Origin of the sequence: Bombella pollinis (assembly GCF_026385485.1) — a bacterium.
Lineage (GTDB): Bacteria > Pseudomonadota > Alphaproteobacteria > Acetobacterales > Acetobacteraceae > Bombella > Bombella pollinis.
In genome coordinates this window covers 1-57671 of the sequence record NZ_JANIDX010000007.1, presented here as the reverse complement: position 1 = coordinate 57671, position 57671 = coordinate 1, and the positions used below count along the sequence as shown (strand labels likewise).

Below are 57671 nucleotides of genomic sequence, written 5' to 3'. Positions count from 1 at the left end.
AGTTTGAGCAAATCATAAAGCTGGTGCAACACATCATCCCCCACAGCCTTAGTGGAGAACCCTTCCGCTGTGCGGCAATGGGTAAAAAGCTCCTCCGCAAGGAGGGGGCTTTTAGGCTGCTCGACCTGCTGTCCGTCAGGCGTTACGCCTGATGGGGGGGATGTTGTCATGAACGTTTACTCCTCTACAGCTTCAACCGCCGTCACCTCTGGCACATAATGGCGTAACATATTCTCTACCCCGTGACGCAATGTCGCACGGGAGGATGGGCAGCCAGAGCAAGCCCCCTGCATACTAAGATACACGACCCCTTCGCGATACCCACGAAAGACAATATCCCCCCCATCACTCGCTACGGCGGGACGCACCCGTGTATCTAACAACTCCTTCACTTGGGCAACAATCTCGGCATCTTCTGGGGCAATATCAGCCTCTGGAGCAGCAATCTCACCTGCAAGAGCAGGAACGCCGCTTTTAAAGAAATCTGTCAAGGTAATGAGAATACGAGGCCGTAGCGTGGCCCAATCTGCCGCATCAGCCTTTGTAACAGAGACGAAGTCACTCCCTAAAAAAACACGCTTAATCTCGCCCAAACCAAATAACGCATCAGCCAGAGCAGAACGCCCTGCTACAAGGCCTGCCTCTGCAAAATCAACCGAGGGACGCGCCCCCGTCACATCGCAACCGGGTAGAAACTTCAATGTTGCGGGATTAGGGGTATCTTCTGTCTCGATCATCATAAGGGTATCTTGTGTCATAAGGGCCTCTCTTATCAGATACTCAACAGGCTGAGCATCTTTTTTATATACGCTAATGCTTTAACAATGACCTTTATAGTCCTATTTTTCTAGACTATATATCCTGCTAGCAAAACAGGCTATGCTTGTCAGCGTTGGCTTTTGCCCTCCTCTATAAAGAATCCTTAAATGTCTGCGTCTATATCTCCCCCCTCTGCGACAACACCCATCACACCCGGTGTTGTTACTGGGGCAGCGTATAAAGCCCTTATACAACGCTGCCATTTGGGCCGTTATGCTCTCCCTGCGGTGAATGTTAGTAGCTCGACCACGGCCAATATGGCCCTAGAGGCAGCGCGGCGGAATCGTGCGGATATCATCATCCAAATCTCTGCCGGTGGGGCACAATTTTATGCCGGGCGCGGCTTGCCGGATAAGCAACAGGCTCACATCCTTGGTGCTGTTGCTTTAGCACGACATGTTCATCTTCTGGCGCGTCATTATGGTGTAGCGGTCATCCTCCATACAGACCATGCAAACCGGCCTTTATTGGGCTGGTTGGAGGGGCTGATTGAGGAAAATCGTCAGCATTATGGGCAAACAGGCCAGCCGCTTTTCTCCTCCCATATGCTAGACCTTTCTACGGAACCATTGGAGCAGAACATCGCTACCGCCGCCACGCTTTTGCAAAAACTAACCCCTCTCGGCATAGGGTTGGAAATTGAGCTTGGCATCACCGGTGGGGAAGAAGATGGCATCGGTACAGAGCTTACCGGCCATCATGCCGCAAAAAACCCAGAGCTTTATACAGAGCCGGAAGATGTTCTTACCGCATGGAAGGCCCTCTCCCCTTTAGGGATGCTCTCCATCGCGGCCTCTTTTGGTAATGTGCATGGCGTCTATAAACCCGGCAATGTGTGCCTCCGCCCCTCTATTTTGCGCGATTCACAGGCTCTTATCGCTACGACATTCCAAACCGAGCCTAACCCGGTCCCGCTCGTTTTTCATGGTGGGTCAGGCTCGGATGAGCAGGATATCCGCCACGCTGTGGATTATGGTGTCTTTAAACTCAATATCGATACCGATACGCAATTTGCCTATGCCCAGGGTGTTGCGACCTATATTGATGCTCATAAAGAAGCTTTTCGCCGCCAAGTGGCACCTGACACGGGACGGCCGCTCAAACATGAATATGATATTCGTAACTGGATGCGCGCAGGAGAAGAACACTGCATCGCCCGCCTCACACGCGCCTTTGATGTCCTCGGCAGCCGTGGGAAAAGCGTTGTCGTCTCTTAGACGCTAAAAGCTAGGGGCTAGAGGGGCGCATCATAGCCCTCAATGCGCCATATGAGGCGGTGTTTGTGGGACACGCTGGCAGGAGGCCGTCCCCACTGTAACATGCTCGCATGAAGGTAAGGGACCATGCCGCCCCGGCAAGGGCCAGAAAAGCTCTATCCCTAATGAAATAGCCACTAAAAGACCCGCTAATAAAGCCCACGGCCAAAAGCGCGGCTCACGACCTAAAAGAGGTGGAATCCCCTGCTCATATTGAAAACGCCGCCCCTCTGCCAACAAGGATTCAGAATCCTGCACAGGCCCGGTGGGGCGGTCCTCATCATCAAAAGGGGCGGGGGAGGAAGGCACTATTCCTTCAACCTTCCAACACGGCTTGCATTTCTGTCCATTCCCGCTTTGTCAGGCCAGAGCTTTCCTGCGTGACGACCTCACCAGCAAGACGGCGGCGTAAGACCTTCAACATCCCAGCGGAGAAGCTATAAGCCCCTAGGCGATATTCCTCAAACGCCTGAGCGGTATGAGGCACCCATGCCTTGAGAATCTCGATCATCTTTTGGGCATAAACGCGAATCTCATATTGCGCGTGGGAATCAGCCCGCAAGGCGAGAAAATGCATCAAATTATGCAAATCAATCTTCCAATACCATTGTGTATAGGTATTGAGGGTAAGGTTAATACGGGCAAGTTCCCGCGCTACGCCCATCCCTTCTGGGTCCAGCATCTCCTCATAATCGCCGTAACATTGCAACGCATCACGTTGGAGAATGGCAAGCACCTGTTGTGCTGTCTCCGCGCTCAAGCTTTCACCACGGCCTTGATGATTCACCGTACTTTGCGCGGCAATATGAGCAGGCTCTGGGAGATAGAACTCTTTATCCAACACAGAGTAACGCGCGGAATATTCATTCACGCTGGCCATGCGATGGCGAATCCACTGCCGTGCGACAAAGAGCGGGAGTTTCACATGGAACTTAATCTCACACATCTCAAAAGGTGTGGAGTGACGATGCCGCATGAGATAACGAATCAGCCCCGCATCCTCAGATGTTTTACGCGTCCCCTTCCCATAAGACACACGCGCAGCCTGCACGACGGCAGAATCGCCGCCCATATAATCCACAACCCGGATGAACCCATGATCCAGCAACGGGAAAGGCTCAAACAAAATCTCCTCCATCGCAGGGACGGTAGGACGAACCGTTTTATGCGGGGAGGCACGCAACGCCGTAATTTCGGATTGTTGCTCGTCTGTTAGGGCCATGATGTCTCTCCTGCTCACCTGCTTAGCGGAAGCCTTGATGTAGCCTTACAACTGCCCCTCCTGCAAGCCTAACCAGTAGGCTACTCTCTTATCCTTGCTATCGGCGTTAAGAGAGCGTATATCTTCTCCTGCTGGAGGCTTCGGCCTTAGCTATGGCGATAAACGGTAAATGAAATAAGTGTTGTGGACCCGGGGGCAGTGCCCGGCGTCTCCACCATCAACCTTTTAGGTTGGCTTAGGGGGACGAAACAGGCTCGACACGCATGGTAAAGATTTACTTTTTGCCCGGCATTGTACCGCCGTTATCGGGCTAATTTTACAAGTGCCAACGATAACTCTGAGGTGCTCGCTGTTGCTGCATAAGCGATAAGCGCGGTCCGGGGGGCACCGGGCAACAGAAGCCCCCCACCCATCCCCTTTTAAATGTGCAAAACCGTAAAGAATATACGGCTCGACCCTTGCGATTTTATCGTAGCTGTCGCACACCTAGAGAGCTTTTTATGAAACAGGTGAGGGTCCCTCCATGAGTGATGATACCAAAGGCCCAGATGGGTTCGATCCGACCCCGCCCAGCAGCCTCCTCCCTTACGATACATGGCTTGAAGAAGCGCATCGCGAGGTCATGCTCAAAGCTTTAGAGCATATTAGTGTGCATGGCCTGCCGGGGGAGCATCATTTCTATATGACCTTCCTCACCAGATTTCCCGGTGTTGTCATCCCTGCTGCGTTGAAAGAACGCTACCCAGAGGAAATGACCATCGTGCTGCAACATCAGTTCCAAAACCTCACGGTGGATCGTAGTGCGCGCTCTTTCTCTGTGGGGCTTTCCTTTGGGGGGGTGCCCAGTACGCTGCATATCCCCTTTGCCGCCATTACAGCCTTTGCCGACCCACATATTCATCTCGTCCTCCGCTTTACACCTCATTATGAGGAAGAAGCTCCCCCGGCGGAGGTTCATAATTTCCGTCCCACACCGCATGAGCAAAAGCCTGATCATGCGGCAAAAGATGATACACCTACCCCCGCTGCCGAAGGTGCGGAAGTTGTCAGCTTAGCCGCATTTCGTAAAAAGCCCGCGGCACAACATTCAGACGATACCGATGATTCTGACCGCTAAGCAGGGGCTGAGCGTGTGAGCCGTTTTTCCTTCTCATGGAAATCTTACAGCCTAAGATGGGCAGGGCTTGTTAGTCTCTCCGCGCTTATCTCTGGGGTGTTTTTACTACTCCATCTCACAGCGGGGATGATGCTAGGGCCAATGATTGCTGGCATTATTATGTCGCTCAAAGGCCGTGCCGTAACTGTAAAGCCTGTATTCTTTACAATGGCCCAAGCCATTCTTGCTTGTGTGGTGGTCAATAGCATTACGCTCTCTGTCCTGCATCATATTTTCTCACACTGGGCGTTAGTCCTCCTTAGTGTGCTGTCGGTTATTGTAGTCAGCTTCGCCACTGGTGCAGGGCTTGCGTGGTTTGGTGTCATGCCGGGAACAACGGCCCTTTGGGGCACCTCCCCCGGTGCGGCTTCCACCATGGTCATGCTCTGTGGGGCCTTTGGAGCAGATGCGCGCCTTACAGCTTTTATGCTCTATTTCCGCGTTATTATGGTAGCTGTGGCGACCTCGCTTGTCTCATGGGTTGTTGTCCGTACCCATCATGATATTGGGATACCCCCTCTTACACAGGGCAATCTCCTCCCCACCCTCAGCCTTATCATCCTTAGTACGCTCATCAGCCTCAAATTACGGATGCCAGCTTTAGCCCTTTTGCTGACCATCCTCATCGGGACGGCCCTACAATTGAGCGATCTTTTACATATTAGCGCGCCATTCTGGCTGCGTATCCCTGCTTATCTTATTATTGGCTGGTCTATCGGGCTGCGCTTTACGGCCCCCGTATTACGCTATGCGCTGCGTTCCATTCCCGCTGTTCTGCTTTCATCCCTTACGCTCATTATCGTCTGTGCTTTACTAGCCTTTCCCGTTGCCTATTTTGCAAAGATTGACCTGCTCAGTGCCTATCTTGCCACCAGCCCCGGCGGGCTGGATACCATCATCGTCATCAGTGCTAACATCCCCATTGCGTTACCATTTATCATTGCAATGCAGACCGCACGCATGATTGCCGTTGTCACACTTGGCCCAACCATTGCCCGCCCCCTTGGCCGTTGGCTAGAACGCCACGCACGCACCCCTTTGAGCGAAAAGCTCATCCCACAAACAAAAGATTAAGCATAAAAAGGGGGCCTACCTCACCGGCAAGCCCCCATACCGTACTCCCTATAATAGAGAGCAACAAGTGTTAGCTTTCTGCACGCAGCGCATCAAACTCATCAACCATATCAAGGCTATAATCTGACTTTGCCTTCTCTAAATGAGACTCCCAAAGCGGAACGTAATAGCCATACCCGGCAGGGTTTTGGAAGAACCAATGCCGCCACGCATGGAAGACATGGTCATGCTCACGGTAAGCAGGGTCGTCCAGCAAATGACGCGCGGCCGGAGGCTTAGCGGCGTGGAAATGCACAATCGTTGCGCGTTCATCCACACCCCAATAAGGCTTCCAGTTGAAACGAGCTGATAGCGGACTCCAATGCGCATTATAGAAGATGCGCAATAGTTCTTGGTCATATCCTGCAATATGGTCAAGATTTTCACATAAGAAATCCACCATCGCGGGGAGGTCATTACGCATGCGCTCAAGGTTCATCACCATGACCCCGGAGTTCATGTCGCTATAATAATCCTGCTTCCCAAACTGGCCACAGGCCGCGAAGATGGCGGGCTTGCAGAACTCAAGCTGCGGGTCCTTCATGAACATCACATCGCAATCAGTATAAAGAACATACTGATCTTCCGTCTCCAGCAAGGGCAGCTCCAAGCGCATAAACGCCCCAGCAGCGGTAAGGATGTAATTGGGCCATTCCGGCTTTAAGCGACGCTGTGCGTCTAATAAGCGGTCATAAAAATGCAAACGGTGAAAGATAACCGTCACACCCGCAGCCCGCATTTCCCGCGTGAAGTCACATTCATTACCATCAAAGACCATATGTGGCACCAAGTTCGTATTCTCACGTGCGGAGCGCACGGCAACACGAATACAATCTATGAACCCATGGTCCGGGTCATTAGAAAGCGTTGCCTCTGTAATTGCAAAAAACCACTTCATTATTTAACGTCCCTTAAAGCCGTATAAGCCCTATCGAAATAGTTTGATCGCGCACCACTCTATGCCGATCTATTTAAAAGATGATTACCAGTTCTTAGAAATCAACCAAAACTCTTCTGATGTCAGGGTGATAGTGCCCTGATGCCCTGTCTCCGCAGCGGCTTTAGCAAGAGCATGGATCCGCTCTATCAAGAGAGTCTTACGCTGGGTCACTTCAGATGGCTCCTCTGCCTTTAGGGTCTGCAACGCCTGCTCTGCTACTTTCGCAACACGGCCTGCATCCAACGCGGCATATGACATCCTTCTATACCCCAATCTCTAAGTTCAACACATCACTACCCATAACACTGCATAGTCTTAACGACCTTATAGAAAATCAGAGCAGCGAAGGCTAGATTTATAAGTTAACATAATTTTTACCAAACGCACCTATTTATCTCCATTTTTATAATTTCATGATAAAAAAACCTCCTTTACCGCCTTTGCACTGGACGCCTCCATGATTTGCACTGCTGCTGCCCCTGCACGTATGGTCCGTTTCTTTTTGGCTTTGCTCCTGCCTACTTTGCTGGCGGCCTGTGCCTCCCACCCAACCACACCGGCCATGCCTGTGATGGAGGAACAAGCTGATTATCGCGCTCATGCGCGCTCACATTACACACCTCCCGGGCCCCCTGATGACCCTTGGGGGCCTTATATTGAGGAAGCCTCCAACCGTTTTGATGTCCCCACGGAATGGATTCGCGCTGTCATTCATCAAGAATCGGGTGGGCATCTTTATGATAGTTCGGGCAATTTTATTACCTCTACGCCCGGCGCAATGGGGCTAATGCAGATTATGCCTCCCTCTTATGATGATCTCCGCGCCCAATATAATCTCGGCCCCGACCCTTACGACCCGCACGATAACATTTTGGCAGGCACGGCCTATCTCCGCCAAATGTATGATATTTATGGCTCCCCGGGCTTTTTAGCGGCCTATAATTATGGCCCCGGAAGTTTGGACCATTATCTCCGCCAAAATCGTGCCCTCCCACGCGAGACACGCAATTATGTTGCGGCCATTGCGCCTAAAATCGTTGGGATTTGGCCACGTCAACGCTCGCAAAATGACCTCATTGTCGCCCGCCACGACCGTACAGCGAGGATGAGCCGCCATTATAATCCAGAGGCTGCCCTACCGGCTGATGCCGCCCCAATCGCCGAGCAAGCCGTCCAAACTGCGGAGACGCAGGATATACGCGCCGCTTGGGCTTCACGCGGCTTCACGCCATCACCGGTAGAGCCGGTCGCTCCTCCACTGCAACACACAGCCCCCCAACGGGCAAAGCCGCGGCCAGAGGCCAATACGCTCCGCATCCGCTCTATCCCGCTAGCTGACGCCCCCACCAGCCGTACACGCGCTACAGATATGATGGCGGAATCCACCCATGATTGGGCCATTCAGCTTGGGAGCTATGCAGGGAAAAACCAAGCTCATATGACGGCCACAAAATTACGCCCCCGCATCACCCCCATTGCCGGTGAGGCCGTCATCCACATTATGCAAACACACACAAATCACGGCACGCTCTACCGCGCTCGTTTGACAAATCTTACCCATAGTCAGGCTGTCGATGCGTGCAGACGCCTCCATGGCATCTCCCCTTGTGTAACAGTCCCCCCCGGGGCCCATTTTTAAGCCTTCCCCATCTCTGGAGATGATTTATGGCTAAATCAACGCATCATGTCGGGACGGCTAAACCGCTGCGTTTGGCGGATGATGTCACCAGCACAGCCCGTTATGACGGACCGGGGGAATGCTACCGTTACACCCTACGCCGTGTGTGGGATGAGACAAAACCGCTCATTATGTGGGTGATGATGAACCCCTCTGTCGCCACAGAATATGGAGATGATCGCTCTGTTGCAAAATGCCAGCGTTATAGCCGTAAATGGGGCTATGGCGGGATGTTTGTAGGCAATAGCTTTGCGTATCGCTGCACAGACCAAAAACGCCTTTTGGAAGTCCCAGACCCTATTGGGCCTGAGACAAATCATTATCTTTTAGAGATGGCCGCCCATGCAGAGCGCATCGTGCTGGCCTATGGCACGCCACAAGCCAAAGCACTCCGTGCCCGTGGGCCTGAGGTTGCTTTGCTCTTACTGCGCGCAGGGTACGAGGTCACAGCCCTCAGGCTTAGCCGCAAGGGCCACCGGCCAGAACATCCGCTCTATCTGCCAGAAACCCTCACCCCCATCCCCCTTAGGGAAGACGATTTTCTCTAAAAGTTCTTCTTCCCTTAAACGCTCTCAGCAACCCAGTTTTTTTGCTTGGTCTGACGGCCAATGCCGGGATTTAGGCAATTACAGGGGTCCAATTTGCGGTAATGCTCCACCATGCTTTGCGGGGCTTGGTAGAGATGGCCAACATTATGCTCAGCAGGATAACGAGCACCGCGTTTATCGAGCAGAGGCCACATCATAGTTTTTTCCACCTCCATCGGGTCCACACCGGCTTTAACCACATAATCCTGATGCATGACATGGCAGAGGAAGTGCCCGTAATAGAGCTTCATGACTAATTTATCGTCTATCTCTGGGGGGAGTTGCTCAAACCAATCCCAGTCATTACGGCGGAGGGCAATATCCAAAGCCATCATACCGCCCGTCATGTGGGCGTGGACGACATTATAACGATTAGCCGCCCCGGCTGCGGCAAAACGATGCAAAAAGGCTAATTTGCCTTCCTCTGCAGTACAGGTAAAGAAGGCCCCTTCACCCTCCCCACCCTCAGCAAAAAAGCGGTCTAACCATGGCTGCACCTGCTGCGCCAAACGGCCTGACACCCGTAGCATGAGGTGATGCTCATAGCGTTTATAATAAGCCATTAAACGCGCGGGGACTTGCGAGGGCAAAAGTCGACTTACAGACTGCATCACCCGGTCGCTCAACCCATCAGGCACCCACTGAAACCGGCGAGATAGCGAATCCACCCACGCTTTCGCACGAAATAGCGCAGGTAGATGCTTCGTCCCCAAATAGCGAATCATCGCCACAGTATCCCGCCCGTAATGATCGGTGACCTCAAAAGCATCACGGTGCATATATTCACCAGCGATGGGGAGTTCCTCAAACTCTGTCAACAAGGCACGGCGCACAGTTTCCAGCGTTTTGGTCTGGTTTGTCCCAAGGTAAAATACGGCTGTCTCCTGCGCGGCGGGGAATGTATCTAACCGCACCGCAAAGACAATCAACTTCCCCGCATTGCCAGAGGCCTCAAATAAACGGCCGGGGTCTGCATTATACCGGCCCGGCGTCTCTGCATCGACCTGCCGAATCCGCGTTACATAATCATCATCATGGGCTTTTTGCTGACCCGACCAATCAACATCCTCTGGATGATATTGGCCATGCTCTAAGGCTTCTAAAACCTCCTCGGCCGTTTGCGCATTGGGGAAGCGTATGCCTAGATGATTGACCAGATGCAGCTTACCGTGTGCATCTACCTGACCATAAAGGGCCATCTCCGTATAGGCTGGCCCCCGCTGGACGAGTGCACCGCCGGAATTATTACTCACCCCACCCAAGACAGAAGCCCCGATGCAAGATGAGCCAATCACTGAATGAGGCTCCCGCCCAAGAGGCGCAAGCCGGTCCTCCAGCTCGTAGAGGTCTGCCCCGGGGAGGCAGACAACTTGCTTACCCTCCCCAAGAAGCTGAATCCCCTTTAATCGCCTTGTACTGATGAGAATGATGGGGCGGTCATAATCATCCCCATCGGGGGTGGAACCACCTGTCAGGCCAGTATTAGAGGCCTGCATTAAAATGATACGCCCTGCTGCTACCGCAAGCGTTGCCACATGCCATAGCTCGACCAACGAACGTGGAATCACGACCGCTTCCACCTTGCCATCACCAAAGCGAAAGCCCTTACGATACCCATAAGTGGCTCCCTCCGCTGTTAGGACGTTACGTTTCCCAACAACGGTTTTTAGGTCATCAACAATCGCGGTCATGTCATCCTCTTTTTAAGACATTCTTTTAGGAGGTTCCTTCCAGTCAAGAGAGGCCCCACCTCTGTGGCGTTAATCTTACCGCTCTTTTCTGCCTAAAACCCATAGGGTGCGCCCCATAACTGCCTGAAAATATGTCAAAAGACTGTGAGAGGCCTGTTGATGGGACGTTATTTTACCCGGCCGAATAATGTCTCTAGCCCTGCGCGGTCTAACCGTAACCATGTAGGACGACCATGAGGGCAGGTATTAGCGCGCGGGTGCTGCTCCATCCCCCGTAAGAGGGCCTCCATCTCCTCCTGCTTGAGGATGCGCCCGGCCCGAATACTGCCATGGCACGCCATCCGCGCCATGATGGCCTCAAACCGGGACTCCAAACTATCCGTCTGCCGTGCTGCTAAATCGGGCATTTGGGCGAGTTCTTCGGCTACATCGCGCAGCAACCCGGCAACATCACCACCGCTTAACGGGGCAGGAAGGCTACGGACAAGGATGCTCCCACTGCCAAAGGCCTCAATCTCTAACCCCAAACCGGCAAGCTCCTCCGCGCACTGCAAAAGGGCTATGCTTTCATCATGAGGGAGGTCCACAACCTCCGGCATGAGGAGAGCCTGTGCGGTTATAGCCCCCTCTGCAAAACGCGCACGCAAACGCTCATGCGTTAAGCGTTCATGCGCGGCATGTTGGTCGGTGAGGATTAAATCCCCATTCGGCGCGATGGAGAGAATATAAGTGGCGTGAATCTGCCCAATCGGCACACCGAGAGGATAAAAAGGCGGTACAGTTTGCGGCTCTGATGAATCCGGCTGCACGGCCATCGCACGCTCATCCAACCCAGCAAATGCCGTAGTGTAAGAACGCTGCCCCTCTGCTACGCCCTCACCATGCTGGCTACGCCCCCCTTGCGGAGGTGTTAGACGCCGTACGGAAGGGCCAAACCCAAAATCCCGCGCAGGAATAGTATCTAACCGTTGTTGGGAAGCGGAGGCGTGGCTTTGGCTTAACTGGGCTGCCTCTTGCCCTGCATGGCGACCAATGACGCTAAGGTCTGCCTGAATCCCACCGCCTTCACCTGCCCCACGCGCAAGGGCACGGCCTACCGCCCCAATCACAAAGCCACGCACCTCGGCCTCATCAGCAAAACGCAGCTCCGTTTTAGCGGGATGAACATTCACATCCACACGCTCTAACGGTACTTGAAGATGCAATAAGAAAATGGGAAAACGCCCACGCTCTATCACAGGCCTATAAGCAACGCGCACCGCTGTTCTTAAAACGGGGTCCACCACGGGACGATGATTGACGAGCATGAATTGCCCTGCCCCCGTGCGCCGGCTCTCCCCCGGCCCACATAAATAGCCGCTTAACCGCATAGCCCCGCGTTGCTCATCCAGATGCAGCAAGTTATCCTCAGGCACCGCTAAAATAGAAGCAACACGGCCCGGCATATCTTGCGGCGGTAGATTCATAATCTCTCGCCCATCAAAGGTAACGCGAAAGGCACATTCTGGCGCGCTAAGGGCAATCCGGCGCATGACGCTCTCAGCATGGCCGCTTTCAACCCGCACGGTTTTAAGAAACTTCCGCCGCGCTGGTGTGGCGAAAAACAAATCCCGCACCACAACGCGCGTCCCTACGCTGCCTGCCGCGGGGAAGGGGCCTTTCATCACCCCGCCTTCCACCGATAACTCCCATGCGGACTCTGCCTCTGCCGTACGGGATACTAAAGATAAGCGGGCACTCGCCCCAATGGAGGGCAAAGCCTCCCCACGGAAGCCTAAAGTCTGAATGGCTGTTAAATTATCATCAGGTAACTTGGAGGTACAATGACGCTGCACCGCGAGGGGAAGCTCCTCCGCATCCATCCCCCGACCATTATCGACAACCTCAATAACGTCACGACCACCACCGCGCAGAGCCACATCTATCCGTGTGGCCCCGGCATCTAACGCATTTTCGACAAGCTCTTTAAGGGCCGCAGCAGGCCGCTCTACCACCTCACCCGCTGCGATAAGGTCCACAACATGATCAGACAAACGGCGAATTACAGGCCGTGCCATATACCCTTCCCCGTAAGAAGGCCTCGTAAGAGAGGAGGGCAAACCTCCTTACTTCTTACCGCTTTTCTTTAAAGTAGGCGTAGCGCCTTCTGTAAAGCTCTGCCCTAAAGCCTCTGCCTTTTGGATGCGGCGATTTTCGGCCTCACCATCAACCACACTCCCCGCACGGCCCCCGCGCCAGAAGAGCAGACTATCCACAAAGCCTGCATCAGCATCACCTAGCTCGGCATTAGTCGGTGCATGTGAGGCAGTAGCCGCATTCTTTACAAGGGCTTCTTGGCCTGCACTATCCGCCCCAGCATTAGGATGCAAGGCCGCATCAGGATCCAGCGTCTCAAGAGCTTGCATACGCGGGCTTTCATCGGGACGGTTCGCACTGGCAGAACCCGGTAGAGCCAGTTTCTCCGATGGGGGCATGGAGAGGGGCGCACGCGTTGTGACCACATATTCATCCGGCAAACTACGCTTCAGGCCAAAGCCGCGCGCAACATCGCTACCAGAACAGCCCGCCAGCGCAAGCCCGACCGAGGCCGTAATCCCCAACCGAACCCCATAACGCATAATTGAAGGAGCAAAACGCCGCATGACAGGTTCCCGCATTGCACTGACAAGAAGATAGCTCAATCCTATAGCCGTCCTACCCTTAATGAGCAAGCCGCTTGTCATTTTATCCATGATGTGACCGCCTCTCTACCAAGAAAGAATCAAGCAGCCACAGCCCAACACCACACACAATGGCCGAATCTGCAATATTAAAAACGTACCAAGACCATTGCCCAATATGGAAATGGAGAAAATCCACCACAGCCCCGTAACGTAGGCGGTCAATCACATTCCCAATCGCCCCGCCAATAATCCCACCACAGGCAACACTTACCAACCGGCGGCGCGAACGTGCCAGCACACATAACAGCCCCAGTACAGCTAAAGCCGAAATGATGATAAACACCCATCGCCCATGCCCTCCAAACATGCCGAAGGTCACAGCGTGGTTCCACACCATCGTAAAATTAAGCCACGGGAAGATCACAACACTCCGTTTTGCAGGGAGGTCTAATCCCTGTAAAATCCATGCCTTACTGATTTGATCCACCAATAAGACGAGTAAAGCGACCACCACCCCAACACGCCGCCAACGCGGCGTAGATTGAGACGTCACAGGCGAGGAAGCCTTCGCCTCACTCTGAGGCTCCGGCCCGGTTGGGGACATCATGCGCTTACCGCCTCCACACAGCGCAAGCAGAGATGCGTATGTTCCTCATTCTGCCCCACATCAGGTAGGACACGCCAACAGCGCGCGCATTTCTGCCCATCTGCACGGCGCACCTGTACGGGGTCTGCATCACTACCCTCTTGTAGATGCACTTCCGAAGCCAAGCACAGCGTCGCCCAATCCACACCCTCCGAAGCCGCTTGCTCCTCCGGCGTGAGAGAAAGGATCACTTGTGCTTCCAGCGAGGAGCCAATAAGCCCTTCCCGCCGTGCAGCCTCTAACGCTGTATTCACCCGACGACGTACCTGACGTACCAGCTCCCAATGTTCGATTAAAACCGGGTTATGCCAGCCATCTTCAGGCACGAAGAAACGCTCTGCATGTACGCTGCTTTCCGTCCCAAAACGCGCCTGCCATGATTCTTCTGCCGTAAAGACCAAAGCCGGGGCAAGCCATGTCGTTAAAGCACGATGGAGAATATCCAGCACGGTGCGTGCTGCACGGCGTTTAGGCGAATCCTTCGGGTCGCAATAGAGGCAATCTTTGCGGATGTCGAAATAAAAGGCTGAAAGCTCATTATTGCAGAAATTATGCAGCAGCGGGTAAACGCCATTCCATTGATGAGTCTGCACCGCTTCTTGAATACGCTGATACAGCTCGTAAAGGCGATGGAGGATATATTGCTCCAAAAGCGGCAGGGCCTTACGCGCTTTCTCGGTCGTTTTATAGCGTAATGCGCGCGCGGCATCCTCTGGGAACAGCTTATGCAACACCTTATCAGCTGGGGCAGAAACATCCTCCCACCCAAGCGGGATAGCTTCCTCTGCCTCAAACCCCTCAAGCGCGCCAAGCAACCAACGCAGCGTATTACGCACGCGGCGATACAGCTCGCCTTGTTGTTTGAGAATCTCCTTACTGATGCGGAGGTCCTCATTTGTATCGGAGTTCAACACCCATAGGCGCAATACATCCGCCCCTAGGGTCTCTGTAACATCCTTTGGCCCGATTGTATTGCCGAGGGATTTGGACATTTTCCGCCCTTGGCCATCCAGCACAAAGCCATTGGTCACAACCGCCTTATAGGAGGCCTCACCTTCTGCCCCAACACTCTCCAACAAAGAGGATTGGAACCAACCGCGATGCTGGTCTGAGCCCTCCAAATACAAATCAGCAGGGTAATTCACCCCTTCCTGATGCAGAACAAAGCGATGGCTGCATCCACTCTCAAACCAGACATCGACAATATCAAAGACTTGGTCATAATCGTCCGGGTTGCGGCCTTCACCAAGATAAATGGCAGGGTCCGTATCGTACCATGCATCTGCCCCACGCTCTTGGAAGCTTTGCACCACGCGGGCCATGACCTCCGCATCACGCAGCACCTCACCGGTGCGCTTCTCCACAAATACGGCAATCGGCACGCCCCAAGAGCGTTGGCGAGAAATACACCAATCGGGCCGTTGCTCAATCATGCTGGTTAAGCGGCGGCGCGCGCTTGCAGGAACGAAGGTAATATCCTCCAACGCATTAAGAGCTTTCTCCCGCAGGCCGGGGCCGCCCTCATCACCCTCACGCGGCTCCATCGCGATGAACCATTGCGGCGTTGCCCGGAAAATCACCGGCTTTTTAGACCGCCAAGAATGAGGATAAGAGTGGATAATCTCTGCCTGGGCCATCAAGCCACAAGCGGGCCGACCTGCCTTCTGCGCAACCTCGCGTACCTCGGTCAGCAAGCTGCATACAGGCTGCGTAGCCTTAAAGACATGCACACCGCCAAGCTCTGGCATCCACTCCACATAAGTGCCGTTATCACGGACCTCCTCCGTGACTTCCACCCCATGAGCGCGACAGAGCATAAAGTCATCATGACCATGGGCCGGGGCCATATGAACTAACCCTGTACCGGCATCAGTCGTGACAAACTCTCCCAGCAAGAGCGGCACGTCATAATCAAACCCACGCCCCCGCAAAGGGTGCGCAAACACAGCCCCCTCTAGGGCTTGGCCGGGCAAGCTATGCAGCACATTATAGGCGTTAAGGCCCGCTTCCTCCGCAAAAGCTGTAAGACGATCTTCAGCGATGAGCAGCTTGGCCCCCACAGGCACGAGGCTGCCCTCCTTCACGCTGGTAACCTGAATGACGCTATAGAGAATCTCCGGCCCTGCCGCGAGGGCACGATTGACGGGGATGGTCCATGGCGTTGTCGTCCAGATAACTGCGGAGACACCCTCTAGCTTATGGCCCTCTGTCGGGTCCTTCACATTCGGGAAAGCCACAAAAAGCGTTGTGGAGGTGATATCGTGATACTCGACCTCCGCTTCGGCAAGGGCTGTCTTTTCTACAGGGCTCCACATTACAGGGCGTAACCCACGATAAAGCCGCCCATTGAGCAAAAACTTGCCAATTTCTTCTACAATCTGGGCCTCGGAGGAGAAATCCATCGTCACATAGCGATGATCCCACTCTGCCTGAATGCCTAACCGCTTAAAATCCTCCCGCTGGGCCTCGACCCATTTTGCCGCATACTCACGACATTCCGCACGGAATTGGAGGACAGGCACAGCGTCCTTATCCTTGCCTTTTTTGCGATATTCTTCCTCAACTTTCCATTCAATCGGCAGGCCGTGGCAATCCCACCCCGGCATATAGCGGACCTCCGCCCCATCCATCCGATGCGCCCGGTTGATGACATCCTTCATCACCTTATTAAGCGCATGGCCGATATGGATATGCCCATTCGCATAAGGCGGGCCATCATGAAGGGTGAAGATACGCTCCGCCTTACGTCCTGCCTCGCGAATCTGCTCATCTAGCCCAGTCTCGGCCCATTGCGCCAAAATCTCTGGCTCCCGCTTGGGGAGATTCCCCCGCATAGGAAAAGAAGTTTTGGGAAGGAACACCGTACCGCGATAACGGTCTTGTTGTTCACGAAACAGGGTATCGGTCTTCTCGACAGACTCAGACATGGAATAGGCGCGCCCGCTTAATAGCTAAGAAAATACCCCTATTTATGGAGAGATGCCGCCTCTTTGGTCAAGCCCTTGTGGCAAGAACCTCCCGCGCTTGGGCAGCATCAAGAGCGATATGGGCTTTTAAATCATCCAAGGAAGCAAAGCGTTTTTCCTCCCGCAAAAGGGCAACAAGCTCTACTTTTAGTATCTGGCCGTATAGATCCTCATCAAAATCGAAAAGATGCGCCTCTAAGCGACTTTCCTGCCCATCATTAATTGTGGGACGGCGGCCAATATTCGCCACGCCGGGCACAAGACGCTCATCAGGTAAATGAACACGCACCGCATAAACACCCCGTGCAGGCTCGATATGCTCACCAAGTGCGATGTTAGCTGTTGGGAAGCCAAGCTCGCGCCCGCGCTGGTCCCCTTTCACAACCTCCCCCGTAATAGCCCAATAACGGCCTAATAATTCTGCTGCTTTTTCAGGATAGCCTTCCTGCAATAAACGGCGAATCCGACTAGAGGAAATCGGCCCAGCAACATCAGCAAGAGGCGGGACGATGCTCACACCTACCCCATGGGCAACCAGCAAGGCCTCCAATAAGGCCACATCGCCTTCCCGCCTATGGCCAAACGCAAAATCCGCTCCACAGGCCACATGGGCCACATGCAACCCGCCAATCAACACATCGCGCACGAAGGCCTCCGCCCCTATATGAGAGAAAGCCTCATCAAAACGAGCCTGCACAACACAACTTACGCCTTGCTCCTCCAACGCCTGAGCACGCATCTCCGGGCTCATCAACCGAAAAGACGGGTCTTGCGGGCGAAACAGAGTGCGCGGATGTGGCTCGAAGGTCAAAACCCCTAAGCGGCAGCCGGGGCGGGCCATTTTTACGCTCTGCACAAGATGGACATGCCCCCGATGCACACCATCAAAATTACCAAGGGCAATAGCCGCCCCCCAACAGGAGGGCGGCACAGCCTGCCAATTTGTACAGAAAATCATAACAGCTTTACCGCCGTATCAACGCCACAGCTTAGGAGCGCGGAGGGTGCTGAGGTTCATCATCAGCCATGCGGACATCAGCATGTTGTGTAGGCTGGCCTTGAGGAGGAACATTCGGCTGACCGGCCTGCGGGGCCTGCGCTGGTGGGGCAAGACGCTCCTCCGTCTGAGCGGGAGAGGCCCCTTCTTTATCATCCTCTGCCATACCTTTTTTGAAGGATTTAATCCCTTTGGCAAAGTCCCCCATCAAGCTGCTAATTTTACCCCCACCTCCAAATAGTACCAAAACTATAACGGCAAGGATTACCCAGTGAATCGGACTCATGCTGCCCATAGGACCAAACTCCCTTATAACATTAAGGCCTTCTCCATGTGGCAGGGCCAGCACGATTGTGCAACCCCTCCCCATACATGAAACACCTCAATAATGACGCAAGCCATCCTAACGCATTGGTAAAATAAAGCCATAGGTTGGGTAACGCTCACGCCCCATCTGCCCGGAGGGGGCCCACCATACACGCACAAGCGACCAATCCCCCCGTGCGGAAACATCCTCTACTAGCGCATGACGCTCTATCCGCCCGCCAACCCAGTTGGCATGGTCAACCTCAATTTGCCGCTGCGTACGGATACGCCGCACGACAGACACATGACCATTCGGGATGCGCTTACTTGCCTTAAAAACCAACACGCTCCCCACCGCAGGCTTATGGCTACGCGGATAATGGCCACGAGCCTCCCACCACCATGCTGCCGCCCGACCACGCAATTTGATTGCACTCACCTGCCGTGCATAAGGTGCGCATTGTACCGGGCCATGATAAGAGCCCACCGAGGAACTGCTACAGGCCCCAAGGGCGAGACATAACGACACGGCAAAAAGAGCCATAACCCGCCATGTTATCCCACGCATCACCATGATACTCCCCCTCCCTCAAGGCCGATTTATAAGGACCGGAATGCGATAATCATATCCTCAGCCTCCTCGCGCTCCATCGTCAAAGCGGCTTCAGCAATATCATGTGAAAATCCATTACGCGCAAAAATGGCTAGGAGTTTAAGCCGTTCCTTCTCCGGCCTATCAGGCCGTTGAAACGGCCCGATAGCACGCTTACGGGCCAAAATAAGAGCCGCTGTTAATTCTGCCTGACGGGCCTGCTCATCCCCAACCTCACCCAAACTTTCATCCAATGCCTGTTGAATGGTCTCTCGCTCCACCCCTTTCGCTTGAAGCTGCGCTTGTACGCCCCGGCGTGACCGACCCGACCGCGCCAGATAACGCGCTTTTGAACGCGAAAATACAGCATCATCCACCGCGCCTAGCCGTTGCATATCTTCTATAATCTGCTCAATCCACGGTTGGCAGTCTTGCTCCTTGATAGTGATATCTTCGGCGAACATACCGGCCCGTAAAGCCCGTATGCCCCAACGTTTTACACGCCGTTGCAACATCTGCCGCAAACTTTGCCGCGTGGTGGCAAAGCGGGCCAGATGTGCCAAAGCCGCCTCGCGTAGTTTTTGATAGTCCGGTGCTGGTGGAAGGTCAGACATGCTTTCAGCCTATAGCCTGTCTTGCTCTAAACGTCCAAACTCCCTGCTTAATCACCGCCTGCCCCTAGCCCCGTTCGTGAAGGGACATTTATGTCTGCTCCTCATCCCCACATCTCCCGCTCTGAACGTATAAAGAAGGCTATTACCGCTATTCAGCACCGTTATCCCGGTCCGGGTGGGGCCGTGGCGGTCCTCCATGAAGGGAAGGTTATTGCGTGCCAGACATGGGGCTATGCGTCACTTGAACGCCGAATCCCTTTCACCCCAACAAGTTTGTTTCGTATTTGCTCCATCACCAAACAATTTACCTGCGCGACTATGCTCGCCCGTTATAACGACCCCGAAATCCTCGCCCCTTATATTCGTAAACGCCTCCCCCATCTCCTCTCTGACCCACCAAGCATTGCCCACTTAGCCCATAATCAATCGGGCTTGCGCGATTATTGGGCTGTAGCGATGCTCCATGGTGCAGCGATTGAAGGGCATTTCAGCCCTGCCGATTCTGAGAGAGTGATAGCGGGGACGCGCTCGCTCCATTTTATACCGGGGACATCCTATTCCTACGTGAATCAGAACTTCCGCCTCATTTCCGAAGCGATGGAGGAAGAAAGCGGGCTAAGCTTTGCCTCATTACTCCAAGAGCATATCTTTAAGCCTGTAGGCATGGACCATGCCATCCTCGCCGCCGAGACAACCGCCCTCCCAGACGGGACAACCGGTTATGAAGGCACAAAGGAGGGAGGCTATTGGCCTGCCCGTAATCATATTTATTGGACAGGTGATGCCGGGATGGCAGCCTCTCTTGAAGATATAATCGCATGGGAGCAGTTTATCGACCAACAGCGTGATGACCCTCAAGGCCTCTATAACCGTCTCTGCCCTATTGTACAGTTTGATAACGGCCATAAGGCCCCCTATAGCTACGGCCTCCAGCATGGTAAAATCGCAGGCTACGACATCACCTCACACGGGGGAGCCTTACGCGGTTGGCGGTCTAATCGGCTGCATTGTGCTAAGCAGCGTTTATCCGTGGTTGTGCTTTTCAATCATATGGCCCCAGCCCAACAGGCCGCGGCGGATCTGGCTCATGCCTTCTTAGGTGACGAAGCCGCTAAACCCACCCCCAGCCCTGCACGCTCCTGCCCTACATCCCCCCATATGTTAGAAGGCCTCTGGCTAGATGAGGAAACAGGGCTCTCCGCCCGCATCAGCGCAGCAGAACCGGGGAAATTGCAGCTCCGCTACCTTATGCTGCCGGAAACACTGGATATGATTGACCCCCACCTTGCAGAGAACGGGTCTGTCACGCTGCGGCATATCCACGATAAAACCATGCATACAACGCCGCCTAATAGAACGGAAGGCGCGCATATCCTCATGATTCGCCCGGGGGAAAATCGTCACGCCCTCCTCCGTCCCTACCCCACAACGCCTCAACCCTCCCTAGAGGATCTCACCGGCCTTTATGACTGTGAGGAGCTTGATAACGCCCGCATTACCATTACAAACCAAGGGGGCTTATTATATGGAGGCTTCTCTGGCTTTTTAGGCACTGGACGGATGGAACGGCTAGAACATTTAGGCCCGGATTTATGGGTTCTCCCCTGCCCGCGCGCTTTAGACCATACCGCCCCCGGTGATTGGACACTCCATTTTGAACGCCGCCACGGCCATATCCATCAACTCCGCATTAGCTGTTGGCTGGCCCGGAACCTGATTTATCAACGTCTTCCGAAACATGAAGCGGATAATATAGCCAGAACACCGGCTTAAAGAGCCCTTTTCCCGCATAGAGGAATTGACGCCAGCTCTTTCTCCACGCAGTATAGCATCCTATCCCCCCTGCTCTGCTCCTTCAGACAGGGGCGTTTTCCGTTGGATTAACGGGGACTGGATAGCCATTGTTTTGTCAAAACCGGGAACGCGTCCATCATGATCGCCTCCATCATGCCGAACTATAAACGCTTCGACCTTGCTTTTGAGCATGGCGAGGGCCTCTGGCTTACAGGCACAAATGGACGACGTTATCTTGATTTCGGGGCGGGGATTGCCGTCTCCTCCCTCGGCCATAGCCATCCTGCCCTTGTGGAAGCGATTACCGCACAAGCAAAGAAGCTCATCCATGTCTCCAACCTCTATCAGGTGCCGCAAGCAAAAGCCTTAGCGGACCTGCTCGTAGCCCATAGCTTTGCGGATTCCGTTCTCTTTTGTAACTCTGGGGCAGAAGCGAATGAGGGGCTAATTAAGCTTATCCGCCGGGCACAGTATAAAAACGGCCATCCTGAACGCACGCGGATTATCTGCTTTCATCATGCCTTCCATGGTCGGACATTAGCGACCATCTCCGCCACGGGAAATCCCGCTTATTTGGAAGGTTTCGGCTCCCCCGTAGAAGGGTTTGACCATGTCCCCTTTAACGATATTGAGGCCGTTCGCGCAGCAATCACAGACAAGACCGCTGGCATCCTCATAGAGCCTGTCCAAGGGGAAAGTGGCATCCGTGCTGCAGAGCCTGCGTTCTTACGCGCTTTACGCGCTCTTTGTGATGAAAAAGGGCTGTATTTAGGGATTGATGAGGTCCAAAGTGGGATGGGCCGCACCGGTACATTCTTTGCTTTTGAACATGCTGGCATTACGCCAGATGTCGTCTCCTCTGCCAAAGGGATTGGCGGGGGCTTCCCCCTTGGGGCTGTTTTAGCCCGTGCAGATTTAGCCCAGCATCTCACCCCCGGCACGCATGGCACAACCTATGGGGGGAACCCGCTGGCCTGTGCAGCGGGCTTTGCTGTCGTCAGCGAAATCCTCCGCCCTGGCTTCCTAGAGCATGTCCGCACAACAGGCGCGGCCTTTGGAAAAATGCTCGAGGCTTGTGTTACAGACCATCCCTCCATTTTTGAGGAAGTACGCGGCATTGGGCTGATGCGGGGTTTGCGGTGCCGCATCCCTGTAGGGGAGGTGCTTGAGGCTGTTATGGCAGAAGGGCTCCTCGCCATTGGGGCGGGCGATAATGTATTGCGCCTCGTCCCCCCCCTCATCGCCACAGAAGCAGATTGCGCGGAGGCTTGCACCCGCATCGGGCGTGCAGCTCACGCCCTAAGCAACCAATAAGGAGAGCAGTAGCGTGAGCAACGATTATACCTCATCCCCTCGGCACTTCCTGGATATTAAAGACCATTCCACCGAGACCTTACGCCATATTCTGGACCTTGCGGCCCATATCAAGGCTCTACAGCAAGAACGCAAACGCCCTCTCTGCCCTGGTCTGCCATTAGCCGGACGTGCTTTGGGGCTGATGATGTCCCGCCCCTCCACCCGCACGCGTGTCTCTTTTGAGGTGGGGATGAAGCAGCTTGGCGGGACGGTTAATGTCCTCTCCCCTGCGGATATGCAGCTTGGCCGAGGCGAGAGCATTGCCGATACGGCGCGTGTCCTCTCCCGTTTTTTGGATGTTATCACCCTCCGCACGGGGACAGATGCGAACCTTCGGGAGCTTGCCCGCTGGAGTGATGTGCCCGTCATTAACGGGCTAACGCCAGTCTCCCATCCTGTGCAGATTTTGGCCGATATTCTCACTTTTGAGGAACATCGCGGCTCCATTACCGGCAAAAAACTAGCTTGGATTGGCGATGGCAATAACGTCGCCACCTCTATGATTGAGGCCGCCGCACGGCTAGGCTTCTCCCTGCATCTCGCCACGCCAGAAGGGGAGTTTATGCCCTCTGAAACGGCTGTAAACTGGGCGCGCGCACAGGGCGGTGATATTCAACTCACCCACGACCCGCGCGAGGCTGCCGCGGGGGCTGATGCCATCGTCACCGATACATGGGTCAGCATGGGGGATAAAGATGCTGAAAAACGCCATCAAATCTTCCGCCCTTATCATGTTGATGAAGCCCTCATGGCTCTCGCAGCACCGGAGGCCCTGTTTATGCACTGCTTGCCTGCCCATATAGGGGAGGAAGTCAGCAAGGTCGTGTTTGAAGGCCCGGCCTCTGTTGTGTTTGATGAGGCAGAAAACCGCCTACATGCCCAAAAGGGATTGCTGCTCTGGTGCTTGGGGGAAGATGACCTCTCCGCTTATCAGGGCTGAGAGGGCACACCCCTCTCCCCTCTATCGGGGCCAAAAGGGAGGATAGGACCATGACAAACCCGGTGACAGAAACCACCCCTACAGCCACGACCCGCCCGCAGGATGTGCCAGACCTGACGGTTGCCCATGCGATTACGCCCTTCCATCTCGGCCATGTGCCTGTTCGGGGGCGATTAATTACGCTTGGGCCATTGGCTGATGCCATCCTCTCCCGCCATGATGAACTTCCAGAGCCTGTGCGCGCCCTTGGAGGCCAAGCCCTTGCCTTGGTAGCGGCTATGGCAACGGCTTTAAAGTTTAAAGGCTCCTTCTCCCTACAAGTTAAAGGCGATGGACCGGTCTCGCTCTTTCTGGCCGATTGCACCGATACAGGGGCGTTGCGCTTTACCGCCCGCATGGCAGAGGACTACACCACCCCCCTGCCTGAAACCGCTCCGGGCTTGCTTGGCAAGGGGTATCTGGCCTTTACAGTGGACCAAGGGCCAGAGACGGAGCGTTATCAAGGGATTGTTGGGCTAGAGGGTAAAGACCTCGCCGCCATGGCGACGCACTACTTTCAAACCAGTGAGCAACATGATTGTGCCATCCAACTTTTCTCCCGCTTAACAGAGAGCGGGTGGCAAGCGGGGGCGTTGGTACTAGAGCGTCTGCCCGATAGTGACCCCGTTGCCGGTAATGATGACCAGCAACATTCCGAGGCGACCATCCAAGACCTCTGGGAGACGGCTTGCACCTTTGCTCATACCCTAAAAGCGGATGAATTATTCGACCCTGCTCTTTCAGCCTCTACCCTTATCACAAGGCTCTTTGGCACATTGGGGGTAGAGCTTGCCCCGGCGAGGCCGCTCTCCTTTGGGTGCCGCTGTAGCCGTGCCCGCCTGCAAGGGGTGTTAGAGCGTTTCAGCACGGATGACCTTGACCATATGGCCCAAGATGGAGTGATTTCTATGGAATGTCATTTCTGCAACACGGCCTTCACCTTCCCTCGTGATAGCCTTACGCATCATACAAACACACTCTCTGCCGAGACGCCATGACGGCAGCGCGCCCCGCAGAACTCCACAGCCGGGGACAACCCCTCACGCGGCTTTATCCCGGCTGGGAGAGGGGGGAACGCCTCTCCGGCCCTGCGGGTGTGGATGCTCTAATTCTACATCACCCTAAAACAGGGCAAGAGGCGTGCTGGTGGCTCTCCCCTGATAATGAGCTCTTAGCCTGCCATGCCCTTGCCCTGCGCGGCACATGGCGGGATACGCTCATCAAAACATTGGACCCCACTTTACAAACCATCAGCGCAAGTTTGCTGGATGGCACAGCCCCTCTGCCCACAGAGGAAGCCTTACAAAACGAGACACTTGCCCTGCTCCGCACACTGCCTGCAACAGGACGGCTACAGCTCGTCACGCTCTGGTTCCAAACCATGCGCGCGGCTCTGCATGTTATTCCCCCTGCAACGCTTTTAGAGCATGATGAGGAAAGCCCTTTCTCTAAAGACCTCCTCCAAAAGCTCCTCCGCACACGCCCAGCGGGGCCGCATAGTTTAGCATGCTCCCCTTTTCATGGGGGGATTATCCGCACAAATCTCACTATGATATTGGAGCAAGCTGTTGCATGCCGATTTACAGATGACAAAGAGGGCCTAACTTTCTACCTCTTTTGGCCCAATCAAGATGCCGATGAAAGCCCTGTTAAAGACGCCCCCCCTATTCTTTACCTCCCTCATGCCTCTCTTTTGGTGGGGGATAGCACGCTTACACCCCTTGTCCCGGCTTTTTTACTCTCATGGTTTATCGGAACACCACAATGCGTTGAGGACCTCAAACAGGCCCGGCCCTTCACGTTAGAGGATTATGGTGTCGGCCATGCTTCTGCCTTATGGGATAATAGCGTCTCTAGCCCAAAGAAGGCTGGACAAATCGCCTCTAGCTTTCCATTCTCATCCCTATTATGGGAACAATCTGCTCTCTTGCGGCCTCTATCGCCCTTAGAGGATACAGTGCCGGGTGACGTAACGCCCACACCCGCTAGAAAACAGACAAAGAAACCCTATCAGCCTCGTAAGAAGAAACGTAAAAAAGGACGCAAACGCCGGTCATGACCATAAAACGCTTTACCCCTCTCATGCGCTTCTGGCCGTGCATGGCCCTCCTTTGCGGGCTGGCCTTTTTATCAGGCTGTGCCTCTGATGATGGCCATGAGACCTTCCCAAAAACAGATTATAGCTACCTACCGCCGCTGAATCTGAATGTCGGCCAAATCGCCATCAATAATCAAGTCCAGCCGGGTTATGATGATTTAACAGAACGTAGCCCTGATGACCCCGCTCAGGACCTGCAGCTCATGGCGCATCAAAGATTACACACAACGGGAACCTCCGGCACGGCGCAATTTATCGTCACCCAAGCTGAGATGACGAAATCCCATCACAGCTTTAGCGGGACTTATGGCGTAAAGCTTACGGTGGATGACCCAACCCATCAACGCCACGGCTTCATCACCGCACGCGTCCATCGCACCATTGAGGCCTCCCACTCTTATAGTCTGGAGCGCAACCTCCATACACTCAACGCAGCCCTTATGGATGATATGAATGTCGAGCTGGAATACCAAATCCGCAATCATCTTGCCTCTTGGTTGACTGACGCCACCGGCACGCCACTAAGTGCTACTACCGTCCAAAGCCAAGACCTCTCTAGTACAGAACTCCCCGCGTTGGAGGGCAGCACACAACAACATGCCCCCCTCAACAACACGGTTCCCTCTGCTCCTCACCCCACCTCTACAACATATGAGAGCACAACACCGACAAAGCTCCATTCCCCACCGCCGGGTGTTCTCTCCCTACCACAACATTAAACCTACCTCCTCGCTATAAGGTGAGTACATGACAGCAGATTCACTTGTCTTCTGCGAAGATTTTGCTCACCTTACCGCAGCTTTAACCATCTTTTCATCTCCTCAGGTCCGCCCCACGCGATGACATCATCCCCCTCTCACTCCACTGCCCCATCCCGTACTACATTATCGAGGCGGGGATTTATGAGGGGGACTGGTGCGCTTTCTGGCTCATCATTACTAAGCCATACAGCCCAAGCCCATGCTGATTTAGAGCCCCAACAAACCAAAGAGGCGGAGAATGACCCCGCCCATTATGTGCCGCATTTCTTCACAGCGGAGGAATATCGCTTTCTCTGTTATGCGTGTGAGCGGCTTTTCCCAGAAGATGAAAACGGACCCGGAGCAGTCGCCCTAGCTGTGCCGCGTTTTATTGATAAACAAATGCAAACCCCTTACGGACAAGGGGACCTCTGGTACCTCAACCCTCCATTTGTCAATGGTCCCCCAGAACTTGGCTACCAACTTCCCTACAGCCCGCAAGAGCTGTATCGCCGTACGATCGAACCTATTAATACCCATTGTTTGATGACCTATAACGCCCTCTTTGCAGACCTCTCCACCGCACAGCAGGATGAGGTTCTTCATAAGCTTGAGGACGGCGTCTTGCAGTTTAATGATATTCCCGGGGCTGTCTTTTTTGAGCAATTACGCACCAATACGTTAGAAGGTGCCTTTGCCGACCCCCTCTATGGCGGTAATGACGCTATGGGAGGATGGAAGATGATGGGCTTCCCCGGTGCGCGGGCCGATTTTATGGATTGGGTCAACCAGCAAGGGGCCCCTTATCCGCTTGGCCCTGTTGGTATGCCCCCTAATGTTGCCCCCTATGGCCCTGATGCGCTTCATGATGAGGAAGATTAACCACGCATGACAGACCACGTTACACCGCCTAAAAAGCCAGATGTTCTCATCATCGGGGCTGGCTGGGCTGGCAGCATCATGGCAAAAGAGCTAACCGAGGCTGGCCTGCATGTTACCATGCTGGAGCGCGGACATGACCATAGCACGGCCGTAGAGGGCGCGTATCCTGAATCGATTGATGAATTACGCGGGGCGATACGCAAGCGTCTCTTCCAAAAACTCGCACGTACCTCTCTGACCATTCGCAACCGTCCCGACCAAACAGCCCTTCCCTACCGCCAACTTGCCGCCTTTCTTCCCGGAGAGGGCGTAGGCGGGGCCGGGCTGCATTGGTCAGGCTGTCACTTCCGCACCACAGAGGATGAACTGCGCCTCCATAGCGCAATGCGCGAACGCTACGGGCGTCGCTTCATCCCTCACGATATGCATTTACAAGATTACGGGGTGAGCTATCAGGAGCTAGAACCCTTCTTCGATAAAGCCGAGAAAGTCTTCGGCACAGCGGGCGATGCCGCCTCAGTACAGGGAATCCCTACAGGGCGAGGGAATATATTCGCCCCTGATCGTTCCGCTCATTTCCCCCTGCCGCCGCTGGCTGATACTTTCTCAGCCAGCCTGTTCCGCAGAGCTGCAACCGAGGTTGGGTTTCACCCTTACAGCATGCCTGCTGCTAATGCCTCCCAGCCTTACACCAACCCATATGGCTGCCAGATGGGGCCGTGCAATTTTTGCGGTTATTGCAGCGGTTATGATTGTTATCTCTATTCCAAAGCGTCCCCGAATGTGAACATCCTCCCCGCCCTGCGGCAGGATAAACGCTTCACCCTCATCACACAGGCGCAAGTGTTGGAAATCCTCTTAGATGATGACCGCAAGACCGCCACAGGCGTACGGTATATTGACCTCAAAACACAATCCGAACAGACAATGCAGGCTGACCTCGTCATACTGAGTGCCTTCCAGCTCCATAATGTTCATCTCATGCTCACCTCAGGCATTGGCCAACCTTATGACCCAGTAACGCAAACGGGGGTGATTGGCCGTAACTTCACCTATCAAACCATTACCTCTTCCCGCGTTTGGCTGCCTAAAACGCACTTTACCAACCAATTTGTTGGCGCTGGCGGCGGGGGTGTTGCCATTGATGACATCAACCATCCCGGCCTAGACCGTGGGAAAGCAGGCTTTATTGGTGGCTCACCCATTTGGGTAAACCAAGCAGGGACAAAACCCATCAATGCCGCCCTTAGCAGTGGTGGCAAGGGCGCACCCCGCTGGGGACACGCTTATAAAACAGCCATGATTGACCAATATCGCCACTCTCTCAGTATTGATGCCCATGGCAGCAATATGGCTTATCGCGATGTGTATTTGGACCTCGACCCCACATGGCGCAACGCCTATGGCCAACCCATGTTACGCATGACCTTCACATGGAAGGAGAACGACATCCGCATGAATCAATATGCCGTCCAGCATATTGGTCGGATTGCCAAAGCCATGGGGGCCACTAAGATTGCCCTCAATAGCCTCCAACATGGCCAGAACTTTGATAGCCGCCTCTACCAAACCACGCACCTTAATGGTGGGGTTATCATGGGGGAAAACCCCAAAACCAGTGCGGTGAACCGTTATCTACAAAGTTGGGATGTCTCTAATCTCTTTGTCATTGGCTCTAGCGCATTTCCCCAAGGGTTAGGCTATAACCCTACCGGGCTGGTGGCCGCGCTGGCTTATTGGTCGGCTTACCATATCCGCCATACTTACCTCCGTAACCCCGGCCCTATGGTAACCGCATGACCCACATCTCCCGCGCTTCCTTTTATGCGGCCCTTTATGCAGCATTAGGGCTGCTTGCCATTTTTTCCTCCCCCCTCACCATAGCTCGAGCAGACACCCCCATACCGTCTGCTTTGCTAGAGGAAGGCCATTATCAAGCTATCCTCGGCGATTGCGCTGCCTGCCATACAGCACCGGGCCGCCCTGATTATAGCGGGGGCTTACCCTTTGAGCTGCCCATCGGCACGATTTATTCAACCAATATTTCGCCAGATCCTGTTCATGGCATTGGCCGCTATAGCGAGGCAGAGTTTGCCCGCGCTGTCCGGCTTGGGGTGCGTAAAGATGGCTCCACACTTTATCCCGCTATGCCGTACCCCTCCTATGCGCGGCTAAGTGATGCGGATATCCACGCGCTTTATGTTTATTTTCAACATGGTGTGGCCCCTCAAGCGGTAGCTCCGCCAGAGAATAAAATTAAGTGGCCGCTCTCTATGCGTTGGCCACTACGCGTTTGGCGGTGGCTCTTTGCCCCTAGCATTCGCTATGCCCAGCAACGCACCAATAGCCAATTCACTGACCCAACCTTGGCACGAGGGGCCTATCTTGTCGAAGGGCCGGGCCATTGCGGGGCCTGCCATACACCACGCGGCATCGCACTGAATGAAAAGGCCCAAACAGCCCAAGATGGCCCGCTCTTTCTCTCCGGCGGTGGGGTTGTAGAACAATGGGTTGTCCCCTCCCTGCGGCAAGAAAATCGCACCGGCCTAGGCCGTTGGAGTGAGCAAGATATTGTGGACTTCCTCCGCACTGGTCGCGCTCGCCCCGGTGCCAGCTTCGGAGGCATGACGCCTGTTATCATCCACAGCACCTACGCATTTACAGATAACGACCTCCACGCGATTGCGCGCTATTTACGCACACTAAGCCCCGCCCGCCCAGAAGCCCCTTGGGTTTATGACCCAAGCACGGCAGACGCCCTACGCCGGGGTGATATCACCCAACCTGGCGCACAAACTTATCTGGACCGCTGCGCAGCTTGCCATCGCAGCGATGGGGCTGGTTATGGCACGGTCTTTCCCCCTCTAGCAGGGAACCCTGTCGTGATGACGGATAATCCCACCTCGCTCATCCATATCATCCTCGCGGGCGAGACAATGCACCCCCTCCCTACCGCGCCCTCTGCCTTTACGATGCCCGCTTTTGGCGATGCGCTCTCTGACAAAGAGGTCGCAGAGCTTGTAAGCTTCATCCGCCATAGTTGGGGCAATCACAGCAGCAGCGTTAGTGAAGGCGAAGTACGGCGACTCCGCCAGCATCTGGCTCATCCCACTACAGCACCGACCCTACCGAAGAACTAAAGCAACCAGCCTTCCTTTTAGGTGACATTCTTGTAACATAAACTCATGAAACTACGCTTTATCTGTAGAGGATATGTGAAATGGAAGGAGCTATCTTCTCTCATTTTATTCCCTATACCCCCGGCTTACAAAGCCGTCATAAACTTGACTAAAACAGTATTTAATACGCCGCTCCGTCATTTTTGTTTAAATTAAGACTAACACTCTTTTGCCTTTGCAATAACAGGAAACCACCTGCATCATGAATGCCATTGTCATCACCGCGCTCAAGCGGCCTCTGACCTTTGTGGTCTTGTCGATCTTGATTGTGATGTTTGGGGTAATGTCTGTTTTTAAAACACCAACAGACGTCTTCCCTAATATCAAAATCCCGGTCGTCTCAGCGGTATGGACCTATGGTGGGATGCTGCCAGAAGAGTTTGCTGGCCGCATCATCTATAATTACGAACTCATGGTGACCTCTACCGTAGAGGGCATCGAGCATATGGAGTCCAACTCCTATTACGGGCGCGGGATTGTCACCATCTTCTTCCAACCCGGGACGGAGATTGGCGAAGCAGAGGCAGAAGTAACCGCAATCTCTCAAACAGTCATCAAGCAGCTGCCGGTGAATATCCCAGCCCCGATGATTATGCGGCTGGATGCCTCCTCTGTCCCCGTGATTTCGCTGCAAATTACCTCCGACAAGCAAACACCATCCGACCTTTATAAATTAGCGATGATTCGCGTCCGGCCCCTTCTCGTCACGGTAGAGGGCGCGGTGGTACCGCACCCTTATGGCGGGATGGATAGTTTTGTGATGGTCACGCTGAATCAAGACCAGCTCCGCGCTCATCACCTCTCAGCGATGGATGTGCAAAATGCCATGCATAATCAAAACATCGTCCTCCCCGCTGGTGACCAAAAGATTGATGCTGTGGATTGGATGGTCCAAACCAACGCCACCCCTAAGAGCATGAAGGCTATCGGCAATATCCCCGTCAAACGCGTAGGCAATGCCGTCATTTACGTGCATGATGTAGCCGATGTGTATCGCGGCGGGCATCCACAAACCAACCTTGTGCTGGTCAAAGGCCGACAAGGCGTTGAGGTTGTCGTCATGAAAAGTGGTGAGGCTTCCACGCTAGATGTCGTGGATGGTGTGAAAAAAGCCCTCCCCCGCCTACGAGCCGTCTTACCAGATGATGTCAATGTCAGCATCCTCACAGACGCCTCCATCTTCGTGAAAGACGCGATTAAAGATGTGGTGCGGGAGATGGTCACAGCGGCCTTCCTGACCGGGATTGTGGTGCTGCTCTTCCTTGGCTCGTGGCGGTCTACCGTCATTATTGCCACCTCTATCCCGCTGGCCATTCTCTGCTCTGTCATCGGGCTAAGCTGGGCTGGTGAATCCATCAATGTCATGACCCTTGGCGGGCTGGCTCTCGCTGTTGGTATCCTCGTTGATGATGCCACGGTGATGATTGAAAATATCGATACCCATCTTGAGATGGGTAAAGAGCTTGAGCCTGCTATTATTGATGCAGCGAATCAAATTGTCACAGCGACCTTTGTTTCCACCACCTGCATCTGCATTGTGTGGCTCCCTCTCTTTGAGCTTGGAGGGGTAGCGGGGTATCTCTTCCGCCCCATGGCAGAAGCGATCATCTTTGCGATGATTGCCTCTTTTATCCTCTCCCGGACACTCGTCCCCACCATGGCGAAATATCTGCTCGCTAATCATAACCATGGCCATGATATTCCAGATAAAGAGCAGCATATTGCCGATAGCAACGCCGCTGCTATAGCCGCAGGCCACCCTGCCCAACGTGGAGATGGGACAGATAGCCATAACCGTTCCGCTCCCCTACCAGCACGCAGCGGCTTTATGGGAGCTTGTATCCGCTTCCAACAAAGCTTTGAGGAAAAGTTCAATCTCTTTCGCGATAGCTATTACGCTCTCCTCGTCCGCTGTGTGGAGCAACGTAAGCTCTTTGTCGGGGTGTTCTTAGGGCTTTCTGTCCTCTCTTTGGGGCTCTACCTCACTGCGGGACGGGACTTCTTCCCGGAGACAAAATCCAACGCTCTACAAATGCATATGCGTGCCCCACTAGGCACACGTATTGAGGTTGCAGGGCGTATCGCTGCCCTCGTCTCTGACCGTATCGAGCGTGACCTCCCCGGCCAAGTGGAAGAAATTGTCAGTAATTGCGGCCTGCCAGAAGGGGCGCATAATCAGGCCTTTATCCCAACACCTACCATCGGCACGCAAGATTGCGACCTGACCATCGCCCTCAAAAATGAGGCCTCCCCGGTATGGGATTATCGTGCCCTACTGCGTAAAGACCTCTCCGCGCAATTCCCCGGTACGGTCTTTACCTTCCAACCAGCGGACCTGACAGCCAAAATCCTCAATTTTGGCTCCCCCGCGCCGATTGATATTCAAATTAACGGGCCAGATATTGCCGATAATTACGACTATGCGCGTAAAATCATCGCCCGCTTACGTCATATTCCCGGCACGGCGGATGTGGTCATCCAGCAAACGATGAAAACACCCACCTTGATGATTCGTGGTAACCGGACCTTCAGTATGGCCACCGGCCTCACCGAGGCCGACCTCGCCAATAACCAGCTTATGACACTCTCCGGCTCCAGCACGGTGGACCCGCAATTCTGGCTCGACCCCAGTAATGATGTCACCTTCCCGCTCAATACCTACGTCTCTCAAGACCAGCTCACCCATTTGAGCGACCTGCTGACCATCCCCGTCGATAAAGGCGATGGCAACCCAACCGGGACGGGGGACCAGTTGCTCGGCAGCATCAGCACTGTTGTGCCAACAGGCACACCGGGCGAGGTCTCACATTTTAACTCCATGCCCGAAGTTGATATTTACGTCTCGACCGAAGGGCGCGACCTTGGGGCTGTGCTGGCAGATGTTAAGCAGGTCATCGCCGATACCAAGCCCCTCCTGCCCAAAACGGCTGCAACAGACATCCACGGGGCAGCGGTGACGATGTATAGTGCTTATAGCCAACTCGTCCTCGGGCTGATGGTCTCCATCGTGCTGATTTATCTGCTCATTGTCGTGAACTTCCAATCTTGGACGGACCCTTTCATCATCATCACCGCCCTACCCGGCGCGTTAGCGGGGATTGCATGGGCCTTATTCCTCACCGGGACACGCCTCTCCGTCCCGGCTCTGACGGGGGCCATTATGTGCATGGGGACAGCAACGGCGAACTCCATCCTCGTTGTATCCTTCGCAAGAGAGCGGATTGAGCTCCACGGCGATGCCCTACGCGCTGCAACAGAGGCCGGGCGAGAGCGTATCCGCCCCGTGCTGATGACAGCCCTTGCTATGATTGTGGGGATGATCCCCATGGCGACCTCCAACTCCACCAATGCTCCCTTAGGCCGGGCTGTTATTGGTGGGTTGATTGTCGCCACACTCTCCACGCTCCTGTTTGTCCCCTGTGTTTACGCCATCATCCATAACCGTACTGCCTCTCATAAGGAGACCATCTAATGGCCAGCATGTCTCGCAACCGTAAATTACTGCTCGGCCTGATTGCCTTAGTGCTGGGCCTTTACATTGCCTCATTATTGATAGGCCGCATCGCCCATATGGCCCATCTCCATAACGTAGCGGAGGAAAGTGCCGTCCCCAATGTCGCGGTCATTCTGCCTCATAAGGCTGATAGCAAGGTAAGCCTCACCCTCCCCGGCACGATTGACGCATGGTACCAAGCCCCCATTTATGCTCAGGTCTCTGGCTATGTGAAAATGTGGTACAAGGATTACGGGGCTGTCGTTCATCAAGGCGATGTCTTAGCCGAGATTAACGCCCCCGCTTTGGATGCCCAATATGCCCAAGCGCGTGCTGACCTCGACGCCCAACAGGCCCGCTATAATCTGGCCTCTGTCACGGCTAACCGTTGGCGGGCCATGGGCAAGTCCCAGGCTGTATCGGGCCAGTCTGTCTCTGTTGCCACAGCGGATGAAAAAGCCGCCCTCGCTACATTAGAGGCCGCCCAACGTAACCTGGACCATTTCGCCGCATTGGAGAAGTTTAAGCAAATTGTCGCGCCTTTTGATGGCGTGGTAACGGAGCGTTCCATCAATGTGGGGGATTACGTCAATAGCGGTGGGGGCCAGCTTAATGCCACCGGTGGCGCGTCTGAGCTGTTCACCGTGGCAGATACGCACCGGCTGCGCTTGTTCGTCTCCGTACCGGAAATCTTCTCCTACATGCTGACAGACGGCCTCACAGCGCACATCCATGTCCCACAATATCCGGGCCGGACTTTTGAAGCCAAGTTCCTCACCGCCTCGCTCGGTTATGACCCTAACACACGGACAGCCGTCTCCGAGTTCACCTTGGAGAATAGCGACCATGCCCTCTGGCCGGGGACCTTCGCCTCAGTCGAGCTGAAAGCCAATAATAACGCGGCTCATTTGCTGAAAATCCCCACCGGTTCGCTCGTCTTTCAAGAAAAAGGCATGCAAGTTGCCACGGTGGATGCAAAGAGCCATGTGCATTTTAAAAATATCCGCGTTGGTAAAATGGCTGATAGCTCTACAGAGGTCCAAGCGGGACTTAATGCTGATGACCGCATCATCAATAACCCACCGGCTGACCTACTAGAGGGCGACCCCGTCCATATCGTCACCCCTGCGCGTGGTTATAACCAAAGCGGCTGGGAAGAATCCGGGGATGATGACTAATGCCTAGCATGACAACCACACCCTCCACCCTCGCCAGCCCTGTACAAAAAACACGCCATTGGCTGGGGCGGCTTGCCCGCCATACAGCCCTTGGGAGTGGCCTGCTGGCCCTCACCGCCCTGGGCGCGTGTGACCTCGCCCCACGCTATGAGCCTCCGCATTTTGTCGTACCTGATAGCTGGCAGGGCCAAGCCCCTTTTGCTGTCGCCCAGCCAGCTGATGCCACCTTACCTACAAACTGGTGGACCCTCTTGCATGACCCGCTCCTTGATAAGCTAGAGGACCGCGCCATTGCCGAGAATGGCGACCTCCAAGCTGCGGCGGAACGCTTCCTCCAAGCACGCTCTTTAGTCGCTAAAGCACGCGCGGGCCTTCTGCCTCATCTCAGCCTTGATGTAGGCGGGTCTGATAATAAACAATCAGCCGATAGGCTCTTTCGTAACGGGGCTACGCTAACCCAAACGCAAGAGGAATATGCAGGCCTGGCCTCATGGGAGCCAGATATTTGGTCCTCCATCCGTAACCGGGTGAGAATAAACCGGCAAGCTGCTCAACAATCGGCGGCACAATTTGCGATGGCACGCCTCAGCTTGGAGGCCGAGCTTGCAAGTGATTACATCCAGCTGCGCGGCTATGACGCACAGATTGCTATCTATCAACAATCCATCGCCTATTATCAGCGTGCGCTTAATGTCACACGCACACAACTGAAATATAAAGCCGCCCCCCGGTTAGACCTCGCCCGTGCAGAGGCACAGCTCTACACCACACAAGCCGCGTTATATGACATCCAAGCCGCCCGTGAGGTGACAGAACATGCGATTGCTGTCCTGACCAATAGTGCGCCTTCTAGCTTCCATATCGACCCGGTAACGGCGTTGGACTTCCACCAACCTTCAATCCCCACCGGGGTGCCATCAGCCTTGCTGCAACGCCGGCCTGATATTGCCAGTGCAGAGCGGGAAATGGCCCAAGCAAACCGTGCTATCGGCATTGCGCGCGCCGCCTTTTACCCGCATTTCTCCCTCAATGCGGATGCAGGCTTTGAGGCCAATGGCTTCAAGCTGGCCAATCTTGCCAACTCCCTCTGGACATATGGCGCACGGATGAACATCCCCCTCTTTGATGGCGGGATTCACCGTGCTGAGCTGCAACGCTCTTGGTCAGCTTATCGGGAAACACGGGACCAATACCGCACGACCGTCCTCTCGGCCTTCCGCGAGGTGGAAGATGGCCTCTCCCGCACCAATCGCCTCGCGTTGGAGAACCAAGCCCTCCAAAAAGCTGTTAATGCGAATATGGAGACCCAGAATATGACCATGACGCTCTACCAAGGTGGGGTCGGCACATATCTGGATGCTATCTTCAGCCAAGAAAACACCCTCCGCAGCCGCATTGCGCAAGTGGAAGTTGCTACACGGCTTTACCAAGCAGATGTTGCCTTAATCCGCAGCCTTGGCGGGGGCTGGGATGTAAAAGACCTCCCCAATATGGGCGAGACCCTCTCGGTCGGGGCCTTCCAATATGAAGGGCTGCACCACCCCAAACAGGTGGGTGATGTCCATGCCTCCGAACATCCCGAAGCGCATGAGGACCTCACTCATGATGCCCCCGATGCTGTAGGCCGTGGCACCAATGCTCATCTCAAACCGTTGCCCATTGGGGCCATGCCGTAACGCAACACCCGCCCCATCGTGATGGTCTCACGTCATGATGGGGCATAGTCTTTTCTTCCTGTTACCCCATACATCTGATAAGCCTGAAAGCACGTTCCTCATCTTTTGCGAAGGAGATGCTCTCTTATGGCGCGCTCCCCCCATTCAGCGAATCCAGCCCGCTGGGCTGCTGTCATTCTGCCACCTTTATGCTTGGGTGGCTTTCTAGCGTGGTCGGCTGGCTTATTAACCCCGGCCTCCATCTCGCCCTCCCATTTTATGCAACGCTTCCATAATGCTGGGGCCCCTAATACAGGATTCCGCCGCGCCCATGCCAAAGGGATGTGTGTAACAGGCTGGTTTGACCCCTCACCAGAAGGCCGCGCCCTCTCCCATGCAGGGGTCTTTAAAGGGGAGCATCTTCCCGTTATCGGGCGTTTCTCACTCGCACCCCCGCTGCCTTATTTGCCCGATAACCCTAACATAGCCCGCAGCTTAGCCTTGCAGATTCGCACGCCTTCGGGGGATGATTGGCGCATGGCCCTTGTTGATGTACCGTTACAATCCATGCGGGACATTGCTGATGCTTACGCCTTCTTCAAAGCCGCACGGTTAGACCCTGTAACCCATAAGCCAGACCCGGAGGCAGTTAAGGCCTATGCCGCCCAACGCCCTTGGCTAAACACCGCCTTTGAGCAAGCAAAAGCCCATCAACAAACATCCGACCTGACAAACGATACTTATAACAGCCTGGACAGCTTCATCCTGACAAATGATGCGGGGAAGAAAACAGCCGTCCGCTGGGCTGTACAGGCAAAAGAGCCTTTCCGCCCGGCTGAGGGGAGCGGTGCGAATGATGGCAATTACCTCTTTAAACGCTTAGTGCAAACGCTAGATGAACGCCCCCTAAGCTGGGATATTGTAGCCACCATTGCCCGTGAGGGCGACCCGGTGAACGACCCCAGCCAACCTTGGAATGACGCAGACCAAAAAGTTACCGTTGGCACTGTAACCTTCACCAAAGCTTATAGTGAGGATGAAAATCCCTGCGGCCCTATGGTCTTTGACCCCACCATCCTCCCAGAGGGCATCAGCGTCTCGCAAGACCCTTTACTTGCCCTGCGAGCCTCGGTGTATATGAAGTCTTACGCAACACGCTCTGCTGAGCATAAAACGCCGAGCATGGTCACCCCTAACGATGTCGCCAACCCGACCCTCACATCAGACGAGAAGGGCCAGTAAGCTATGTCACTTCCGCAAAATACGGGTAAGGCTGCGCCCTTCCCTCGCCTCTCCATCATGCTTCATTGGGTCATGGCCGCACTCATCCTTGTGATGCTCTTTGTCGGGCTGTTTATGGCGCATATATCGAGCATCCATTATGCGGGCCTCTTTACATTGCACCGCACGGTCGGGTTCCTCCTCCTACTGCTCGTGGTCATCCGGCTTATTAACCGCTTTACCAATCGCACACCGCCCCTCCCGGCAGACCTCCCCAGCCCCATGAAACTCGCCGCCCATCTCTCCCATATCCTGCTCTATGGCTTCATGTTCGCCTTACCGCTGGTTGGCTGGGCTATGCTCTCAGCCGGGGGCTACCCCATTACCTTATGGGGCGGTTGTCACATTCCGCCTCTTATGGGCTTTCATCCCCATCTATGGGGTGCGCTACGCTGCCTACACAGCCTGCTCGCCTATGGGCTCATCCTCCTCATCCTCGCCCATATCGGAGCGGCCCTACTACACGGCGTCATCCGCCGCGATGGTGTCATGGGCTCCATGTTGGGGCGGTAACCAATCCCAATTTGGCACAAAACACATAAAAAAGGCGGCCCTTTTACAGGACCGCCTTTTCCTTTACCCAAACGGTAAGTAGTAAGCCTCAGAAAGGAGCATCAATATCCACGATATTGATGAGCTTGTGATTCACAAACTCCTTAATACCAAGGTCGATAAGCTCCCGGCCATAGCCGGAGCGGGCAATCCCACCGAAAGGTAGCTCGGCCTTTGTCCCGGTTGGGTGATTGATGAACACCATACCAGTACGGATTTTTGCAGCCACACGGGCACCACGGGCTTCGTCCTTTGTAAAGACAGAGCCACCAAGCCCATAAGGGGAATCATTAGCGATGCGAATAGCATCAGCCTCATCTTTTGCCCGATAAAGCTGCGTGACCGGGCCAAAGAACTCCCAATGGCGTGCCTCATTCTTCTCATCCAGCCCTGTCATAATCATCGGCTGGAAGAATGCCCCCTGATTGGGGATAGGCAGAGGAATTGTCTCAACCTGTGCCCCATGCTTTTTGGCCTCTTCCACCTGGGCACGCAAATCATCAGCCGCTTTTTGGGAAGAGAGTGGCGCATAATTGGTGCTTGGGTCTAACGGATCACCGGCCTTCAGCTCAGAGATGCCTTTTTTATACAGCTCCACAAAACGGTCATAGAGGCTATCCACCACGATGATGCGCTTGGCAGACACACAAACCTGCCCTGCATTCCAATGGCGGCCAAACACAGCCCATTTGACAGTCTTTTCTAAATCAGCATCATCCAACACGATGAAGGCATCACTACCGCCTAATTCCATCGTGGCTTTCTTCAACGCTTTACCGGCAATCCCTGCCACGACCGAGCCAGCCCCTTCCGAGCCTGTCAGGGCCACACCGCAGCTACGCGGGTCATTCAGCACCATTTCCGTATGATGACGGGCCAGATAGAGATTCTGGAACAAGCCTTTCGGTGCCCCTGCTTCCTCAAACAACTCCTGACACACCGCCGCACATTGCGGCAAATTACCAGCATGTTTGAGGATGACCGCATTCCCTGCAGAAATCTGCGGTGCTGCAATACGCACCACCTGATAATAAGGGAAGTTCCACGGCTCAATCGCCAGAACAATGCCCTGCGGCTCATACACAATCTTTGCCCGCCCAATGGCAGGGTTGGAGACCTTCAACTCCTCTGGCTTCAGAAGGTCTTCTGCATGCTCGGCATAATATTCGCAAATCTCGGCAGAGAGAATGACTTCTGCTTTGCCTTCAGCCAGTACCTTGCCCATCTCTAAAGCAGCAAGACGCGCTAATTTATCAGCATCCCGGCGCAATAAGGCTCCAAGAGCTTTTAAAACCTTCGCCCGCTCAGCAAAGCTTGTTGTCCGCCATGCCTCATAAGCCTCATACCCCCGGGCTAGTGCCGCTTGGACCTCTTGGTCCGTTGCCTCGGGGAATTGTTTGAGGACCTCATTCGTATAAGGGTTTGTTGTTGCGTAAGCCATAATATACCTCTTTCTCTTGCCCTAATTTTATAGAGCGCGTTCCAACACTTTGCGGCTAATTTCTGGGGTAATTTCCTCCCCTTCCCCTAAGGCTGTCATGCCGTGGTCTTTTAGCTGCGTGATGATAGGCTCAATCCCCTCATGGCCAATCTCATAAGCTGAGAGACGAACAGGAATATCCAACCCTTTAAAGAAGGCCTCAATCTGAGCAATCGCCGCATCAATCCGCTCATCCTCAGAGCCATCCTTTAGCCCCAGAACACGCGTTGCATATTGCAGCAGCTTCGCCCGCTTCTGCTCCCGCCGCTCCTTCAACATAGCCGGCAGAACAATGGCTAGAGTACGGGCATGGTCAATGCCATATTTCGCCGTGAGCTCATGCCCGATAGCGTGCGTTGCCCAATCTTGCTTCACACCAGCCCCAATCAGACCATTAAGAGCCTGTGTTGCGACCCACATCAGATTTGCCCGCAGGTCATAATCATCAGCAGGGGCTTTTGTGATGCGCTGTGCAATATCATGCAGACTGAGCAAAAGCCCTTCTGCGTAACGGTCCTGCACCATCGCATCTTGCGGCAGGGTCATATAAGCTTCCATCACATGGACGAACGAGTCCGCCACACCATTGGCCACCTGACGCGGCGGCAAGCTGAAGGTGCGTGTAGGGTCCAAAATGGAAAAAGTCGGGAACACATGCGGGTTAGAGAAGGCAAGCTTATCGCCTGTTTCCTTGCGGGAAATCACAGCAATATTGTTCATCTCCGAGCCCGTAGCAGGCAAGGTAACAACCGTCCCCAAAGGCAGAGCCTTTTTAACCGTCTGCCCCTGCTTTAACAGGATGTCCCACGGCTCACCTTCATAAGGTACAGCAGCCGCAACAAACTTGGTGCCATCCATAACGGAGCCACCACCAACTGCGAGGAGGAAATCCACCTTCTCTTTACGCGCAACCTCAACAGCCTTCATGAGGGTTTCGTAAGTCGGGTTGGCTTCAATCCCCCCAAACTCGCAGAAAACTCGCGACCCAAGGGCTTTGCGTACCTCTGCCAATGTGCCGGTCTTCTCTGCACTCGCCCCACCATAAAGGACAAGCACGCGCGCTTGCGGGCTAAGCTGCTCATCCAACTTGGCAATCATCCCTTTGCCAAAGAGAATCTTTGTCGGGTTATAAAACTCAAAATTATCCATAGCATCCTCGCTGATTCTGGACATACTCTAAAAATAGACCGGTCATCTCGAAAATGAAAGGGGGGCATCCTTAAAAACCCTCTCATTACAAAAAACTCATATTAATAACCCTATTAGGAGGCTAATAGCTGCCGCGTTGCCACAAACGCATCCTCAAAAGCGGTTTGTTTATGCGTGACCTTAACAAGCAAGGTCGCCCCTAACCATGTTTGATATACAACAGATGCCGCTAAACGCGCAGGTAGAGCTTTTGTGATAGTCCCATCCTGTTGGCCTTCCTCCACCATACAGGCAAGCCGCGCAATAATGGCCGTTGTCCCTTCCTCCAAAATCAACCTCATGCGCTCGGAAAGGTCGGAGACTTCTGCCGCTAATTTAACGACAAGGCATTTCTCGTTCAAACAGCCATGTTGCTGCGCGTCCACCCAGCATTGGCAATAAGCGGATAATTTCTCAAAGCCCGTCTTGCCCCGCTCGGCAATCAGAGCATCCAGCTTTTGGAGATATTGCTCATTATACAGCTCCAACAATGCCGCACCGAAATGCTCCTTCGATTCAAAATAATGATAGAAGGAGCCCTTAGGAATCTGCGCCGCCTCTAAAACTTGGCTTAATCCCACAGCGGAAAATCCCCGCTGGCTTATAAGCGGGCGGGCCGATTCCAAAATACGCCGACGCGCTTGCACATGCTTCCCTGCCACTGTCATGCTTTCATCCCCTATCAAAAACAAGCCTATCTGTCCAGAATTGAAATAGACTGGTCAGTCCACATCATTCCTCTGGACGCTCCCGCGCTCCCCTCAGTATCATACGCGCTGCTATGCCTGTTTCATTCACCCCGTCATCTTCTGGGCCGCTTTGGCATTATTGGCGCATACATCACCCTGATATTCGGGAGATGAGCATGGCATATGGTGCAAAACTGGCCCTCCCCTTGCATTTTCATCAAGAAGACCAACTCGCTTTCCTCCTAACGGGGTGTCGTCATTTCCTATTTCCTCATCGCAGCGTCACTCTTACAGCGGGGCAGGCTTTGCTCATCCCCGCTGGTACACCGCATCTCTCACGTGATGATGACCCTGCCCGCACTGGGGACACATTATGCCTCAATCTCTATCTCACACCCCACCGTTATCACGACCCAGCCGATTGCGCGGCCCTCCTCCAACAATCTGTTGGGGAACGCCCCACTCACATCACCATCATTCCCGCACCGGCTTTACCCCTCCCTATGCAGGATGGCACCCCCCTTCATTCTATCCAAACCCTTGCGCAAGAAGCTGGAATGAGTCGGGAGGCCTATTCCCGCCGCTTTCAACGCCAATACGGCGTAACCCCGCAGGCTTTTCGGCTTCTATGCCAATTAAACGAGGCTAAAGCACAACTCCGCACAGGGATAAACAACGTGCAAGCGGCCATGAATACGGGTTTTGCGGACCAAAGCCATATGGGCCGGCTCTTCCACCGGACCTTTGGCACCACACCGGGCCGCTATCGTCAGGACCCCACCATACCTCCACTTACCCCCGCGCCGCTTTTATAAAACAAATAAGGTCACATTCCTTCTATACCGTGGCGCGGCCTCTCTAGCATGATGACGCACCCATTCTGTCTCATCATGAGGATAACTTATGAGCATCTCTTTCCACGGCCTGAGTGCCTTTCCCATTACCCCTATGCAACAGGACAAACCCGATGAGGCACGCTTTGCTGCCCTCATCACCCGGTTGGTGGAGGCCAAAGTGGATTCCATCGGGGCTCTCGGCTCTACGGGAAGTTATGCCTTCCTCACCCGCGCAGAGCGGGAAAAACTAACACGCTTGGCCGTCAGCCATGCGGGTAGCATCCCCGTCCTTATCAGCATTGGAGCTATTCATCTACGCGATACACTCCTACTTGCTGAAGATGCCCAAAAAGCCGGGGCAAAAGCCCTTCTTCTCCCCCCTATGAGCTACTTCCCCCTACGAGATGAAGAGGTCTTTACACTTTATGAGACCGTCAACCGCCACGTCTCCGTCCCGCTCATTGTTTATGATACGCCCGGTACAACGCAATTCCATTTCTCCGATGCGTTAATGCAGCATATTTGCGAACTTTCGCATGTCCGTTCCATTAAGCTCCCTAGCGGCTCCCCCACCGCTGAGGAAGCTGCTGCACGGATGGCACGCCTCCTCCCCACCCTACCAGAGAGCATCACCCCCGGCATTAGTGGCGACCCAACCGCGGCCCAAGCCCTCATGCATGGCGCGCACATATGGTACTCCGAATGGGGCGGCTTGTTCCCTCGTCTAGCCCGTCACCTCACCGATGCGGCCCTTGCTAAAAATGAGGCTGAAATAACCCGCATTGAGGCGATATTCGCGCCTTTCTGGGCTATGAGTGCCCGTTATAATGGTTCACTACGCGTTATCGCCTCTGCTGCGGAGATTATGAATCTAGCAGGGCCGGGCGCGCTCCCACGCCCATTGCAAGGTGTCTCGCAAGACGATTACGACCAGCTCGCTACCCTCATCCACACACATCAACCCGCGTAACCCCTCACCCACAGGCCCCGGTATAACGAACGGGGCCTGTATGTTTTGACCCAATTTATGATAGCGTGGGGCTATGTTCATCCGCTCACACGCCCCCATCTCTCTGTTAGCTCTCACTGTAAGAGCCGTGCTGGCTTTGGCCATCTTATGCCCTGCACTCGCTATCGCAGGCCCTTGTATGCCGCTAGACGCCCTCCAACCCCCGCACGCCAACACGACAGACCCCACCCAACCTTTCTATATCGATACATCCGGCTTAAGCGGCAGCGGTGTTATGCCCATTCATGACCCGCATAACCCACTTTATCCCCCTGCGACCGACCTCCCCGATGCCACACTCCCACCCCTCACCAAAAACGGTAATTACATCTTAGGCCCTACCCACACACTCCCTGCGGAGTGGAACAACACCCAACCCGCACAAGGCCGCTTTATTCGCCTTACCCTCTCATCCTCTCCTAAAAGCGGCTATAATCCCGGCATCGCCCGTGATGAGGCAGAGCCCTGCGCAACGGGGGTTCGCAATATGTCCACCAGCCACGCAGGCGACCCCTCACGCCTAGACGTCCCCGGTGCCCATCCCGCCCCTTGGCACCGTAGCGTTGATATTTATATCCCGCCCCATACACCAACAGACCATCCCCTCCCCTTTCTCATATTTGGTGATGCAGGCGATGACGGTATTTATCCGGGGCATGACCTATTCTCTTTGGTTGATGCCCACATCAAAGCGCATCGCATCCCCCCGATGGTCATCATTGGTGTTGGTTCCGGCGGGGGTGATGCCCAAGGCAGCGAACGCGGGCGCGAATATGATACGATGTCCGGCGATTATGCCGATTGGGTCGAGGCCCATATCCTCCCTCTTGTAGAGGCAAAGGCTCACCTCCATCTCTCCCATAACCCTGATGACCGCGCGACCATGGGCTTTAGCTCCAGCGGGGCCGCCGCCTTTGCCATGGCGTGGTTTCGTCCCACGCTGTACCATCGGGTCCTGGCCTATTCTCCCTCTTTAGTGAATCAACAATGGCCGTATAACCCCGCTCTACCCGGTGGGGGCTGGCAGCTCCATTCCCCATGGGCAGGCACACCGCAGGCTATACCCCCCCACCCCGGCGCGGCCCTCATCCCAGCAAGCCCACGCCTGCCTTTACGCATTTGGTACGAAATGGGCGACCAAGACCTCTTTTACCCCGTGCACCCTATGCCTGATGGGATGCATGATTGGGTCCTCGCTGGCGAAAATCTCGCCCGTGTCCTTGCGGCAAAAGGCTATGCGTATCAATTTATCATCTCACGCAACGCCCAGCATGTCGATGGCCCCACAATAGACCAAACCCTCCCAGAAGCCCTAGAATGGCTTTGGCGGCCAAATCCCACACCCCGTCACAACTGACGATGAAGCAACGACCCTAGGTAAGTATCCCCGCAAGGCGGGGAAATGAGTCTGCCAGATCCCAAAGGGTCAAAAGATCGACCTTCACGATTTATGTGCAAGAACGCAGCAAACAAATCTTGAAAGGTATGACTTGCGGAACCATAATACGTGGAGTGGAAAGATCGCTTCAGTTAAAAAACAATCTCTCCACTGAACCTACAAACGTTTAATCAGTGGGTGACTTCAGAGCGGCCCCTAACGCCTGAAGCACCGGTATCTCCCGCGAAAGCGGGGGATACCGGCCCCCAATCTCTAAAAAACTACTGCATCACAATCCATCCCCGCGGGGGCGGGGAACATATAAAGAGGTCATTCACGCTAACCTTCACGATCGGTTCATCCCCGCGGGGGCGGGGAACATTGCCCCCTGCGCCTGTTCAATCAGGCGTTCCTGGGTTCATCCCCGCGGGGGCGGAGAACATAGAGAGATGGACGTAACAAATAAAAATTACGCCGGTTCATCCCCGCGGGGGCGGGGAACATCTAAAGCCAAACGGGCATCAGCTCGAACTATCCGGTTCATCCCCGCGGGGGCGGGGAACATTTTATTGATATGTTTTGTAATATTTCGAATGTCGGTTCATCCCCGCGGGGGCGGGGAACATGAGGACAGGAAGACAATTTTTAACAAAAAAGTCGGTTCATCCCCGCGGGGGCGGGGAACATCCAGATAGTAAGTATTTTGTAGATCAATGCCGCGGTTCATCCCCGCGGGGGCGGGGAACATAGAAACGATCATCTTCATCACAGAGATGCTGTCGGTTCATCCCCGCGGGGGCGGGGAACATTAGTCCACCGTGGTCAGTTGGACGCCATCTCACGGTTCATCCCCGCGGGGGCGGGGAACATGGCGTGTAGGCTACAAGGGGCGGGCAAAGCGGCGGTTCATCCCCGCGGGGGCGGGGAACATAAAGGTCGGACAATCTCGATATTTGTTAGTGGCGGTTCATCCCCGCGGGGGCGGGGAACATTAGAGGAGCACATCCCTACTAGCGCGGGAGCGCGGTTCATCCCCGCGGGGGCGGGGAACATTTTTCAGATGATACGGCTTCATCGGGAGACTCCGGTTCATCCCCGCGGGGGCGGGGAACATACCAGACCTGCGATGATGATGGCAACAATTGCCGGTTCATCCCCGCGGGGGCGGGGAACATGTCCGGTCACGCTCCTGCGCCGGGATGAGATTCGGTTCATCCCCGCGGGGGCGGGGAACATTTCTTACGCTTAGCCTCTTCCTCTTCCTCGTCCGGTTCATCCCCGCGGGGGCGGGGAACATTTGAAGCTAGGAACCCCAATCATTCCATTTCTCGGTTCATCCCCGCGGGGGCGGGGAACATTTCTTCTTCGTCCTCGTCCTCGTCCTCGCCCTCGGTTCATCCCCGCGGGGGCGGGGAACATTTGCTCGCCACAGAACAAACGTCAAGGCGTTACGGTTCATCCCCGCGGGGGCGGGGAACATGAGACCTCCGGGTATTTTCCAAACGACAACGTCGGTTCATCCCCGCGGGGGCGGGGAACATGGATGAATATGTAATACTTAAGGACACTAACACGGTTCATCCCCGCGGGGGCGGGGAACATCTCGTTTCTAGAATTCTCCTCCGTCTCCTCTTCGGTTCATCCCCGCGGGGGCGGGGAACATTGTTCACGATACTCTAAATAGAAGTAAGTGTTCGGTTCATCCCCGCGGGGGCGGGGAACATCTCAATATAGGGCAAGAACAAATCGTTCCGGGCGGTTCATCCCCGCGGGGGCGGGGAACATCCCGAAAAAGTTTCAAAAATATTTTTTGACTACGGTTCATCCCCGCGGGGGCGGGGAACATTAAAAATGGTGTTGGGTGCGATTTTGTTGTTGCGGTTCATCCCCGCGGGGGCGGGGAACATCATTCCACGGAGCTGGCTGTAATCCAGACCAGCGGTTCATCCCCGCGGGGGCGGGGAACATAAACGTGTCTTTAAATCCAGAAGGACGCCCGCCGGTTCATCCCCGCGGGGGCGGGGAACATTTCGGCATATGCCGTTTACAAAGACTCAATCTCGGTTCATCCCCGCGGGGGCGGGGAACATAGCCTATCCTAAAGCGATATGGTTGTTTTTGACGGTTCATCCCCGCGGGGGCGGGGAACATTGTTTAGTGATATTTCGAATGTCCTTTTCAGACGGTTCATCCCCGCGGGGGCGGGGAACATAGCACCGAAATCGATGCTACCCCTCATAATGACGGTTCATCCCCGCGGGGGCGGGGAACATTTGATAAGAAATTTGCCCGAAAAGGGAAACACCGGTTCATCCCCGCGGGGGCGGGGAACATTTTAGATAAGTCATCAAACCCATAACCTCTGCCGGTTCATCCCCGCGGGGGCGGGGAACATCCGCATCAATTTGGGGGCCTAGGTGGGGGCCTCGGTTCATCCCCGCGGGGGCGGGGAACATTGATCCGCAGGCAGGCAGAGGACAGGGACGCCCGGTTCATCCCCGCGGGGGCGGGGAACATACTTCTTAAAACCAACTGTATTATAAATCTTTTTCAATTGTCAAAGAGCGTACCAACATAAATTATATTTTAAGAATTATCACCTCCCTCCTGTTCCGGGCGAAACGAGACAAGCTCTAACCCATCAAAATCAACGGGCATGCGGCGGTTCCGCCCTGCGGTGCGAAAGGCATAGCCTTGGTCGTTAGGCACATGCCAGACCATGACAGCATCTCCCAGCCCTAAGCCAGCGAGCACTTGCTCCCATATCATCTCCCGTGTGCGAGCGGAGTAATCACCCACATAAACACCAGCGCGTATCTCCACCAACCAAGCGGCGAGACGACCACGCAAGCGTGGCGGGGCATTCGTAACCACGACAACAAGCATTAGCGGTGCCCGGGGTCGCCAAAGGGTTCATCCTCAAACGCGACGGGTACGGCCTCTGGCGGAGGGTCAGGCCGAGGCAAGCCACCAGCGGAGAGAACCTCCTCTATGGTAGGGATAATCTTCTGCAATAAACGCTCTTTGCGGAACTTATCCCGGCAAGCAAGCCTCACGGCACGATCTGGTGCCATATCTAACCGGCCCCGCTCTGCTTTACCCGCAATGCGAAAAGCCTCTGGTATGACTGTATCCATCTTAAAAATATCAGCCACATCATACACAAAGGAGAGCGGCTTCCCGCTATGGAGAAACCCCACCGCTGGGGCATAACCAGCGGCCAATACAGCGGCCTCGGACAAACCATGCAAGCACGCTGTCGCGGCGGAAAGACATCGATTAGGAATATCGGAGCCATCCCAATCTTTCCGGTCATAAGAGCGGCGTTTCCAGCTCACGCCATATTGTGCTGCCAAAAGAGCGTACCCTTCCCGCACGCGCGCGCCCTCAATGCCGCGTAATTGCTCGACCGATCGCCGTGCTGGTGGGTCCTCCTTAAAGCGCAGCTTGTACATTTCCCGCACAACCCGCAAACGCGCTTCGTCATTCAACGCCAAACTTGCTTGCCAGAGCAGGCGATCAGACCGCGCTCCACCGGGTTGGCCAGCCGAATATAACCGTACCCCCGCCTCACCTACCCATGTGATGAGCGTCCCCACACGCGCGGCTAAACATACTGCTGCGTGAGAGATACGCGCCCCCGGCTCCAGCATAATACCTGCTAATCCACCAACGGGGATTTGCGTCCGTGTGCCATCTGCATTCACAGCAACGAAGGCACCATCCAGCACATCAAGTTGGGCACGCTCAACAAAGATGAGCGAAGCACGGTCTTTAAGCGGGATCGGCTTTGGCGGGGCAAGACCGGGTAACCCACCCTTCCCCGCCCCGCTCATATAGCCCGCCGGATGAGCATAAGCCCACACCCAAAGGCCTTTGCGCGGCCAAAGCCTTTACCCATCCTCTCCAAAAAGGCTTGAGGGTCCGTGACCTCTAACTGCCCTGTCAGGTCCAAGATACCGAATTCTGGCTGCTCTTTGCCACGCCGTTTATCAAAACGTGGCAGCCGCTCCACACGGTAATCCTCAACCTGCATATTTTCCAACACAAAGCCAGCACTCTCACCTTGGCGGGCAAGCCATGCTTGGCCCTCTTGCTGTGCAAGATCCATACGCTTTGCTGCTCGTTCCTCTTTCGCCACGGGATAAAGCGCATCCAACACAACATCAACACGCTTGCCCGTATCACGCTTCATCCGTGTTGCGTTGACTTGTAGTTGAAAGCGCAACCGGTCCCCCACCTGCAACTGAGGAGCAAAAGGCTTAACCACCGGTTTTTCAAACAGCTCATTATCATCCCGTGGTGGGCGCGGCGATAAAGTGATAAAACTCCCATCGCTCTCTGCCCGCCAGAGGAAATCCCGCTTTTGGTCGGGGTCTGTCGCAAAAGCAGACCATAACATATTATGCTGAGCAGACCGCCTGTGTCCCGCATCGGGCTGTTTTAACGTATCCTCCAAAACACGCACGACAGGACTACGCGAGAGGCGAATACGGCTTAAATACCACTCCATTAGCGCGCCTCCCCCTTTGTCTCTCCGGCTATTTGTGCCTTAATCGACACCGAGCGCAGAGCAACCTCGCGCGCAGCAAAATGCCAGCGTTGCCGGTCTAACGGCACATCGTGCACAATCTCACGCGGGGCGTGTTCATCACTATGCGCGCCATCCACCACGAGAGTGCGTGCCTCTAATTTGCCCTCCTCCCCAAAGGACGAAAACCAATGTGGCACCCTCGGCACTATTATATGCCCCAAAGCGTCCTCCACCGTATCCGCTTCTACGATTTGCGGGTGTGGTGGTGCAGCAAGCGGGCATGATTTCCGCCCTAAATAGAGCGTAAAACACGGCTTCTTTAAGGCAGCTTCTATAACCTTCAAGCCTTCACCCTGTACGGCGATGCCATAGAACACCCCCGCCCGGTAGTCACGCAGCGTAATGCTCGTCTCTACCTTGTCCCCCGCAGCTAACAAAGCCTCCGGGCGCGAATTGGGCTTCTTCACCGCAGCGGATGGCACAGCTTGGATTGTATGAAAATCCCGCACCCCCTCACCGCTTGCAAAAATCGCCACATCAATCTTTAACGCATCTAATAGTGAGAAATCACCATCACGCGGAATGCCTAAGGCTGCCCCCATCAAACCAATAAGGGCGGAGCGACCGGGCCAGAGCAGCGACCCGCGCCGCTCATGCCCGGCAAGTTCGCCCATCGCCCCAAGAGAGGCTGCGAGCGAAAACACCAGATAAGAAGACATCACGCACCCCGCGCGGCTTCGCCTGCAAATGCAGCAATCTCTTCCAATGTCGCGCCATCATCATGACCAACATGCAGCTTAGCTTCTGCCTCCCAGCATGGACCATAGGCTCTATCAATCGCCTCACGGGTAGCTTCCAATTTCGTAACGGATTCACCCAGCAAGTCCTTGCCTTCCACAGCCTTAAAGAAGGCACCAGACAAATCACGCGGGGCTTGCTCGCCACGCTCTGCCAAAATGTAATGGGCGCGTGGATGATGAGCAAAGCTGTTCTGCTTACCGCTAGGCGTCGCTTGCGCTAGACCTTTTGCCAAGGCCTCCAACGCTTTAACAGCAAGCTCTTTATCACCCGCTAGATTTTCAATCAAAAGGTCCACATTCACGCAAACATAGTGATAGAATACGCCAGAGCCAAAACCGGTCTCGCCAATATGCGCGGCCCCTGTCTCATCTGCTTTATTGAGGTCATCCACCGCAGAGAACCAGTCTTCTTGCTCTATAGACCGGTGCGTCGTAAAAGCGTGAGCCACTTGCACAGCGGCATCCCGATTGAAGTCCGCATCAGAGGCCAGCATACGCCCAAACATAGCCACATCCACCGCACCATCAGCATTCCGAAGAACCCGGTTTTTAAGGTCTTTATCCTTCGGTAATTTCTCACCTGCAGCCGCAGATTCAGCCAATTCATAGGCCAATTTCTGTTCTTCTGGAGAAATAAAAGCTAGTGTCGTAGCAAGCTTATCGCCGGACTCTTTCCCTGCAGATTCTAATTTACCGAAAATACCCGCAACCTCTTCAGCAGTTTTATGAGCAACCGCCTCTTTGATGCCATTCTTCACTAAATGTTCGACCAACTTACCGTAAAGACGCTTCGTCCGCACCCCCATATGACCCGCAAGATTCTCCGCAAAGAAGGCACTCTCCCGCAACGCGCGCTTGATCGATTGTGAGGAGTGCCGCAAACGCGTCTCACCACCAATCACAGCCTGCTTCGGCCGCCCCATATCGTCACGATTAGGATTAGATGGGCCGTATGTCGTCAAAAGGTGGAATTGTACAAAAACAGTCATGCTAAAACACTCACTCTATCCATCAGGTAAAAACAGAAACTCAAGCTTGGCTAGGCTCAGCCTTCTTTTCAGAGCCAAACGGAACCCCGAAATAGTCCAAACACCAGCGCGTACGCGTTTGATCGCCCCAAAACATCATATCCCCTGCAAGGCGCGCCACATTACATTTCTCATCCGCCGAAGTGACGGCACGCCGCAATAAAGACGCGACCTCATCTCTCTCTGCCGTGATTAATTGCTTAAAGCGCATATGCGACATCACAGGGGTTTCATCTGCGCCCTTTAACCGCTTTGCTAAGCTATCGGGCACATTGTGACGCACAAAGCTAATAACATGCAGCGTCTGAGCAAAAGGCTTTAGCTGATGCTCTCCTAAACCCAGCGTAACAACCAGCCTAGAGACGGTCGGCTCAAACAAAATATCAGGATATGTACTGCGGCGTAACCGCGCACTTAAGGCACGCGCTGCACTTTGCCGTGCGTCACGACTACCCGCTTTTTGGGCTTTACCCTCCGCCTCATCCTCAGACTGGCCCTGCACGCGCGGGGCGATATAATTCCTCCACCATTGGAAAATTTCCTCCCCGATTGATCGTTTCTCACTCATGCCGCTTGCCCCTTCTTCTGCGCTTTTGTTGTAGGAACAGGAAGACCTAACTTCTGGAACAATGAAGCCCCTGTTTTTTTGCCATGGCCATGTAACGCTATGCTCAAGAACTTCCGCGCCTCTGCGATCGCCTTCATCTCCTTCATGCCACGCTCAGAGAGTCCTGGTTTGGCTAAGACATCAAATTGAGACAAAGCTTGATCCCGCATCTCACCCAACCACGCCTCGGCAGGGTTACCACCTTCGGCTATGTCGCGAAAATGCTCATAAAAAGCCGGTTCCGTCTTGAGATAAAACTCCTCCCGCTGCGCGTCACGCGCTTCCCCTTTATCCAAAAGAGACGCTAAAGCCTGATGCAGCATAGAAGCCACCATCTCCGCAGCCTCAATAAAACATTTCACACGCCTTACCGCTTCAGCCGAACAAATCTGCATTGGTTGACGTGAAAAAACAAAATCTAACGGACTCCCCTTACTCATAGCCCAACCCGCGACGATAACAGACACTTGCTTCCCTGTTGGTCTGTCCATCCCGTCCCATTCTTGAAGAATTAAAGCCCGATGCTCTAAACCCTCTTCATCCTCACGAGAAGGTTTCCCTACAATAAGAACACCCAACCAATTACGGTACCCAAACCGACCCGCACGCGGGTGCCGGGGAAGTGGCATTTCTCCGGACTTCATACGATAATAGGGACTAAGAGGATGCTGCCACCCTTCATAATTCGTCCCGTGTCGTTTTTGGATAACCCCCGTTATCCCCTGTTCATCCCCTACAAGACGTAGGCGGCGGGGCATGCCAAAAAAGGCTTCAGCCGTAAAGGGAGGAGCATTTTCATCCTTACCATCATTAGGCCGTACTGGCCCCTTCCCCTTCTCTGATGTTCGGGTCGGGCGCATCCATGGGAGGTCCTTCATCATAGAAGGCTGGCCAAATGGCACATTCAACCACACTAAATCCCACAATGTTTTGCCGGGGTCTAAAATCGTCACAAGCGGGCCACCACCACGCATGGAGGTTAGATACCCAGAACCACCAGCAGGCGCAAAATCCTGCAAAGTGTAGAGAGCCATAGCCGCTTCTGGCAACGTCAAACACTTATAACGCTGGCGATGGACCATAAGGTCCCGATTCTCCTTTTTTGCTTGATCGCTAGCACTATCGATAAACAATGTGTCAACGGGCTTAGGCGCACCATCAAGCTTGTCATAATCCTGCAAGAAACGCGGCCCATCCCCCATTAAAAAGAAAGCCGGAGCATAAGCCTCCAACGCGGTCCTTAATCCCTCCGGGTCGGGCTTTGTACGTGCCTTCCAATCCTTCTTATCAGAAGGCGGGGTTGCCATATAAACAAGCCCAATTAATAGCTCCAAGCACGCAACGTTAAAATCAGGCCTAGGCCAATCGGGGAATAGTACATCACTCTCCGCTATTTGCCACGGGGCAATCACCCGGCGGCCCTCTTTACATTTTACAGGAATCCACGGATCCGTGATGAGATTCAACAACGCTAAGCCCTCACAAACTATTCAAACTAACCGTAAAGAGAAATCTTACCCAGCAATAGCCATATAGACACAACTCTGTGTTGATAATAAATACTATCTCTTTTCATCCTCTTTATTGTAGAATACTAGCCCGTTATCTCTGTCATAATGCAGTCCCGCACAAATATCGCCTTCAGGCTCCTGCACAGGGCATAGCGTAACGCTGGCTTGCCTCCATTGAGGCCAGTCTTTCTTAATAGCCTGAATCGCTGGGGCAGCTTGGTCTGGCAATTCAAGGTGCGCTACTTTAGCAACCCGCACAGAAAGCTCCGATAAGTGCCATAAAGCCTTCTCATCACCATTGGTACTGCCATCAGCCTGCGCCCAAGGGCGTAAGCCTGCCTCTGTATAACGCGCTACCATTAATGTTCTCGTCTCATCACCCAGACGTGTCGGATAACGCGCATCATCCGCTCCATTGCCAGCCTTACGATAGCCATCCCCTAAAGCGACAATATTTAGACACGCTAAATTATTAGCCGCTGAATCCTTGCCCCATCTTTCATTTTCCGCATTCTCTAAAACGGGCGGTACCGGCTCGGCTTCATCCCCATGAACAGCCTCAATAAGACTCCGCAAGCCTTCTGGAGCTTCAATTTGCCCCGTGCGGAATAGAACAGAGGCCGTTCTCCACATATCAGGCAGGGGGTACACCCATTCCCCCTTACCCAAAGCCCCTTGTAGCCAACGCTCACCCTCTATCACCGCAGGGTCAGGTGAAAGAACCTTCAAGATTGGTGCGGGTACGGGCCGATTTGCGGCAGGACGACGGTCCATATGCCGCCATAACCGCCCGACACGCTGTATTAGAGAGCCCATAGGCGCAAGGTCCGAGACCATGACATCAAAATCTAGGTCTAACGATGCCTCAACAATTTGTGTCGAGACCAAAACAAACCCGTCACGCTCAGTGCCATCACGCCCCACGCGGGAGAGAACCTCTTGCTCCAAACGCTTACGATCGCATAACGCAAAACGCGCATGCAAAAGCCGCGCCTCTATCCCTTGCTGGCGCAAAACCTCTACCGCGGCAATAGCATCATCAACCGCATTGCGCACCCATACACAAGCCGCTCCCTTTGCCGCACATTCGGTAAGATAATGCACGGCTTCATCCATAGTGCCGAGACGTTCTACCTTTACCGAGCCTTTTTGGGGGCGTTCATCCGCTGCAAAAGCAGTAACGGCCTCACCACCTGCTACGGTTATCGCGGGGTAAGCATAAGACTGCGCCTCACCACCATATGTGGCCAGTAATTTTTCCCGCCACGTTAAAGGCAATGTCGCCGTTAATAAAATGGCCGAGCCCCCCATCGCCCGATGCATTTTCAACAAAGCCACTAGCTCTTGCGCGATATAAGGCTCACCCATCTCGTGAACCTCATCCACCACTATAATTTTTGAGGATAAGCCATAATGCCGCAATGTTTGAAACCGCACGGGAAGAACCGACAACAACGCTTGGTCAATCGTCCCGACACCAACATCTGCTAACAAAGCGCGCCGGTTATCATGGGCCAACCATGCGGAGCTCGTAACCTTATCATGTGGTACATCCTCGCCCGTACGGCTTTGCCCCAACACTAAATCTTGAAAAGGGACCGAAAGACCCGCCCGCCCATGCGCAAGAGTAAGGGTTGGCTTGTCAAACATCTTGCCAATGCTTTGTTTAACACGCTCAAACATCGCATCGGCCGTTGCCATAGTGGGGAGGGCAAAAAACAACCCTCGCCCCTTCCCAGCCAAAGCCATACGTTGCGCCAAAAGCAATGCCGCTTCCGTCTTACCTGCCCCAGTTTCTGCCTCCAAAATGACCAAACTAGGACCATCCGGCAAAGGCACATCAACACACGCGGTTTGTAGCGGACGCAACGCAAAGGAAAATAACGCCTCATCCCGCGCGCTTGTGCTGCCAAGCCCTACCTCCTGTACAGCTTTACGCGCTGTCTCACGGGCTTTCTCTAAGTATACTTGCGGCTCCAACCCCGGGGCTAGCGGAGGAAAATAAAATGTGTTCGACCCAACCCAATCCGCCGCTGTACAGAAACCCGGTAACCACCATGATAGGCGGATAGCATCCTCCTCATTCAGCTCCGCTAAAGAGGCTTCAGGCCAAAGCGTACGGAATAGTTCTAAAACCTCCGACGCACTCTCCGCTCCCTCACCAAATTGTTCTAAACATTCGTCATACTTATCCCCTTGCAGACTCACTTTCGGAGGACGACCATGATGCCCGGCTATGGACGCATACAAACAACGCCGGACATCCTCCTCACCACCGAGCCATTCCTCCAAATACTCATCTTTTTCATACAGGAAGATTTCTGTGAGTTCCCAATGCCGAAACTCCTGAGCTATCCCCTCCCGCAACATAGCGCGAAAGCTCTCGCTAAACTTACCGAGGTCATGCAACCCAACAAGAGCTACAAAAGCCTGTTTAAGAGGCGGTGAAAAGGGGAAAGGCTCAATAAGCACTTCCGCCACTGCTGCGACATCAAGGAGATGATAAAGCGCGGGATGCTCAACATCGCTATCAGGGAGAGGGCTTTTAGCAGGCCACTCCATAACAGACTGCATCATACCCTCTCCCCCTTATGTATTTATTTTGCTTGAACAGGATAGAGAAAACTATCCATCAAAAAGGGCGTAATTGAAAAGACAAAAATATTACGATCCCCAAGCTTGGATGATTCTTTTGGTTTATCAAACGCATACCCGGTCTCTACATTCTTCAATTTAAACGTATATTGTTTACTGAAAAACTGGTCACTCTCGCTAAAGGGCTTCGCAGAGGCGTTAAATGTAAGCTTTACGCTTTTATCTTCTGCCTTAAATGCTTGTGCATCGAAGCTAAAAGCCATCTCTGAACTATCAATCTTACCTTTATTATTGTCGGACATCTGTACAGGCAATGTGTTAAAGGGCGTCACATCCTCTGCCACTTTGTCTATGTCATACCCTTGATTACGAATCATATTGATAAAAACACGCTCACGCATGTTCCGGCCCTTCCAAAACTCCTCCTTAGTTGCCGCCGTAATAGAGGTCGTCCCAGCAGGAAGGGCCCTAAAGGTCTGCACCAAACCCAAGGCTTGCCGAATATCCTTCATACTCGCCCGTGCTTTCTCTGCTGGTACGGAGATGCGATACACCTCCACAACCACCAGCGCGCTAGCCTCTGTCCCAAAACCGGAGGGCTGATTATCCGCCGCCGCAATCTTAAACATACCATCAGCCTGCGCTGGCATGGCACTTAATGAAAGGATAAGGCCCAATAGATAGATAAGTTTTTTCATCTCAACATCTTCCCTGACACATCGCTCCATATTAGTAACAAACCTACTCACAACCCTTATATATGTCCAGAAAAGGGCAAACACATCACATTGATATCCCTTCTTTTTTAAGAACATCATGCAAATACGCAGTTAACGCTAAATTAGTCTCCTTCCTACAAACAAGAAGACGTATAAATATTTTTATGATCATTAGAAGAGATACTAAAAGAAAAATAACATCTCCCCCTATAGAAATAACAAAATCTGAAATTAATAACGCAATAACATATAAAATTACATATAATATGAACTCCCTAAAAAGAAACCTAACATAATCACCTACTATAAAAACAGATTTTATCCCAAAATAAGCACTTTTCTGCGAATTAATATTATACAGCGTCAAATACGTGCTGTTAGGGTCTCCCTTTTTCCCTCCCCGTATCAAAATAGCTTCCTGTCCATCCCGACATTTAAACTTTATATTACTAACATGCACTTCCTTCCCATTGGGTGAAACGATCCAAAAGGTTTGATACCGCCTTATAAAAGACGATACCCCCCAATCTCCATTTCCCACATTACGAGACGAAAAGGAGTTACCCTGATTATGAGAAAAGAATGTTGTTTCATGCCATTGCTTTTGCCCACGAACAACGCCCCTCTGATAATCAAACCAGACGGGCGTACCCCTTATCACATATTCCACCATCTCTATTTCTTATTAGAACTCACTCTATAAACTATTCCTGAAAACAAAATAAAATCAACACTCTTATAGGGTATACTTAAAATCAAAAAGGATCGAACTCACTATTTTAGCAAGTGATAACCTAAATAAGGAAAACTTATACTGTGTTTATACAAGAGTAAGCTTCATCAGATTTTACTGACCTGCAATGC

The 57671-nt window shown here is 53.9% G+C and carries 49 protein-coding genes, 1 other RNA gene and 1 CRISPR repeat array (1 of these 51 running past the window's edge); of the genes, 23 read left to right on the top strand and 27 right to left on the bottom strand.

All coding sequences use genetic code 11. The annotated features are described in order from the left end of the window. Nucleotides 1-170 carry the 5' end (the start) of a malonic semialdehyde reductase gene (locus NQF89_RS07920; RefSeq protein WP_266137915.1) on the bottom strand. 469 nt of this gene lie to the left of the window's left edge, so the window shows 170 of its 639 coding nt (coding positions 1-170); its start codon is at nt 168-170; its stop codon lies off the left edge, out of view. Nucleotides 171-176: 6 nt separating this feature from the next. Next, the gene (locus tag NQF89_RS07915; protein WP_155573919.1) at nt 177-740 is read right to left on the bottom strand and encodes a NifU family protein; all 564 of its coding nucleotides are present in this window, start codon (nt 738-740) and stop codon (nt 177-179) included. Between the two features lie 186 nt (nt 741-926). On the opposite strand from NQF89_RS07915, the gene fbaA reads away from it, so the two are divergent. Continuing rightward, nucleotides 927-2036, top strand: a complete 1110-nt coding sequence (gene fbaA / locus NQF89_RS07910) for a class II fructose-bisphosphate aldolase (RefSeq protein ID WP_155573876.1) — start codon at nt 927-929, stop codon at nt 2034-2036. Nucleotides 2037-2075: 39 nt separating this feature from the next. Here fbaA and NQF89_RS07905 read toward each other — a convergent pair whose 3' ends face one another. Further along, nucleotides 2076-2384 (bottom strand): hypothetical protein, encoded by a 309-nt coding sequence (locus NQF89_RS07905; protein ID WP_155573877.1) that lies wholly within the window; start codon nt 2382-2384, stop codon nt 2076-2078. 7 nt (nt 2385-2391) lie between these two features. Next, nucleotides 2392-3297: an FAD-dependent thymidylate synthase gene (thyX, locus tag NQF89_RS07900; protein ID WP_155573878.1), complete on the bottom strand. Its 906-nt coding sequence runs from the start codon at nt 3295-3297 to the stop codon at nt 2392-2394. Between the two features lie 90 nt (nt 3298-3387). Between thyX and ssrA the strand changes: the two genes are divergently transcribed. The 3 genes from ssrA (at nt 3388) to NQF89_RS07885 (ending at nt 5527) form a co-directional block, all read left to right on the top strand. Continuing rightward, nucleotides 3388-3707: a transfer-messenger RNA gene (ssrA, locus tag NQF89_RS07895) on the top strand. A 113-nt stretch (nt 3708-3820) separates the two neighbouring features. Then, nucleotides 3821-4414, top strand: coding sequence for an SspB family protein (locus NQF89_RS07890; RefSeq protein WP_155573879.1), 594 nt, complete (start codon nt 3821-3823; stop codon nt 4412-4414). A 15-nt stretch (nt 4415-4429) separates the two neighbouring features. Further along, nucleotides 4430-5527 carry an AbrB family transcriptional regulator gene (locus NQF89_RS07885; protein ID WP_155573880.1) on the top strand — a complete coding sequence of 366 codons (1098 nt, stop codon included), beginning with the start codon at nt 4430-4432 and terminating at the stop codon, nt 5525-5527. A 70-nt stretch (nt 5528-5597) separates the two neighbouring features. Here the strand turns inward: NQF89_RS07885 and NQF89_RS07880 are convergent, their stop codons facing one another. Beyond that, nucleotides 5598-6464, bottom strand: a complete 867-nt coding sequence (locus tag NQF89_RS07880) for a glycosyltransferase family protein (protein WP_155573881.1) — start codon at nt 6462-6464, stop codon at nt 5598-5600. Nucleotides 6465-6548: 84 nt separating this feature from the next. Beyond that, nucleotides 6549-6764: a hypothetical protein gene (locus tag NQF89_RS07875; protein ID WP_155573882.1), complete on the bottom strand. Its 216-nt coding sequence runs from the start codon at nt 6762-6764 to the stop codon at nt 6549-6551. Nucleotides 6765-6963: 199 nt separating this feature from the next. Here NQF89_RS07875 and NQF89_RS07870 point away from each other — a divergent pair, with 199 nt between their 5' ends. Both NQF89_RS07870 and NQF89_RS07865 read left to right on the top strand, forming a co-directional pair. Next, nucleotides 6964-8145 (top strand): transglycosylase SLT domain-containing protein, encoded by a 1182-nt coding sequence (locus tag NQF89_RS07870; protein WP_230873328.1) that lies wholly within the window; start codon nt 6964-6966, stop codon nt 8143-8145. Nucleotides 8146-8171: 26 nt separating this feature from the next. Then, a complete protein-coding gene (locus NQF89_RS07865; RefSeq protein ID WP_155573883.1) occupies nt 8172-8732 on the top strand; it encodes a DUF1643 domain-containing protein in 561 nt (186 codons plus the stop codon). 14 nt (nt 8733-8746) lie between these two features. Here NQF89_RS07865 and dld read toward each other — a convergent pair whose 3' ends face one another. The 9 genes from dld to NQF89_RS07820 form a co-directional block, all read right to left on the bottom strand. Then, the gene (gene dld, locus NQF89_RS07860) at nt 8747-10462 is read right to left on the bottom strand and encodes a D-lactate dehydrogenase (protein ID WP_266137914.1); all 1716 of its coding nucleotides are present in this window, start codon (nt 10460-10462) and stop codon (nt 8747-8749) included. A 167-nt stretch (nt 10463-10629) separates the two neighbouring features. Continuing rightward, on the bottom strand, nt 10630-12519 hold the full coding sequence (mutL, locus tag NQF89_RS07855; protein WP_266137913.1) for a DNA mismatch repair endonuclease MutL: 1890 nt from the start codon (nt 12517-12519) through the stop codon (nt 10630-10632). Between the two features lie 48 nt (nt 12520-12567). Then, the gene (locus tag NQF89_RS07850) at nt 12568-13104 is read right to left on the bottom strand and encodes a DUF3035 domain-containing protein (RefSeq protein WP_155579711.1); all 537 of its coding nucleotides are present in this window, start codon (nt 13102-13104) and stop codon (nt 12568-12570) included. An 82-nt stretch (nt 13105-13186) separates the two neighbouring features. Continuing rightward, complete coding sequence (gene lspA / locus NQF89_RS07845) at nt 13187-13732, bottom strand: signal peptidase II (protein WP_230873329.1); 546 nt, start codon at nt 13730-13732, stop codon at nt 13187-13189. Continuing rightward, entirely contained in the window at nt 13729-16698 is a 2970-nt protein-coding gene (gene ileS / locus NQF89_RS07840) for an isoleucine--tRNA ligase (RefSeq protein WP_155573886.1), read from the bottom strand. The genes lspA and ileS overlap by 4 nt, the downstream gene beginning before the upstream one ends. Nucleotides 16699-16765: 67 nt before the next feature. After that, nucleotides 16766-17695: a bifunctional riboflavin kinase/FAD synthetase gene (locus tag NQF89_RS07835; RefSeq protein WP_155573887.1), complete on the bottom strand. Its 930-nt coding sequence runs from the start codon at nt 17693-17695 to the stop codon at nt 16766-16768. A gap of 31 nt (nt 17696-17726) precedes the next feature. Further along, nucleotides 17727-18029 (bottom strand): twin-arginine translocase TatA/TatE family subunit, encoded by a 303-nt coding sequence (locus NQF89_RS07830; RefSeq protein ID WP_155573888.1) that lies wholly within the window; start codon nt 18027-18029, stop codon nt 17727-17729. Between the two features lie 108 nt (nt 18030-18137). Further along, nucleotides 18138-18614, bottom strand: a complete 477-nt coding sequence (locus tag NQF89_RS07825) for a CHAP domain-containing protein (protein WP_323670736.1) — start codon at nt 18612-18614, stop codon at nt 18138-18140. 26 nt (nt 18615-18640) lie between these two features. Then, nucleotides 18641-19246: a regulatory protein RecX gene (locus tag NQF89_RS07820; RefSeq protein WP_155573889.1), complete on the bottom strand. Its 606-nt coding sequence runs from the start codon at nt 19244-19246 to the stop codon at nt 18641-18643. Between the two features lie 90 nt (nt 19247-19336). Here NQF89_RS07820 and NQF89_RS07815 point away from each other — a divergent pair, with 90 nt between their 5' ends. From NQF89_RS07815 to NQF89_RS07750, 14 genes are all read left to right on the top strand, one after another. Further along, the gene (locus tag NQF89_RS07815) at nt 19337-21019 is read left to right on the top strand and encodes a D-aminopeptidase (protein WP_266137912.1); all 1683 of its coding nucleotides are present in this window, start codon (nt 19337-19339) and stop codon (nt 21017-21019) included. Between the two features lie 159 nt (nt 21020-21178). Next, nucleotides 21179-22354 carry an aspartate aminotransferase family protein gene (locus tag NQF89_RS07810; RefSeq protein ID WP_155579689.1) on the top strand — a complete coding sequence of 392 codons (1176 nt, stop codon included), beginning with the start codon at nt 21179-21181 and terminating at the stop codon, nt 22352-22354. Nucleotides 22355-22367: 13 nt separating this feature from the next. After that, a complete protein-coding gene (gene argF, locus NQF89_RS07805; protein ID WP_266137911.1) occupies nt 22368-23336 on the top strand; it encodes an ornithine carbamoyltransferase in 969 nt (322 codons plus the stop codon). 50 nt (nt 23337-23386) lie between these two features. Further along, the gene (gene hslO, locus NQF89_RS07800; protein WP_155573892.1) at nt 23387-24373 is read left to right on the top strand and encodes an Hsp33 family molecular chaperone HslO; all 987 of its coding nucleotides are present in this window, start codon (nt 23387-23389) and stop codon (nt 24371-24373) included. After that, nucleotides 24370-25434, top strand: a complete 1065-nt coding sequence (locus NQF89_RS07795; RefSeq protein ID WP_266137910.1) for a hypothetical protein — start codon at nt 24370-24372, stop codon at nt 25432-25434. Before hslO ends, NQF89_RS07795 begins: the two co-directional genes overlap by 4 nt. After that, nucleotides 25431-26192: a hypothetical protein gene (locus tag NQF89_RS07790; RefSeq protein WP_155573894.1), complete on the top strand. Its 762-nt coding sequence runs from the start codon at nt 25431-25433 to the stop codon at nt 26190-26192. The genes NQF89_RS07795 and NQF89_RS07790 overlap by 4 nt, the downstream gene beginning before the upstream one ends. A 183-nt stretch (nt 26193-26375) precedes the next feature. Continuing rightward, complete coding sequence (locus tag NQF89_RS07785; protein WP_266137909.1) at nt 26376-27095, top strand: gluconate 2-dehydrogenase subunit 3 family protein; 720 nt, start codon at nt 26376-26378, stop codon at nt 27093-27095. Between the two features lie 6 nt (nt 27096-27101). Then, a complete protein-coding gene (locus NQF89_RS07780; protein ID WP_266137908.1) occupies nt 27102-28895 on the top strand; it encodes a GMC family oxidoreductase in 1794 nt (597 codons plus the stop codon). Continuing rightward, nucleotides 28892-30235, top strand: coding sequence for a c-type cytochrome (locus NQF89_RS07775; protein ID WP_266137907.1), 1344 nt, complete (start codon nt 28892-28894; stop codon nt 30233-30235). The genes NQF89_RS07780 and NQF89_RS07775 overlap by 4 nt, the downstream gene beginning before the upstream one ends. Before the next feature lie 241 nt (nt 30236-30476). Beyond that, nucleotides 30477-33746, top strand: coding sequence for an efflux RND transporter permease subunit (locus NQF89_RS07770; RefSeq protein WP_155573898.1), 3270 nt, complete (start codon nt 30477-30479; stop codon nt 33744-33746). Nucleotides 33747-33754: 8 nt separating this feature from the next. After that, the gene (locus NQF89_RS07765; protein ID WP_370513462.1) at nt 33755-34945 is read left to right on the top strand and encodes an efflux RND transporter periplasmic adaptor subunit; all 1191 of its coding nucleotides are present in this window, start codon (nt 33755-33757) and stop codon (nt 34943-34945) included. Further along, on the top strand, nt 34945-36621 hold the full coding sequence (locus NQF89_RS07760) for an efflux transporter outer membrane subunit (protein ID WP_230880655.1): 1677 nt from the start codon (nt 34945-34947) through the stop codon (nt 36619-36621). The genes NQF89_RS07765 and NQF89_RS07760 overlap by 1 nt, the downstream gene beginning before the upstream one ends. A gap of 126 nt (nt 36622-36747) precedes the next feature. Further along, the gene (locus NQF89_RS07755) at nt 36748-37842 is read left to right on the top strand and encodes a catalase (RefSeq protein WP_266137906.1); all 1095 of its coding nucleotides are present in this window, start codon (nt 36748-36750) and stop codon (nt 37840-37842) included. A 3-nt stretch (nt 37843-37845) separates the two neighbouring features. After that, nucleotides 37846-38394, top strand: a complete 549-nt coding sequence (locus NQF89_RS07750; protein ID WP_266137905.1) for a cytochrome b — start codon at nt 37846-37848, stop codon at nt 38392-38394. Between the two features lie 88 nt (nt 38395-38482). Here NQF89_RS07750 and NQF89_RS07745 read toward each other — a convergent pair whose 3' ends face one another. From NQF89_RS07745 to NQF89_RS07735, 3 genes are all read right to left on the bottom strand, one after another. After that, entirely contained in the window at nt 38483-39874 is a 1392-nt protein-coding gene (locus tag NQF89_RS07745) for an NAD-dependent succinate-semialdehyde dehydrogenase (RefSeq protein ID WP_266107097.1), read from the bottom strand. Nucleotides 39875-39901: 27 nt separating this feature from the next. Further along, nucleotides 39902-41062, bottom strand: coding sequence for an iron-containing alcohol dehydrogenase (locus NQF89_RS07740; RefSeq protein ID WP_099027458.1), 1161 nt, complete (start codon nt 41060-41062; stop codon nt 39902-39904). 113 nt (nt 41063-41175) lie between these two features. After that, nucleotides 41176-41769, bottom strand: coding sequence for a TetR/AcrR family transcriptional regulator (locus NQF89_RS07735; RefSeq protein WP_155579697.1), 594 nt, complete (start codon nt 41767-41769; stop codon nt 41176-41178). A gap of 113 nt (nt 41770-41882) precedes the next feature. Between NQF89_RS07735 and NQF89_RS07730 the strand changes: the two genes are divergently transcribed. The 3 genes from NQF89_RS07730 to NQF89_RS07720 all read left to right on the top strand — a co-directional run bounded on the left by NQF89_RS07730 (nt 41883) and on the right by NQF89_RS07720 (nt 44992). Next, the gene (locus NQF89_RS07730; protein ID WP_266137904.1) at nt 41883-42605 is read left to right on the top strand and encodes a helix-turn-helix transcriptional regulator; all 723 of its coding nucleotides are present in this window, start codon (nt 41883-41885) and stop codon (nt 42603-42605) included. Nucleotides 42606-42693: 88 nt separating this feature from the next. Beyond that, complete coding sequence (locus tag NQF89_RS07725; RefSeq protein ID WP_266137903.1) at nt 42694-43596, top strand: dihydrodipicolinate synthase family protein; 903 nt, start codon at nt 42694-42696, stop codon at nt 43594-43596. A 73-nt stretch (nt 43597-43669) separates the two neighbouring features. Beyond that, complete coding sequence (locus tag NQF89_RS07720) at nt 43670-44992, top strand: alpha/beta hydrolase (protein WP_266137902.1); 1323 nt, start codon at nt 43670-43672, stop codon at nt 44990-44992. Nucleotides 44993-45305: 313 nt separating this feature from the next. Then, nucleotides 45306-47530: direct repeats of the CRISPR family, unit length 29 nt; unit sequence CGGTTCATCCCCGCGGGGGCGGGGAACAT. A 69-nt stretch (nt 47531-47599) separates the two neighbouring features. On the opposite strand, the gene cas2e is transcribed toward NQF89_RS07720, so the two are convergent. The 9 genes from cas2e to NQF89_RS07675 form a co-directional block, all read right to left on the bottom strand. After that, a complete protein-coding gene (cas2e, locus tag NQF89_RS07715) occupies nt 47600-47899 on the bottom strand; it encodes a type I-E CRISPR-associated endoribonuclease Cas2e (protein ID WP_155573906.1) in 300 nt (99 codons plus the stop codon). Beyond that, complete coding sequence (gene cas1e, locus NQF89_RS07710) at nt 47899-48849, bottom strand: type I-E CRISPR-associated endonuclease Cas1e (protein WP_099027480.1); 951 nt, start codon at nt 48847-48849, stop codon at nt 47899-47901. Before cas1e ends, cas2e begins: the two co-directional genes overlap by 1 nt. Continuing rightward, complete coding sequence (gene cas6e / locus NQF89_RS07705) at nt 48846-49526, bottom strand: type I-E CRISPR-associated protein Cas6/Cse3/CasE (protein ID WP_266137901.1); 681 nt, start codon at nt 49524-49526, stop codon at nt 48846-48848. The genes cas1e and cas6e overlap by 4 nt, the downstream gene beginning before the upstream one ends. After that, nucleotides 49526-50266, bottom strand: coding sequence for a type I-E CRISPR-associated protein Cas5/CasD (gene cas5e, locus NQF89_RS07700; protein ID WP_155573908.1), 741 nt, complete (start codon nt 50264-50266; stop codon nt 49526-49528). Before cas5e ends, cas6e begins: the two co-directional genes overlap by 1 nt. Then, nucleotides 50266-51336 (bottom strand): type I-E CRISPR-associated protein Cas7/Cse4/CasC, encoded by a 1071-nt coding sequence (gene cas7e, locus NQF89_RS07695; protein ID WP_266137900.1) that lies wholly within the window; start codon nt 51334-51336, stop codon nt 50266-50268. The genes cas5e and cas7e overlap by 1 nt, the downstream gene beginning before the upstream one ends. A gap of 40 nt (nt 51337-51376) precedes the next feature. Beyond that, nucleotides 51377-51943: a type I-E CRISPR-associated protein Cse2/CasB gene (gene casB / locus NQF89_RS07690; protein ID WP_155579703.1), complete on the bottom strand. Its 567-nt coding sequence runs from the start codon at nt 51941-51943 to the stop codon at nt 51377-51379. Continuing rightward, complete coding sequence (gene casA / locus NQF89_RS07685) at nt 51940-53448, bottom strand: type I-E CRISPR-associated protein Cse1/CasA (RefSeq protein WP_266137899.1); 1509 nt, start codon at nt 53446-53448, stop codon at nt 51940-51942. The genes casB and casA overlap by 4 nt, the downstream gene beginning before the upstream one ends. 96 nt (nt 53449-53544) lie before the next feature. Continuing rightward, nucleotides 53545-56070, bottom strand: a complete 2526-nt coding sequence (cas3, locus tag NQF89_RS07680; protein WP_266137898.1) for a CRISPR-associated helicase Cas3' — start codon at nt 56068-56070, stop codon at nt 53545-53547. A gap of 20 nt (nt 56071-56090) precedes the next feature. Continuing rightward, on the bottom strand, nt 56091-56786 hold the full coding sequence (locus NQF89_RS07675) for a hypothetical protein (RefSeq protein WP_266137897.1): 696 nt from the start codon (nt 56784-56786) through the stop codon (nt 56091-56093). Between the last annotated feature and the right edge of the window lie 885 nt (nt 56787-57671).

What these genes read in the sequence shown, in the direction of transcription:
- NQF89_RS07915 (WP_155573919.1), bottom strand. Translation starts at nt 740, where the DNA reads ATGATGATCGAGACAGAAGATACCCCTAATCCCGCAACATTGAAGTTT.
- fbaA (WP_155573876.1), top strand. Translation starts at nt 927, where the DNA reads ATGTCTGCGTCTATATCTCCCCCCTCTGCGACAACACCCATCACACCC.
- thyX (WP_155573878.1), bottom strand. Translation starts at nt 3,297, where the DNA reads ATGGCCCTAACAGACGAGCAACAATCCGAAATTACGGCGTTGCGTGCC.
- NQF89_RS07890 (WP_155573879.1), top strand. Translation starts at nt 3,821, where the DNA reads ATGAGTGATGATACCAAAGGCCCAGATGGGTTCGATCCGACCCCGCCC.
- NQF89_RS07880 (WP_155573881.1), bottom strand. Translation starts at nt 6,464, where the DNA reads ATGAAGTGGTTTTTTGCAATTACAGAGGCAACGCTTTCTAATGACCCG.
- NQF89_RS07875 (WP_155573882.1), bottom strand. Translation starts at nt 6,764, where the DNA reads ATGTCATATGCCGCGTTGGATGCAGGCCGTGTTGCGAAAGTAGCAGAG.
- NQF89_RS07870 (WP_230873328.1), top strand. Translation starts at nt 6,964, where the DNA reads ATGATTTGCACTGCTGCTGCCCCTGCACGTATGGTCCGTTTCTTTTTG.
- NQF89_RS07865 (WP_155573883.1), top strand. Translation starts at nt 8,172, where the DNA reads ATGGCTAAATCAACGCATCATGTCGGGACGGCTAAACCGCTGCGTTTG.
- dld (WP_266137914.1), bottom strand. Translation starts at nt 10,462, where the DNA reads ATGACCGCGATTGTTGATGACCTAAAAACCGTTGTTGGGAAACGTAAC.
- mutL (WP_266137913.1), bottom strand. Translation starts at nt 12,519, where the DNA reads ATGGCACGGCCTGTAATTCGCCGTTTGTCTGATCATGTTGTGGACCTT.
- NQF89_RS07850 (WP_155579711.1), bottom strand. Translation starts at nt 13,104, where the DNA reads ATGCGGCGTTTTGCTCCTTCAATTATGCGTTATGGGGTTCGGTTGGGG.
- lspA (WP_230873329.1), bottom strand. Translation starts at nt 13,732, where the DNA reads ATGATGTCCCCAACCGGGCCGGAGCCTCAGAGTGAGGCGAAGGCTTCC.
- ileS (WP_155573886.1), bottom strand. Translation starts at nt 16,698, where the DNA reads ATGTCTGAGTCTGTCGAGAAGACCGATACCCTGTTTCGTGAACAACAA.
- NQF89_RS07835 (WP_155573887.1), bottom strand. Translation starts at nt 17,695, where the DNA reads ATGATTTTCTGTACAAATTGGCAGGCTGTGCCGCCCTCCTGTTGGGGG.
- NQF89_RS07830 (WP_155573888.1), bottom strand. Translation starts at nt 18,029, where the DNA reads ATGGGCAGCATGAGTCCGATTCACTGGGTAATCCTTGCCGTTATAGTT.
- NQF89_RS07825 (WP_323670736.1), bottom strand. Translation starts at nt 18,614, where the DNA reads ATGGTGATGCGTGGGATAACATGGCGGGTTATGGCTCTTTTTGCCGTG.
- NQF89_RS07820 (WP_155573889.1), bottom strand. Translation starts at nt 19,246, where the DNA reads ATGTCTGACCTTCCACCAGCACCGGACTATCAAAAACTACGCGAGGCG.
- NQF89_RS07815 (WP_266137912.1), top strand. Translation starts at nt 19,337, where the DNA reads ATGTCTGCTCCTCATCCCCACATCTCCCGCTCTGAACGTATAAAGAAG.
- NQF89_RS07810 (WP_155579689.1), top strand. Translation starts at nt 21,179, where the DNA reads ATGATCGCCTCCATCATGCCGAACTATAAACGCTTCGACCTTGCTTTT.
- hslO (WP_155573892.1), top strand. Translation starts at nt 23,387, where the DNA reads ATGACAAACCCGGTGACAGAAACCACCCCTACAGCCACGACCCGCCCG.
- NQF89_RS07795 (WP_266137910.1), top strand. Translation starts at nt 24,370, where the DNA reads ATGACGGCAGCGCGCCCCGCAGAACTCCACAGCCGGGGACAACCCCTC.
- NQF89_RS07790 (WP_155573894.1), top strand. Translation starts at nt 25,431, where the DNA reads ATGACCATAAAACGCTTTACCCCTCTCATGCGCTTCTGGCCGTGCATG.
- NQF89_RS07785 (WP_266137909.1), top strand. Translation starts at nt 26,376, where the DNA reads ATGAGGGGGACTGGTGCGCTTTCTGGCTCATCATTACTAAGCCATACA.
- NQF89_RS07780 (WP_266137908.1), top strand. Translation starts at nt 27,102, where the DNA reads ATGACAGACCACGTTACACCGCCTAAAAAGCCAGATGTTCTCATCATC.
- NQF89_RS07775 (WP_266137907.1), top strand. Translation starts at nt 28,892, where the DNA reads ATGACCCACATCTCCCGCGCTTCCTTTTATGCGGCCCTTTATGCAGCA.
- NQF89_RS07770 (WP_155573898.1), top strand. Translation starts at nt 30,477, where the DNA reads ATGAATGCCATTGTCATCACCGCGCTCAAGCGGCCTCTGACCTTTGTG.
- NQF89_RS07765 (WP_370513462.1), top strand. Translation starts at nt 33,755, where the DNA reads ATGTCTCGCAACCGTAAATTACTGCTCGGCCTGATTGCCTTAGTGCTG.
- NQF89_RS07760 (WP_230880655.1), top strand. Translation starts at nt 34,945, where the DNA reads ATGCCTAGCATGACAACCACACCCTCCACCCTCGCCAGCCCTGTACAA.
- NQF89_RS07755 (WP_266137906.1), top strand. Translation starts at nt 36,748, where the DNA reads ATGGCGCGCTCCCCCCATTCAGCGAATCCAGCCCGCTGGGCTGCTGTC.
- NQF89_RS07750 (WP_266137905.1), top strand. Translation starts at nt 37,846, where the DNA reads ATGTCACTTCCGCAAAATACGGGTAAGGCTGCGCCCTTCCCTCGCCTC.
- NQF89_RS07745 (WP_266107097.1), bottom strand. Translation starts at nt 39,874, where the DNA reads ATGGCTTACGCAACAACAAACCCTTATACGAATGAGGTCCTCAAACAA.
- NQF89_RS07740 (WP_099027458.1), bottom strand. Translation starts at nt 41,062, where the DNA reads ATGGATAATTTTGAGTTTTATAACCCGACAAAGATTCTCTTTGGCAAA.
- NQF89_RS07735 (WP_155579697.1), bottom strand. Translation starts at nt 41,769, where the DNA reads ATGACAGTGGCAGGGAAGCATGTGCAAGCGCGTCGGCGTATTTTGGAA.
- NQF89_RS07730 (WP_266137904.1), top strand. Translation starts at nt 41,883, where the DNA reads ATGCCTGTTTCATTCACCCCGTCATCTTCTGGGCCGCTTTGGCATTAT.
- NQF89_RS07725 (WP_266137903.1), top strand. Translation starts at nt 42,694, where the DNA reads ATGAGCATCTCTTTCCACGGCCTGAGTGCCTTTCCCATTACCCCTATG.
- NQF89_RS07720 (WP_266137902.1), top strand. Translation starts at nt 43,670, where the DNA reads ATGTTCATCCGCTCACACGCCCCCATCTCTCTGTTAGCTCTCACTGTA.
- cas2e (WP_155573906.1), bottom strand. Translation starts at nt 47,899, where the DNA reads ATGCTTGTTGTCGTGGTTACGAATGCCCCGCCACGCTTGCGTGGTCGT.
- cas1e (WP_099027480.1), bottom strand. Translation starts at nt 48,849, where the DNA reads ATGAGCGGGGCGGGGAAGGGTGGGTTACCCGGTCTTGCCCCGCCAAAG.
- cas6e (WP_266137901.1), bottom strand. Translation starts at nt 49,526, where the DNA reads ATGGAGTGGTATTTAAGCCGTATTCGCCTCTCGCGTAGTCCTGTCGTG.
- cas5e (WP_155573908.1), bottom strand. Translation starts at nt 50,266, where the DNA reads ATGTCTTCTTATCTGGTGTTTTCGCTCGCAGCCTCTCTTGGGGCGATG.
- cas7e (WP_266137900.1), bottom strand. Translation starts at nt 51,336, where the DNA reads ATGACTGTTTTTGTACAATTCCACCTTTTGACGACATACGGCCCATCT.
- casB (WP_155579703.1), bottom strand. Translation starts at nt 51,943, where the DNA reads ATGAGTGAGAAACGATCAATCGGGGAGGAAATTTTCCAATGGTGGAGG.
- cas3 (WP_266137898.1), bottom strand. Translation starts at nt 56,070, where the DNA reads ATGATGCAGTCTGTTATGGAGTGGCCTGCTAAAAGCCCTCTCCCTGAT.
- NQF89_RS07675 (WP_266137897.1), bottom strand. Translation starts at nt 56,786, where the DNA reads ATGAAAAAACTTATCTATCTATTGGGCCTTATCCTTTCATTAAGTGCC.